Below are 57,671 nucleotides of genomic sequence, written 5' to 3' on the forward strand. Positions count from 1 at the left end.
AATGCAAGCACTTGTTTCGCTTCCGAATCAAGCACTCACACTCATCGACTGTATTTTTTTAAAGATCATTCGCTGCGGCTAGAACACCGTGTTGCTGTGTGTGCTGCAGCGAGAGGCCGAAATATACGGACTGGGGCCGCCTCGGTCAACACCTTACTTGCAAGAAAACATACTAAATACGGTAAGTTATTGATTTACAAAAGATCGCCCAAACAGCTAGTGATGTAAATTATGCGACAGCGTCTTTGATTGCTTTGAGCGGTGTGTACTTTAAGGCTTTTTTAGCGGGGATTTGCACTGGCTCGCCCGTTCTTGGGTTGCGGCCAACACGTGCATCGCGGTGTTTGACTGCTAATTTGCCGATTCCTGGCAGAGTCACTTCACCGCCGCCCTTGAGCGTTGCGCCAGTCACATCACCCAGCGCTTCCAAAGTCGCTTCAACGGCCTTTTTAGAAATACCTGGCAATTCGTACTCAGCAACCCTTAGGACTGCCTCGATGAGTTCTCGCTTATTCATAGTGAAATTCCAGATATTGAAATATTTGAAGCACATTGTGCCAGCCCTTATTGCTCCATGTCTGTTTGAAATAGGCTGAATGTTTAATTATTAGGCCTCACTACAACACTCATCAGGCACAACGACAATTGCGATTTTACGTTATTACTGAAAAAATAAGCCAATGCCACATCGACTCAATCCCAACCTCATCCAAATTGCCGTGCTGCTTTTGCCGCCAGCACCACTGTTAAGCATCGCCAGCATCGATACGGTATTGGGCTTGGCAAATACCATCAGCGATGAAGCACTATATAAGTTGCAATATTATTCATTAGATGGAGCCGCCATTCCCTTGGCCACGGGTGGGCACTACCCTCAGCTGCCCGCCTTACTCGATAGCAAGGCTACTGATGTATTACTTATCGTTTCGCAGACACCGCCATTTGCGAACGATCCGCGCCTTGCTCTGCTCAAACCCTTACTAAATAGCGCCTCGATGATTGGGGCAATTGATTGTGGCGCATGGTGGCTAGCAGCCTGCGGCGTATTAGATCAGCACCGAGCCACATTACGCTGGCCTGAGCTGCGGGCGTTTGCAGCGACTTTTCCTCGCATAATTTGCACGCAGAATTTATATGAGTTTGATCGCAGCTATTTTAGCTGTGGCGCAGGCGTTGCAACCCTCGATGTGATGCTGGCCTTAGTGGCTAAACAGCAAAGCCTAGGCTTGGCGGAGCAGATTGCTGAATCTTTATGTATTGAACACTTACGCACGCCCGATACCCGCCAACGCACTTCGCATGCTTTGCAACTTGGGCAGCGCCAGCCCAAGCTCAGCGCCGTGCTGCAACTCATGGAAGCCAATTTAGAAGAGCCCATCAGCAGTGACGAGCTGGCGCAGCACGTTGATTTATCCCGCCGCCAATTAGAACGCCTGTTTAAGCAGCACTTAGACACCCTGCCCGCCCGCCACTATATGCAATTGCGTTTAGAACGGGCTCGCACCATGTTGCAACGCACCGGGATTTCTGTGGTGCAGATTGGCTTATCTTGTGGGTTTTCTTCCGGCGCACATTTTGCAACCGCCTACCGCGCCCACTTTGGCTTATCCCCCCGAGACGAGCGTGCAGCTTTCTCTAAGTAATGAACCTGCTGCTTTCCCTAGGCCCTAAAGGTGTAAAGCTATAGCTTTATGTCGCATTTATAGAAGATTGATTAACGACGCCCGCTCTACACTGGATGTACTTTATCCCGTTTGCAGGATCTGCCCATGTCTACCGTAAATCGCGCCACTTTTGATCAAGTTATGGTTCCCAACTACGCCCCTGCGCCGTTTATTCCGGTAAAAGGCTTGGCCTCACGTTTGTGGGATCAGGAAGGCCGCGAATATGTAGATTTCTCTAGCGGCATCGCCGTCACCAGCCTTGGGCATTTACACCCAGAGCTGACCGCCGTATTGCACGATCAAGCCGATCAACTTTGGCATTTATCTAATGGCTTTACCAACGAGCCAGCACTGCGCCTTGCGCAACGCTTGATTGATGCCACTTTTGCTGAGCGCGTGTTCTTTTGTAATTCTGGCGCAGAAGCCAATGAAGCCGCGCTGAAACTGGCCCGCCGTTATGCTGTGGATCATTTTTCTAGCGACAAAGATCAGATTATTGCCTGCACCCAATCCTTCCATGGCCGCACCCTGTTTACCGTGTCGGTAGGTGGTCAACCCAAATATGCAGAAGGCTTTGGCCCAACGCCAGGCAGTATCAGCCACGTACCATTTAATGATCTGGCCGCGATTGAAGCCATGATCAGCAACAAAACCTGCGCGGTGATTGTGGAGCCAGTGCAGGGCGAAGGCGGCGTCATCCCTGCCACGCAAGAATACCTAAATGCCCTGCGTGCCCTGTGCGACAAACACAATGCCCTGCTGATTTTTGATGAAGTGCAAATTGGTGTAGGCCGCTCCGGCTCGCTCTATGCTTATATGCACTATGGCGTAACACCCGACATCCTGACTTCGGCCAAAGCACTGGGCAACGGCCTGCCAATTGGCGCGATGCTGACCACGGCCAAGATTGCCAGCGCCTTTGTGGTTGGCACGCACGGCTCCACTTACGGCGGCAACCCACTGGTCACCGCCGTGGCCGACAAAGTGATCGAGCTGATTAATACGCCTGCCGTACTAGAAGGCGTAAAACACCGCAATAAGCTGTTTGTGGATGGCTTAAATAAGATCAATGCAAAACACGGTGTATTTAAAGAGATTCGTGGCAGCGGCTTATTGATTGGTGCCGAGCTAGCCCCGGTATTGCAAGGCCGCGCTAAAGATGTGGTGACACTTGGTGCAAAACACGGGGTAGTGCTGCTGATGGCTGGCCCAAATGTATTACGCTTGCTGCCGTCTTTAGTGATTTCAGAAGCGGATCTGGCAGAGGGTCTGCGCCGTTTGGAAGCGGTGATTGCTGAGCTGGTACCGGCGACTGTTGCGGCTTAAATTTAATAAAAACCTAAGATTTGTAGACACAAAGAACGGGGAGAAAGCGAAGAGCACAGAGAAAAGGGGCCAAAAACGTAGGGTGGGCAAGTTTTTATGCCCACGCGTCTACGCTCTATGTCTCACGGAACCCCGCCAGATTTTGCATGACATTGCGAAAACGGCGGGTTGCACCCGCCCTACAGTTTGCTTTATTTCTCCCCGTTCTCTGTGTACTTAGTGTTCTCTGTGTCTACAGAACTTTTTTACACCGTTCACCCTCGGATCGCCCCTATGCTTATCGTAAGACCAGGAAAACTGTCCGACCTTGATCAATTGGAGCGCATGGCGCGCTCTAAGGGGCCGATTTTGCATTCGCTGCCGGCGGATCGTACACGCCTGCAAGAGCTGATTTTGCGCTCGATTGATTCCCTGCAAAACGAGATCGACTACCCTGGCGAAGAAAGCTATTTATTTGTATTAGAAGAAAACGGCACTCTGTATGGATCGGCTAGCATCGTCGCACTTGCGGGGCAGCACGAGCCTTTCTACGCTTTTCGCAATGAAGTGGTGGTTCACGCCTCGCGCGAGCTACATGTGAATCATCGGATTCATGCCTTGGTGATGTCGCATGAGCTGACCAGCTGTACGCGACTGACTGGCTTTTATATCGAGCCAGAAAAAGCCGCTTATGCCGATTTACTCTCCCGTGCGCGGCTATTATTTATTGCCCAGCATCGCCAACGCTTTAGTAAAGATATTTTCTCTGTGCTGCCCGGCATTGCCGATGCAGATGGCAACTCGCCTTTTTGGGAAAGCGTGGGACGCAAGTTTACCCGCCGTGATTTTGCCGAAATGGAACGGGAATCAGGCGGACGCAGCCGTGGCTTTATTGCCGAAGTGATGCCGGTTGATCCGCTCTATGTGCCGCTGCTTTCAGAAGATGCCCAACGCGTGATGGGCGAGCCGCACGCCAGCGCTCGTCTGCCTTATCAATGCCATCTAGACGAAGGCTTTGAGCCTGATCGCTTTATCGATATTTTTGACGCTGGCCCCGTGCTCACCGCCACACTGGACGCCTGTTATTCGCTGCGCCACAGCGCTCTGCACCGCATTGCCTACGAATCTGATATCCACGGCACGGCCAGCTACTTGGTCTGTAATACCTCCAGCAGCGAATTTCGCTGTATTAAAATCCATTTGCCTAAGCAGCTAAGCCAAGAGATTTCCTTGCCGCCCGCCTTAGCCAGTGCATTAGAAGTTGGCCTTGGCAGCGAAGTGCGCTGTGTAAAATTGAATCACTCAGGGGCCGCATTATGAAAAATAGCCGCCTTTGCCTATGTAATTGCAATGGAGCCGCATCATGAAAATTGTGCGACTTTGTCAATTTAGCGATGTCGATAAGCTGGTCGAGCTGGCGCATAAAGCGGGCCCCGGCATGACCACGCTTAAACCCGATCCGGGCGCGCAGGCCGCCAGAATCGACCGCGTTCGCCGCACCTTGGAAGGCAGCGCTGCGCTAGCGGATCAAGGCTATCTATTCTTAATGGAAGAAACCGACACCGGCGAGATTGTCGGCGTGTGCGGCATTGAAACCGCAGTGGGGCTGGAGCAGCCGTTTTACACCTACCGTATCGATACCTCGGTATACGCCAGCCGCGAAATGAAGATCTGGAGCAAGATGGATAAGCTGACCATCTCGCACGATCTGACCGGCTACACCGAGCTTTGCTCGCTCTTTTTAGACCCGCTGCACCGCGTGAACTGTAATGGCGCGCTCTTGTCCAAATCTCGCTTTATGTTTTTGGCGCAATTTAGCGACCGTTTTGGCGAGCGCGTCTGCGCCGAAATGCGCGGGGTATTTGATGAGCACGGCGATTCACCCTTTTGGCGCGCACTGGGCAGCCATTTTTACCGCATCGATTTTCATGAAGCAGATCGTCTGGTGTCGCTCGGGCAAAAATCTTTTCTGGCCGAGCTAATGCCGCGTTTTCCGGTGTATATCGACTTTTTACCTGACGACGCCAAAGCCTGTATTGGGGCTACACACAAAGACACCACCCCTGCCCGTCATCTATTAGAAAGCGAAGGCTTACGCTTAGAGCGACACATCGATATCTTTGAAGCAGGCCCCGTGCTAGAAGCCCGTATCGACAGCCTGCGTGTGATGCGTGAAAGTGGGCTTTGTAATGTAGTGATCAGCGACACAAAAAAAGCACCATCGGCACCGCATCTCATCGCCACCAGCCAGTTAAAGAAATTTCGCACAGGGCTGATCTACACCGCACCAGAGCAAGGCCTGATTATGCTAACACCAGCAGAAGCCAAGGCATTGCAAGTAGGCACGGGAGATCAAGTCAGAATGATGGAAGCTTATCCACGGAGAGTGGTGTAGCACCAAAGATTGAAACCCAAATCTTGAACCACGGAGGAAAAGGAGAACACGGAGGGCCACGGAGGAAAACAAGTGACTTAACTAAATCAAACTTATCATTCCCGCTCTTGGAGATCCATTATTTACGCTGGATCCCCAATATAAAACACTCGGGGATGACGACAATGATCCCCTAGGGTTTCTCCGTGTAACTCCGTATTCTCCGTGCTCTCCGTGGTTCAAGACTTAGGTTTTGCTTTAGATTTTGAATCAACCAATATCTTAAAGGACAGCAACATGGCTCAACTGTTTATCAATGGCCAATGGCAAGATGGCACGGGTAGTGAATTGATTTCTACCAATCCGGCGAATAACGCCGTGGTTTGGCAGTGCAAGAGCGCTAGCAGCGACGATGTAAACCTCGCCATGCTTGCTGCCCGCAATGCTTTCCCAGCATGGAAACGCACCTCGCTGGAAGATCGAATCGCCATCGTGCGCCGCTTTGCTGAACTGCTTGGCGAGCATAAAGAAGGCCTTGCCCACGCTATTGGCTTTGAAACAGGTAAGCCATTGTGGGAATCGCGTCAGGAAGTGGCCGCGATGGTTGGCAAGATTGAGATTTCTATCCGCGCCCATGCAGAGCGCACGGGTGAGCGCAGCAGCGCCACACCGGATGGCAACGCAGTTTTGCGTCATCGCCCGCATGGCGTGGTGGCAGTGTACGGCCCTTATAACTTCCCTGGCCATTTGCCCAATGGCCATATTGTGCCTGCGCTGCTGGCGGGCAATTGCATTGTATTTAAGCCGTCCGAGCAAGCGCCGCTAGTAGCCGAAAAAACCGTGCAACTTTGGCAAGCCGCTGGCCTGCCTGCCGGTGTGATTGCGCTGCTGCAGGGCGAAAAAGAAACCGGCATTGCGCTGGCCAAACACGAAGATCTGAACGGCCTGCTGTTTACCGGTAGCTCGGGCACTGGCGTGGCGCTGCACAAGCAATTTGCTGGCCGCCCTGACTTTATGCTGGCTCTGGAAATGGGCGGCAATAATCCGCTGATTATTGCCCCAACCGAAGCGCTAGATGCGGCGGTACACCACACCATTCAATCGGCGTTTTTATCCGCGGGCCAACGCTGCACCTGCTCGCGCCGCATTCTGGTGCCCCACGGTGAATTTGGCGATCGCTTTCTGGCCCGCCTGATTGAAGTGGCTGGCAAGCTGTCTATCGGCCATTTTGACGCCGCCGAGCAGCCTTTTATGGGCTCAGTGATTTCCTTAACCGCCGCACGCCAGTTGATGACTGCACAAGACAAACTGATCGCCCTTGGTGCTGTGCCGCTACTCAAAATGCAACATGCCGACCCAAGCAACGCCTTTGTGACACCTGCGATTCTGGATGTGAGTAAGGTGGCTAATCTGCCAGACGAAGAATACTTTGGCCCGCTGACGCAAATCATTCGCTACAGCAATTTTGCCAAGGCGATAGAGATTGCCAACGACACGGCCTATGGCCTATCAGCAGGCCTCTTGGCCGATGACTCAGCGCTATGGGATGAGTTTAAAACCGAGATTGACGCTGGGGTCGTGAACTGGAACCGCCCAACCAACGGCGCATCGTCTGCCGCACCATTTGGCGGCACCGGCAAGTCCGGCAATCATCGCCCTAGCGCCTATTACGCGGCAGACTACTGCGCCACACCGATGGCATCTATCGAATCGGCCACGCTGGTGCTGCCCGCACAGCTATCACCGGGGATAAGCCTTTAAGGTTTAGCAAAAAATTGGCAGAGCTTTAGGCTCTGCCAATTTTTTTAAGTTTGCACACCGCATTGCTCCAACAGCCACTCCTTAAACACCTTCACCGGATAGGCATCGCGCTTGCTATTGGGGTGGACCAGATAGTAGGCGTTTCGGCTGGGCACGGGCCGATCAACGGCTACCACCAAGCGCCCGCTGGCTAGCTCGTCTTGTACTAAGAATAGCGGCAATACCGCCATACCCAGCCCTGCCAAAGCCGCCTGAATCACCATATAAAACTGCTCAAACCTTGGGCCTTTTACCGCATTAATACTAGATTCCCCCACCGCTTCAAACCAATTGGCCCATGCATCGGGGCGGGTGCTGTGCTGCAATAAGGTAAAGCCCAGCAAATCTGCGGGGCCTTTTAAGCTGCGGCCTGCCAGCAGGCTGGGGGCGCAAATCGGCACGGTCACTTCGTTCATTAAATGGTGGTATTCCACGCCGGGCCAAGAGGTATCGCCAAAGTGAATCGCCACATCGATTTCTTCTTTAGCAAAATCAAAAGGCTTTAAACGCGTCAGCAAGTTAAGCTGGATTTCTGGGTAGCGAGTAGTAAAGCTCCCCAACCTAGGCACTAACCAGCGCGAGCCAAAGGTGGGCAAGATGGCTAAATTGAGCGCACCGCTGGTGCCGCTATACGCCATCAAGGCCAGCGTGGCCGCCTCTGCTCTATCCAGCACATCCCGAATATCCCTCGCATAGGCTTCCCCCGCATCGGTCATAACTAAACGTTGCTTAATCCGATGAAAAAGCGCCCTGCCTAAGAATTCCTCTAGCAAACGGATCTGCCGGCTAACTGCACTTTGCGTAATGTTTAATTCTTCCGCAGCACGGGTAAAACTAAGCTGCCGTGCTGCTGCATCAAAACACTGTAAAGCAGCAAGAGAAGGAAGAATGCGTCGCATAGACTTCATAAGTTTTAGGAATGATGTAATAAGAATACATCGCTTGAAGCCAATCGCAAATCATCACAGACTGTGAAATGGAAAACTTTGAAAAAAGTGGATCACTTAAATACAAAATTTGCGGCTTGCTGCCCACTCATCAACTTAAGTGAAATGTTTTTCGTAGGGCGGGTGCAACCCGCCGAGCTTTGCTGAAACACGAAAAACGGCGGGTTGCACCCGCCCTACAAATACATGATTTAAAAATTTCATCCGTAAAAAACACCCTGACAGAACCATAAGGCGGGTGTAACCCGCGTATTTTCATAGCCATGCACAGCTTGCATACACACTCATAAAAGGTCTTGCCAAAATGGAACAGAATGTCTTTGCAACATCCCAGCTTGCTCAATTACTGATTCGTGTTGCGGGTGAGGAGAAAGCGCAGCAGCTCTTTGCCATGATTGAGGTTGACCCACACTTGCTGGGCGCGTCAGATTCCCGTGTAAGCCGTGGCTTGCTTGCCCAAGCGATGAATATGATGTTGTTTGCACAAAATTTAGCCGCGGTGCCTGAAGGTGCTCGTTATGTGGCAGAAAAACTAGCTGCGGGCGAAAAAGTGCTGTTTGATCATGGCGCGCTGCGCACGGTTGATGCGCCCCGCACCGGTGCTTTGCCGCATGGCGAGCTGGCGTTTAAACGTATTCTGGAGCCACTTGGTTTTGCGGTAGCCAATGTCTATCCGCTTAAAAAAATAAAAATGACTGGCCGTGCTTACTGTCATCTGGATTTACCCGAAGTGATTTCGCAATTTTTTGTTTCCGAGCTGCACGTTGAACAATTCTCAATGAATTTCCAAATTGCTGCCGAGCGCATCGTGCACAACTCGCGCGATCCGCTAAAGCCCGAGCATCTAAGCCTGCTGGCACAATTAAGCGAGCATCATTCGCTAAGTTTTGATGATGCCGTCACCCTCTTGCCAGCCTTGGTCGGCTGTTTTGATGTGCAGCATGAAGTGCCGCATTTAGTAGATTACGAAACACTGCTAGCAGAATCTGCCGAAATGGCGTGGATCAGCACCGAAGGCAATCGCTTTAACCACGCCACGGATCGTGTGCCGCATGTGATAGAGCTAGCCGATGAGCTACGCGCAAAAGGCTACCCGATTAAAGACAGCGTTGAGATTTCCGGCTCGGGCGCGGTGCGGCAAACCGCACTGAAAGCCGCCATGGTGCAGCGGATTTTCCTCGACGAAAAAAATCACCCCATCACCCGCACCGTACCCGGCTCTTTCTACGAATTTATCAGCCGCGACAAACTCCCAAATAGCGAAGCGCTAGATTTACGCTTTGATGCATCGAATGCGCAGGGGATTTTTAAAATGACGGCAGCGGCTGTGGCTTAGATTGAGTAAACCCAAACCTTAAACCACGGAGTTAAGGAAAACACGGAGTTTCACGGAGAAAACCAAATAAATAAAAGAATTCTCCGTGCTTCTCTGTGTTCTTCGTGGTTCAAGATGTGGGTTCTTAGTCTCTTAGGGTGGGCACGGTTTTGTGCCCACGCGTCAATGTTGCGATGTGGCATTGCACGGTGCGTAACGCCTCTGGCGTTTTGCACCCTATAAACCCAAATATCGACGCAGTTCGATTTTATAGGGTGTGCAAACGCTTTTCTTGCGCACCATTTTTTGCATGCTGCGCCATTGCACCATATTCAACGACCATGCGGCGTAATGCAGCCAAGCAAAAAACGCTTGGCTTTATTAGCGCCCTACGATAAAACTATACTTGTAAGCTATGGGCAAGCGCCTTAGCCACCCAACACCCTCTCACCAGCCAAGCTCTATGATCCCTCGCCTCTCTAAAACACCAGCACCACAGTCCCTCTATCTCGATTTTATCGCTGAGCTACGCTTGCGTGGTTTTGCGGGGGAGATCAGCAGCACGCTGGCGGATCGCACCGTTTTGGCGACGGATAATTCGATTTATCAGTTGTTGCCGCAAGCGGCGGTGTTTCCCAAGCATAACGATGATGTGATCCGCGTGGTGAAGCTAGCCAGCGAGGCGCGTTTTTGCAGCATCAAGCTTTACCCGCGCGGCGGCGGCACCGGGACCAATGGGCAGTCTTTGGGGGATGGCTTAGTTGTCGATCTCTCTAAAAATATGAATGCCATTTTGGAGATTAACGCCGAGCAGCGCTGGGCCAGAGTGCAGACTGGCGTGGTGAAAGATCAGCTCAACAAGGAGCTAGCCCAACACGGGCTGTTTTTTGCGCCCGAGTTATCCACGTCGAATCGAGCCACCATCGGCGGGATGATTAATACCGATGCCAGCGGGCAAGGCTCCTGCCTTTACGGCAAAACGCGCGATCATGTGCTGGAGCTGGATACCGTCTTACTGGATGGCACGCTTTGGCATTCGCAGCCTTTAAGCAGCGACGGGCTAGCAGCAGTCTGTGAGCAAGACGATCTGATTGCGCATGTGCACGGCCTGATCGCCCAAATCCATAAAGACCATAGCCAGCAAATTACGGCCACGTTTCCTAAGCTCAACCGCTGCCTGACCGGTTACGATTTGGCGCATATTTATAACGATAAAGGCCAGTTTGATCTGAACGCGATTTTATGCGGCTCGGAAGGCACGCTAGGGCTGATTGTTGAAGCCAAACTGAATGTGCTGCCGCTGCCTAAATACAGCGCGCTGATTAATATCCGCTATGCCAGCTTTGATGCAGCATTGCGCGATGCACCGCATTTAATGGCGCTGGGTGCGGCATCCATCGAAACGGTTGATTTCACCATTTTGCAGCTCGCCAAAGGCGATTTAATCTGGCACGGCATTCGTGAGTTTTTCCCCGAAGACGCAACGCCCACGCTGGGGATTAATTTACTGGAAGTCTTGAGCGAAACAGAAAGCCATCTCGCCGCGCAAATCGCCCATATCGAGCAGGGCTTGCAAGGCGAAGCGCGGCTTGGCTTTACCGTGGCGCGCGGCGATGCGGCGGTAAAGCGCATCTGGGGCATGCGTAAAAAATCAGTAGGTCTACTAGCGAATAGGGCCGGAAACGCCAAGCCGATTCCCTTTGTAGAAGACACCGCCGTACCGCCAGAAAATCTGGCCGATTACATCCACGATTTCAGGGCGCTACTCGATCAGCACGGCTTGTTTTATGGCATGTTTGGCCATGTGGACGCGGGAGTTTTGCATGTGCGGCCAGCAATTGATATGAAAGAACCGAACGCCCTTGCCATGTTGCGAGAGATCAGCGATGGCGTGGCGGCGCTCACACAAAAATATCATGGAGTACTCTGGGGCGAACATGGCAAGGGGCTGCGCAGCGAATATGCACCGGCTTTTTTTGGCAAGCTCTACCCCTGTTTGCAGCAGATTAAGCAGGTGTTTGATCCGCATAATCAGCTCAACCCCGGAAAAATCGCCAGCCCCGATGCGCTAATCAAAATTGACGAGCCACCAACGCGCGGCCAGTTTGACCGGCAAATCCCGATACATATCCGCAAAGATTACGATGGCGCGCTGCATTGCAATGGCAACGGCACGTGCTACAACTTCGACCCTGACGACGCGATGTGCCCATCGTGGAAAGCCACAAGAGAGCGCCGCCATTCACCCAAAGGCCGCGCCTCTTTAATGCGCGAATGGCTGCGGCAATTGGCGGAGCAAGGCGTTGACCCAACGTCAACGAAACCCGCCAATCTATTACGCCGCGCCGTTAATAGTCTGAACAAGCAAGGGGACTTTTCGAGCGAGGTGATGGAAGCCATGAACGGCTGCTTGGCATGTAAATCTTGCGCGGGGCAATGCCCGGTGAAGGTGGATATTCCTGATTTACGCTCTAAATTTATGTCGCTCTACTACGGTCGCTATCTGCGCCCCGCCAAAGATTATCTGGTCGCTAGCTTAGAAGCCACGCTGCCCGCGATGGCCAAAATGCCCAAGCTCTACAACGCGGCGATTAGCAATCCGCTGGCCCGCAATATCATGCAGCGGCTTAATCTAATCGAAAGCCCGCTGCTCACCGGCGTCAATCTGCAAGCCACTTTGCTGCAACGTGGCTTTGCAATGGCTGACGGCCAGCCCCATGCCAACGCAGTGATTATTGTGCAGGATGCTTTCACCAGTTATTTTGAAACGCAGCTGGTGCTGGATGTATTCGAGCTACTTAAAAAACTCGGCTTCACCCCGCTGCTTGCCCCATTTAAACCCAATGGCAAACCGCTGCATGTGCATGGATTTTTAGATCGCTTTAAGCAAGCGGCGACAGATAACAGCACCATGCTGCAAAAACTCGCCCAAAACGGCGTGCCTCTGGTGGGGATCGACCCTTCGATGACGCTGGCTTACCGCAGCGAATACGCCAAAACGCTGGCAAACCCGCCTAAAGTGGCGCTGCTGCAAGAATGGCTGGCAGAACAATTTGCCAAGCAAGCGCCCGCTCTAAAGCTAAAAACCTCAGCCTTTACGCTGATCCCGCATTGCAGCGAAAAAACCAATATCGCCAGCGCATTTAGCGATTGGGATAAGGTATTTACGGCACTGGGCGTCACGCTCACTACTCGGGCAGCAGGCTGTTGCGGCATGGCCGGCACATTTGGCCACGAGGCGGATCACAGAGCGCAATCAAAGCAAATTTACGCGCAAAGCTGGGCTAAAATCGTGGCAGAGCAAGGGGAAAACCTGCTGGCTACCGGCTACTCCTGCCGCTGTCAGGTTAAACTGATAGACAAAACCACCCTCCGCCACCCGGTGCAGGCTTTGCTGGCTTGCTTTTAAATATTTTAATAAAGATCAAAAAGATCTGTAGACACAGAGAACGGAGAGAACACAAAGCACACTGAGAAAACCTTAAGAAAATAGCCCCGGTATGTTTTTTCTCTGTGTTCTGCTTTTTAACTCTGTGTTCTCTGTGTCTACAGAGCTTGCCTTTATTGCTCATTACCAGGACCCCGCTATGCCACACACTCATCCTGTTCTTGCTGATTTCCTGAGTTTTACCTTACAAAACCATCCCATCGATATCGTCAAAGGCACGTTGGAAAGTGGGGTGCATTGGCATTATCTGGGCGAGGGCTTGCTGGAATTTGTGCCGCATCACGGCAGTGATCAGAGCTTGGTTTTGTCGGCGGGAATACACGGCAATGAGACTGCGCCGATTGAGCTGCTTAATGCCTTGGTTAAAGATTTGGCAAGTGGGCAACTGGCGCTAGGCGTGCGGCTGTTGGTTTTGCTGGGTAATGTCGCAGCGATGCGGGGTAGTGATCGCTATCTAGATGACGATCTCAACCGCTTATTTGATCACCGCCACACCCGCCTGCCGGAAAGCCGTGATGCGCAGCGTGCAGCGCAAATTGAAGCCGCGATGGCGCAGTTTTTTGCAGGAGCAAGTGGTGCGCGCTATCACCTTGATCTACACACCGCCATTCGCCCTTCCAGCTTTGCCCGCTTTGGCCTGCTGCCTTACCAAACCCGGCCTTATGACGCGCATTTGCTTAAATGGCTTGAGTGCTGTGATTTAGGTGCGCTGCTGATTAACCATGCCCCGGCAGGCACGTTTGCTTACCACTCCAGCCAGCACCACGGCGCGCAATCAGTGACGCTAGAGCTGGGCAAAGTGCAGCCCTTTGGGCAAAACCAGCTTGATAACTTTGCAGGCATCAATGCACTGATGCAAAGCATGGTCTCCGCCACCGAGCCAAGCTGGCCCGCCCAGCCCTATCAAGTATTTAAAGTGGTTGGCCAGCTAGAAAAACACAGCGAAGCCTTTAAGCTGCACCTACCGGATGATGTCGCCAACTTCACCGCCTGCCCACAAGGCACACTGATTGCATCTGACACCGGCTACGAATACAAAGTAAGCCACCTTGAAGAACGAGTCGTCTTCCCCAACCCCAAAGTAAAACCCGGCGTGCGGGCGGGATTGATGGTGGTGGAAGTGAAGGATTTTTGAAACATCCTTGAAACAGGGGAAAAACCTAAGGTCTGTAGACACAGAGTTTAAAAGCAGAACACTGAGAAAAACACCTAGAGTGTGTATACGTTTTTTCCCTAGGATAGGCATTAAGTTAAGTTTTCCTCATGGAGTAAATCGGCTTTTCATAGGGTGTACAACGACGTAGTCGTTGCGCACCAAAAAACGGTGCACAAGAAAAACGACTCGCACACCCTATGAAAATCAACTTTTTTACTATGTTTTTATCTTAACTTTATGCAAATAGAACAAGTATTTTTTCCCATACAACATTGCTAAATAGGGCAATAACTTTGCTTTTCTCTGTGTGCTGTTTTCCCCTCCGTGTTCTCTGTGTCTACAGATCTTCGCTTTAAAAACATCGCTTTTCGCTTACAATGCTCCCCTGTATTAAATAAAGGTTTACCTGTGTTTCCCATCAATACCGACATCCCGGACTATGGCGTTGATACGCATACGATTGAAAACTGGCAGTGGTTTCAGGCCGTTGGCCATTTGGTAGCAAGCGAGCTGGCGGCAAAACCGCGCGGTACGGTGGCGGTGTTGGCGGAGGAAGAGCGCGCTTACTGGCTGGCGTTGATTGAAGAGCAATACTATCTGGCCACCGCACCGATTATTGAAGGGGAGATTTACCTAGCCGCTGCAGCGCTGGCGCGAGATTTAGTGGGTGTCTGTGGCGATGAGCTGGCCTATATGCGCGGCGGATTGGCGAGCTGGCTGCTCAACCAGACCACGCTACAAGTTGAAGCGCGGCAGTTGCAATGCTGGCAAACGCTGCCCACTTATGCGGGATGGGATGATTAATAAAATCCAATCCTGCAACTTAAACATGTCATCCAATCCCCCCATTTTATTCAGGTCGATATGCTCTTAAAAAAACTCCCCTTCCATGTAGACGTGCTGATTATTGGCGGTGGCCCGATTGGCGCGTTGGTGGTGCAAAGACTGGCTGCGGCTGGCGTTGATGCCCTGCTTGTTGATGCAAAACCAAAGATTGAAGCCGATCCACGTGCGCTGGCCTTATCCTGGGCAAGCTTTGAAGCACTGGATAGAGTGGGATTATGGGGAGAAGAACTGACGGCCACGGCCATCACCCAAGTGCATATCTCGCAGCAAGGCACAATAGGCCGCACCGAGCTGTTAGCCAGCGAGCTGAGCCTGCCTGCTTTGGGCTTTGTGGTGGATTTTGACAAACTGGCCCGCCGCGCTTTTAGCACGCTCAGCGAAAGCCCAGCCAAAGTAGCGCTGGGCTATCGCGTCAGCCAAATCACACGACTGGCCCGCTTTGCCCAGATTAAAATCGATGGCCCCAATGGAGAGGAGCAGCTCACTGCCCGCCTTGTGGTGCTTGCCGATGGTGGCCAGCTGATTAGCCAGCTGGACGATATTATCCAGACCATCAAGCCTTACCAGCAGCACGCCATTCTCGCCAAACTCACGCCCACCGAGCCGCATGGCGGTATGGCGTACGAGCGCTTTGCTGACGACGCCACCTTGGCGCTCTTACCCAATGGCAAAGATTTCACCCTCGTCTGGCCGCAATCTCCCGAGCTTGCCAAGGCGCGCTTAGCCATGAGCGAAGATGATTTTATTCGCGAAGTCAGTAAGCGTTTTTCTGGCCGCATCGCAGGCTTTAGCAGCGTGGCATCTCGCGCCAGCTGGCCGCTGGCTTTAAAAACGCTCAATTCCGTCGTCGGCCGCCGCGTGGTCTTGATCGGCAATGCCGCACAAACACTGCACCCCGTGGCAGGCCAAGGCCTGAATCTCGGCCTGCGCGATGCCACCACGCTCGCCGAGCTGATTATCGCAAGCCGCCAAGATGAAATCGGCGAGCCGGAACAACTCGCCCGCTACGCTCGCCTCAGAAAAAAAGACGCGGGTCTTGTTACCCACTTTACCGACGGCCTCATCACCTACTTCGACCACCCCGGCCCCTTACTCAAACACGGCCGCAGCCTAGGCCTCATCGCCATGGACCAAATGGGCTGGCTAAGAAAAGGCTTTGCAGAGCGGATGGTGTTTGGGGCGAGATAATGCTCTTGTAGAGCATGATGTAGGACTTTGCTCGCATTCACGTCCCTGATTTAAACTGTAGGGCGGGTTTCACCCGCCCTACAAGTGCAAACTGTTTTCCGACTGCATTCCCGTAAACTCATCCTCCCCACCTAAAAACTTTCTCCCCCTCTCTGTAATATTCATTTAGCATTGTCCTTTTATTTCTCCAAGCTGATGCCATGCCTTCACTTCGCCGTTTGTTTCAATACGCTGGGCAATATCGTCGGGATGCTTTCTGGGCGAGTTTGTGCTCGGTGATCAATGTGTTTTTCGACATCCTGCCTGAGATATTGATTGGGATTGCGGTCGATGTGGTGGTGAATCGTGAGACTTCTTTTATCGCCACGCTGGGGGTCACAGATAGCTTTCACCAGCTGCTTTACTTGGGCGTAATCACGGTTTTTATTTGGGGAGGCGAGTCTTTATTCCAATATTTATACCAAATTCGCTGGCGTAATCTTGCGCAAAACTTGCAGCATGATCTGCGTTTAGACGCCTATCGCCATGTACAAAAACTGCCACTGTCTTACTTTGAAAACAAGAGCACAGGCAAGTTAATGTCGATCTTAAATGACGACATTAATCAGCTTGAGCGCTTTTTAAATGGCGGAGCCAATAGCATTATTCAGGTGCTCTGCTCCACGCTGATGTGCAGCGCGGTGTTTTTCTATATTGCACCGCAGCTGGCCCTGATTGCGCTCGCGCCTGTACCGCTGATTTTATTTGGCGCATTTTGGTTTCAGCGCCGCATTGCTCCCCGCTATGCCGCCGTGCGTGAAGCGGCCGGTGTGATTAGCGGGCGCTTAAATAATAATCTGCTGGGCATTGCTACTATCAAGGCTTTTACCGCCGAAAAATTTGAAGCGGCGCATATTTTTGACGCCAGCAATCATTACCGCCAAACCAATGCCGCAGCGATTCAACTCTCGTCGGCCATCATCCCCATCATCCGCATGGCGATTTTATCTGGCTTTGTGGTGACGCTGGTTTACGGTGGCTATTTGGCACTGCATGGGCAGATTGGCGTGGGCAGTTATTCGGTGCTGGTGTTTCTAACCCAACGCCTGCTTTGGCCACTGACTGGGCTGGCCGATATTGCCGATCTTTATCAGCGCTCGATGACGGCAATCGAAAGGGTACTTAATCTGCTCGATACCCCCGTACATATCCATTACGAGGGTAAGCCGCTCGGCCAGATCAAGGGTGCGCTTAGCTTTGAGCACATCCACTTTGCCTATGGCGAGCAGGCGGTGCTTAAAGATATTTCACTGCATATTGCCGCAGGGCAAACCGTGGCTTTTGTCGGCGCAACCGGCTCTGGTAAAAGCACGCTGCTTAAACTACTGCTGCGTTTTTACGATGCCAGCAGCGGCAGCATTAAAATCGACGGTATGGAAAGCACGGACATTGCCCTCACCGATCTGCGCCGCGCCATTGGCTATGTGGGGCAGGATGTGTTTTTAAGCGATGCCAGCATTGCACAAAATATTGCTTACGGCCAAAGCGATGTGGATATGACAGCCGTGATCGCCGCATCTCGCGCCGCCGAAGCGCATGGATTTATCGAGCGCCTGCCGCAAGGCTACGACACCCAAATTGGTGAGCGCGGGCAAAAATTATCCGGTGGGCAACGTCAACGCTTGGCGCTGGCAAGGGCGATCTTCAAAGACCCAAAAATCTTGGTATTGGACGAAGCCACCAGCGCGGTGGATAACGAAACCGAAGCCGCCATTCAAAGATCGCTGGATAAAATAGCTAGGGGCCGCACCACTCTGGTGGTAGCCCACCGCCTGTCTACCGTGCGCAATGCTCACTGCATTTATGTGATGGAACACGGAGAGATAATCGAAGCGGGCACACATGAGGTATTACTAGCAGAAAAAGGCAGCTACGCAGCCTTGTGGCGCTTGCAAACAGGCATCAGAGAGGCAGAAGCCCTGCTGACATAATCTCTGCCTGCATCATTTCAGAAAAACATCTACATAAAGGATGCTATAAACCAAAGTGCCAAATGATAAAAGCACAAGGGGGAAGATATGCGCGTACTTAGCCCGCTCTGGCTTACGACTATTTTATTTTCCACCCCGCTTTATGCTGAAACTGTGGTTATCAATGCAGAAGACGACTGGGCACCCTTCTCGTCTATGCGATCAGATAAGCAAGGCGTAGAAGGCCTTTCCCCTTCTCTGGTCAGCGCCGCCTTTAATAGCCAAGGCATCAATGTAAAATTTAATGCAGTGCCTTTTGCGCGCTGCCTTTATGAAGTAGAACGCGGTAAAGTGGTTGGCTGCTTTGATACATCCATGACTGAAAATAATAAAAATAAATTTATCTGGCACAAAACCCCTCTGTTTGAAGAAGGCCTGTCTATTTTTGCCTTAAGCGAATCTAGCGATAAAAATCTAACCGCTAAAGATTTAGAAGGCAAAACGATCAGCCTGACTCACGGCTACTCCTATCCTAATATCCTGATGGATAATAAGAAAATAATTAAAGATGAATCGCCGTTTGACGATACCCAGCTCAAGAAAATTCTGCTAAAAAGAGTGCAATACGGCGTAATCAACACCACGCCCGGCACTTTAATGATTAATACCAACCGTAATTACAAAGGAAAAATAAAAATAGTGGGTTTAATTGAAACCAGCGTTTTCTATTTGAACTTCTCAAAAACACATAAAGACGGCCAACGCATGGCCGATATTTTTGAAAAAGGAATGCAGGAAATTAAATCAAATGGCACTTACAAAAAAATAGAGCACGATTTCAAAGTAAAACATGGCCTGATCAACCTCCCCCCTAAATAGAAGTACATACCCTGTTTTAAACAAAAGCATTCAATACGTTCACATCAAACTACCCGCCAATCAAACCTTCTATAGCCACAGCTTAATACCCAGCTTGAAAACTACTCTGCGCCCAGCTTGTTGCAGCGCAACAAAAATCGCGATAAAAAAGTATTTGCAATTCAAAGCAGATGGCAGGTATATTATTGGACTCCATGTTTTATTATTGTTTAAAAAATATAAAAAAACTGCTAAAACAATAAACTATCTCTTAAATAAAATATACATAGCGGGGCAATAGCTGTGAAAGCAAAATTAAGCGATATCATTGATGCCATCGATTTTATGAGTGGTGATCCTAATCAAAGCTGCGAAGGATTTATTCACCTTGAAAGCGGCAACATTTATTTACGACCCAAATATTTAAATGCCATTGACGATATAGAAGCCCTACCCGATGATCTGGATAATGATGCGCTCTATCTACCTTTACCTACAAAAAACGATTTAGGCTTAGGTAGCCAATTACCAGTTTGTTTTGCCGAAGAATATGCGCCGGATTTTTATAATGAAGTACAAGCTATGTTTAGGCATAAAGGCGCTTTTGGCCGCTTTAAAGATTGGGCAGACCGGCATCAGTTACTCGCCGCATGGTATCGCTTTGAAAAAGAAAGTGGCGAAAAAGAAATCAAAGCATGGTGCCACGAGTACAAAATCAGCTTGATCGACTAAGGGCCCTTTGAGCAAAGGCTGTTGCCTATAAAAAAACCTAAGATCTGTAGACACAGAAGGCGGGGAGTTTAAAAGCAGAACACAGAGAAAGCCTAAAGGCCATAGATAAAAACTGGGGGCAGATCATCGTTAAAAACAAACAATTAACCGTGGCCTGTGCCCTGTTTCCCTCCAAAGCTCACTGCGCCCATTGCACTTTTGCACCACACCAGACTGCAGCAGCCAAAACCACATCCCAAGCACAGCAGCGAAGTTGATCGTGAAAACAATACCGCGCAATCTTACGTTTGCTGTGAATACCTGCACAAAACTATGCAAGAAGCGCCCTGCAATAAAGATCCACGCCAGCCAGATTTGAATCTGGTCGATAGCATGCAGCTACAGAAGCAGCAGGCACGCGGCATAAAAAAAGAGCGGCCACTCGAACTGATTGGACAAATTGGCACTCACCCGGCGCTCAATCTGTCCCCAAGGATTAGAGCCATCCGCTTGGCTGCCTAATCCCCAAACCGAAGGGGCACGTACAACAGTCAGCAACACATAGAGTAGCGCGGTTAATGCGACGTGCATTGCCATCGGATAGAGCAGGGAAATCGGCATAGTATTTAGTCTGACGCTAGTTGGGGTGGATAAAATAGCTCGCCACGTAATGACAACTTATCTAGCGATGTAGGGTGGATTAGCCGAAGGCGTAAGCTACAAATCTGGCTCCGACATCACGATGACGTAATCAGCGCTGCTTGATAAAGCCAAGCAGCCCTCAGCGACTATCCCGACCTACATGACTATTTCAAATCACCAAGGCTAATGAGCTTACTCTTCACCATTTAAAGTATTTTACCAACCGCAAGCTAACAAATTAAAGATATATGTTAGAGTTCGCTATCCTGGCGGTAGGCGCTTAATGCACCTGCCCCTCATCCAGTCACTCTGTGATGTACGCTTGATGGCCCTCATGTAATTACTCATGATTGTTATCCCATTGTTAGTTGTGAAGTCATGCGCATCCGCGCTAGATAAGCCAGGATTTGAGATGAGGAGTGTTTCACTATGAAAAAGCGTGAACAACTACTAGCTCTTGCGGCACTCACTTGTGCGAATTCATTCTTTGAATTCGCATCTAAAGTGATTGACTTCTTGAGCGTGACTTTTAACTATCCTACCCAATATGAGTCCTAAGTGGTCTTCAAAATTTGAGATAAAGCCGGGCCGCTGGGTTTTTGTACCTACCCCAGCTGCGATCGAAAATGGCAATAAAATTAAAAAAACCATTGAGGCTTGCTGGATCCCGCCCTCTAATTATTATCACCTTAAAGATGGAGGACACGTAGAAGCCATTAAAATACACCTAAGAAACACTCAATTTATTCACCTCGACATAACAAATTTCTTTGGATGTGTCAGCAAGAACAGAATTACTCGCAATCTCAAAGGGCTCGTTGGATATGAAGCAGCCAAAGAAATTGCTGAATCATCAACCGTTCTTAGACCTTGCGTCTTACCCTTTGGCTTTGTTCAGTCCACTATCATTGCTTCGCTGTGCCTTTATAAAAGCCGCCTAGGTTCTTACTTAGTTCAATTGCAAAAATCTGGAGTAACCATCAGCGTATATATGGATGACATCATTCTTTCTACAAATAGAGAAAAGATAAATGTCTTAGCTAATGAGTTATCATTCGACGAAGTGAAAGCTGAGTTAAAAAATCAAGCAGCAATGTCAGGTTTTCCATTGAATGTAGAAAAAGAACACGGCCCTGCTCATACAATTACGGCATACAATATTGAACTTTCGCACGAATCCATGCACATTGAGCCATCAAGACTTGCCATACTCATTGATGATTATTCGAAAACAGATAATGAGCACGTCAAGAATGGAATTTATGGGTACATAAACTCTATTAATCCCGAGCAGGTGCTGGAATTGAGCTGCACTTAAAAAAAAGAGTAGTATTCATCACTCCTCCAAATTGCCATGCACAAAGTTATGCACGTCTTTGTTGACCTTTTTTGAGGAAGACAAAAGATAGATCAACGTTAAAAACAAAACCTAACTGTCTGAAGTTCTTCTTTTTACCCCCCTAAGAAACCACAGCCTCCGGCCTAGCCATCGGCCGCTCCAGCTCCAGCACCACCAGCTTTGCCATATCAGACAGCATTTCTATTTCAAAATCGAGCAAGGCGCGGGGGTTTTTGTCGATCAGGCAGAGCGTGCCGAGGTTCATGCCATTGCTGGCTTTTAAGGGCGCTCCGGCATAGAAGCGGATTTGTGGCTCGCCGATGACGAGCGGGTTATCAAAGAAGCGCTCATCTAATAGAGCGTCTTCAATCACAAACACGTCGTCTTGCAAAATAGTGTGGCCGCAAAATGAGATGTCGCGGGGCGTTTCTTTGGCGTCCAGCCCACAGGCCGATTTGAACCATTGCCGGTTTACATCAATCAGGCTGACTACCGCAATTTGCACACGAAAAAAAGCCGCTGCGGCGCGTGTGAGGTTATCAAAACGCGCTTCAGGCGGCGTATCCAGAATGAGCAACTCGCGCAGTGTCTGTACACGCAAGGCCTCATCGGGAGGGAATGCAGGCACCTGCATAACATATCCTGTCTAGCTTATAACAGGCACCATTATACTCTTGAAAGCTAGCTGATGATCAGGCTTAAGGGTGCACTAGGTCGGGAAAAGTGGATTTCTTCATAGGGCCAGTGGCCATGCCTCGACGCAGCAAGTGAATATGATGCGTTTTTGTAGGGCGGGTGCAACCCGCCGCGCTTTGCTGAAACACGAAAAACGGCGGGTTGCACCCGCCCTACGATCATTCGATCTTGAGCCATTTAAGAATGCGCTCCCCTCGCCCTTTTGGGAGAGAGGAGCGGGAAAAAAACCTAGTGGCAAGCACACTCACCATGCGCATGCGGCTTAGCTGGAATACTTGCAAAGCTTGGCAGCTTGCCATGTTCGGCTAAATGCTGACGCGCTTGGCGGGTGGCTTCTAGCATATTGGCCAAGGCTGCTTCGGTTTCTGGCCAATTACGGGTTTTCAGGCCGCAATCCGGGTTCACCCACAGTAGCTCTACCGGCACCACTTCGGCGGCTTTGGCGATCAGGCGCAGCATGTCTTCCACCGGTGGAATACGCGGGCTGTGAATATCGTACACACCTGGGCCCACTTCATTTGGATACTTAAAGGTGCCAAAGCCGGTGAGCAATTCCATATCCGAGCGGCTGGTTTCAATGGTGATCACGTCTGCATCCATTGCAGCAATGGCGGGCAGAATATCGTTGAATTCCGAATAGCACATATGGGTGTGGATTTGCGTTTGATTCGCCACGCCAGATGCAGAGATACGGAACGCCTCGGCTGCCCAGTGCAGGTAAACGGCCCAATCGCTCTTTTTAAGCGGCAAACCTTCACGAAAAGCCGGCTCATCAATCTGAATAATGCCAATGCCTGCGGTTTCCAGATCGACCACTTCATCCCGAATCGCCAGCGCAATTTGCTTTGTGGTTACCGAGCGCGGCTGATCGTCGCGCACAAAAGACCATTGTAAAATCGTCACCGGGCCAGTCAGCATGCCTTTCATTGGCTTTTGCGTCAGGCTTTGCGCGTATTGGGTCCACTCCACCGTCATTGGTGTTGGGCGGCTTACATCGCCAAATAAGACCGGCGGTTTTACGCAGCGGCTGCCGTAGCTTTGCACCCAGCCAAACTGGGTAAAGGCAAAGCCAGATAGCTGCTCACCAAAGTATTCCACCATATCATTGCGCTCGGCTTCGCCGTGTACCAGCACATCAATGCCCAAGGCTTCTTGCTTTTCCACCGCAAGGCGAATCTCGGCTTGCATCTGCTCTACATAATCGTTTTGTGCCAGTGTGCCCTTTTTGAACGCCGCACGCGCCGCACGGATTTCTTTGGTTTGCGGGAAAGAGCCGATGGTAGTGGTGGGCAGTGGCGGCAGGTTAAAGCGCAGTTTTTGCTCTGCTTGGCGGGTAGCAAACACAGCATGGCGGCGTGCATCAGCCTCGCTCAGGCCTTGAATACGTGCACTCACCGCTGGATTATGAATCCGTGGCGATGCCCCGCGTGAGGCTACTTTTTCGGCATTAGCGCTTAGCTCGGCGCTCACATCAGCTCCGCTCAAGGCACGTTTTAACACGCTGATTTCTTGCAATTTTTGCTTGGCAAAGGCTAACCAGCCTTTTAATTCTTCATCTAGCTTAGTTTCTTGCGCCAAATCAACCGGCACATGCAGCAAGGAGCATGAAGCGCTCAACCAAATATTGCGTCCTTGCAGTGCTTCTACCCGCGCCAGAATCGCAGATAAATCGCTCACCCAGATATTGCGGCCATCCACCACGCCCAAGGATAAAACCTTGTTGGCTGGCCAGTTGCTAGCAAAAGCAACTAATTGTTGCGGCGCACGGACCAAATCAAGATGCACACCGGCTACCGGCAAATCACGCAGCAGGGCCACATGGGCTGCAACTGATTCAAAGTAGGTAGCAACTAATACTTTAGGGCCGGTATAGGCAAAGCTGCGATACACCGGCTCGAATGCGGCCAGCCATTCTGGCTCTAAATCCAGCCCCAAAATCGGCTCATCGAGTTGCAACCATTCCACGCCTAATTTTGCCAAGCGCTCCAGAATGCGCGCATAGGCCGCCACTACTTTGGGCAAAAGGCTGAGCTTATCAAAGCCCGCTGTTTTGGCTTTGGCCAAATAAAGGAAAGTGATCGGGCCGGGCAAGACCGCCTTCACTGCGTGCCCTAGTGACCTAGCTTCTTCGATCTCATAAAAGAACCAATCTACCCCACCGGCAAAAGCAGTGTTTTCATCCAGCTCTGGCACCAGATAGTGGTAATTGGTATCAAACCACTTGGTCATTTCTAAGGCTGGCTGCTCGGCATTGCCACGCGCCAATTCAAAGTATTGTTTCAGGCTTAAATCCTTAGGGCTTAAACCTCCGACCTCATTAAAACCAAAACGCGCAGGCAAAGCGCCCAATAGCGCCGAAGCATTCAGCATCTGGTCATACCAAGCAAAATCGCCGACCGCTACAAAATCAAGGCCAGCGTCTTTTTGCCATTGCCAATGCTGGCGGCGCAAAGCGTTGCCCGTTTGGGCCAAAGCGCTTTCATCAATCTCGCCCTTCCAGAATTGCTCAACAGCAAATTTAAGCTCGCGCTCTGCACCAATACGCGGAAAACCAAGAATATGGGCCTTTGTAGTATGAGTAGTAGTCATCGCAATCTCTGTTTGTCATGAATATTATTTGTATCATGCCTGTGGAATTGATATGATTCAAATTCATTATTTTCATAACAACGATGAATTACTCTCAACAACAACGATGTAGTTTACAACGAGTAAAACCCAAATCTTGAACCACGGAGGACACGGAGAACACAGAGGGCCACGGAGAAAACCTGAGTTTTGTAAAGGAAACTTCAAAGTAGTTATCCCTGAATGCCGTTATCCGAAATCCAGCCAAGATACTGGAGTTCCTCGGGAATGACGACATAACGCAGTTTCCAAGGATGGGTAAAACCGTTCTGTATTACAGAAATCAAGAATGCCTTAAGGAAACAAGATTCTGTCTTTCTCCGTGTTCTCTGTGTTCTCCGTGGTTCAAGACATGGGTTTTCAGTCCGCAAAAATATAAAGGCCACCATGCAATCCTTACTCGAACTTCGTCACCTCAAAACTCTGCTCGCTATTCGTGAATCGGGCAATCTGACCCGTGCGGCGGAGCGTTTGCACCTGACGCAATCGGCGCTGTCGCATCAAATTCGCCTTTTAGAAGATCACTACGCGCTGCCGCTACTGCTGCGTAAATCCAGCCTAGGTAAATCCAGCCCGCTAAAATTAACCTCAGCGGGGGAAAAACTTGCCCAGCTTGCGGCCGAGTTTTTGCCGCGTATCGATCAGGCCGAGCGGGATATCGCTAAATTAAGAGAAGGCGAAGCGGGCCAGCTGCGCATTGCAGTGGAGTGCCACACCTGTTTTGACTGGCTAATGCCTGCCATGGATAACTTTCGCGGCCACTGGCCGGAAGTCGAGCTGGATATCGTGTCCGGCTTTCATGCCGACCCGGTGCAACTTTTATTTGAAGACCGCGCCGATCTGGCTATTGTGTCCGAGGCCGCTGATGAGCCAGGTATCAGCTATCAACCGCTCTTTAGCTACGAAATGATCGCCCTGATCGCCAAAGATCACCCGCTGGCAAATAAGCCCTTTTTAAGCGCCGAAGATTTTGCCAATGAAACGCTGATCAGCTACCCCGTGCCCGATGACATGCTGGATTTAATCCGCAAAGTATTAAAACCCGCAGGCATCAATCCCAAGCGCCGCACGACCGAGCTCACCGCCGCCATCTTGCAACTGGTCGCCAGCCGCCGGGGCATCGCCGCTCTACCCAGCTGGAGCGTGCAACATTATCTGGAGCGCGGCTATGTGGTGGCCAAACCCATCACCGAACAAGGCCTGACATCCGACCTCTACGCCGCCGTCCCCCTTGCCCAAATCGACACCGCCTTTGTCAAAGACTTCGTCACCACCACCCGCGAAGTCAGCCGCATCAGCCTGCCGGGGGTGACGTTGTTGTAGACAGAGACAGGGATGATGAGATCACGTAGGGCGCACTCGAAGCTCTGCGTGCGATGCCTGCATCGTTCAGCGATAGCGCAGTGCGCCACTTTCACTTCATCAAATCATATCGGTGATATCCGTCTTCCACCAAGCTGTCGTCATACCGCAACAAATATCCAGCAATCACCACGATCTTTTATTCCCAATAAATATATAAGCTAAGATAGATCCACCCAAACAAATATAAGATAGGTCATCGTGAAACTCGCCCACGCCCTTGCCCTTATCCTGATCACTAGCTCTGCTTTTGCAGCCAATACGCCGCCCGGTATTGCTTGGGAGCAAGGTGATGTGGCGGCGGCTTTTGCCAAAGCCAAAGCCGAAAAAAAACCGCTGTTTTTATACTGGGGAGCCACATGGTGCCCGCCTTGCAATCAGATTAAAGCGACGGTGTTTAATCAGCAGCGCTTTATTGATCGCACCAAGCAATTTATTCCGGTGTATATCGATGGCGATAGTGCAGGTGCGCAAAAGCTGGCCAGCCAATTTAAAGTGCGCGGCTATCCCAGCATGATTTTATTTAAACCGGACGGCTCAGAAATCACTCGCCTGCCGGGTGAAGTGGATGCAGATCGCTACCTAAGCACACTGGAATTGGGCTTGTCTAATGCCCGCCCGGTTAAAGAAACGCTGAGCAGCGCGCTGGCCGGTGGCAAGCTGAGCAGTGACGATTGGCGCTTACTGGCCGATTACTCTTGGGATTCTGATCAGGCCCAGCTCGTTCCCGAAGATCAGCTTGCTGCCACACTTAAAACCCTGGCCAAGTTTGTGCCCGCCTCTGAAAGCTACGCGTCTACCCATTTGCAACTTAAAGCCATTTCCATTGCAGCAGGGGATGATAAAGCAAGCGGCTCAGCAGAAGAGCTGGCACTGGTGCATAAAGTGCTGGCCGATAAGCAGCAAACACGCGATAACTTTGATGTGATCGTGAATAGCGCCAGCGATATAGTCAGCTATTTAAGTAAGGCGCAAACCGGTGAGCGCAGCCAGTTAAGTGATGCATGGAATAAAGCCTTGCAACAGCTGGCGCGGGATAAAACGCTTTCGGCTAATGATCGCTTAAGCGCGCTCACCAGCCAGGTAGCGCTAGCCAAGCTTGATGCGGCCAAAGACAGCAAGCTGGCTGCGCCTATCATTAAAGAAGTGCGTGAACGCGTGGCAGAGGCGGACAAAACCACCACCAATGGTTTCGAGCGGCAATCCGTAATCAGCACGGCCGCTTACACACTCAGCGAAGCAGGCTTGCTGGATGAATCGGATGTGTTACTCAAAGCCGAGCTAAAACGCTCGCATGCGCCTTACTACTTTATGCTTTCCCTCGGGGCCAACGCTAAAAAACGTGGCGATAAAACCGCGGCCTTAGGCTGGTACGAAGAAGCGTATAAAAAGTCCGAAGGCCCGGCTACCCGCGTGCAATGGGGCAGCAGCTATGTAAGCGCACTGGTTGATCTGGCTCCACAAAATGAAGAGCGCATCGAGCAGACCACCCAAGGTATTCTGAAAGAAGTGGCGGTAACGCCTAACGCCTTTTACGAACGCAGCCGCCGCTCCTTAGAAAAAATCATCAGCAAACTTGCTACGTGGAATAAAGACAAGCAACACGATGCGGTAGTTGGCCGTGTATTGACTCAGCTTGATGGCATCTGCAGCAAGCTGCCCGCTAGCGATCCACAACGCGCCACTTGCCAAGACTTGCTTAAGCCTAAGGGATAAAAAAAGCGGGCACGATGAGTGCCCGCTATGCACGCCTCCCTCCCCCAACTTAGCAACCTATATCAATCGCACCGGCTTAATCTGCAAGGCATGGAGGTGTTATGAGTAAAAGTAGGACGGTAGAGGATTATGGGCGGCGGCTGATGCGGGTGGTGAATACCATCTGGCAAGATCCCACAGTGTCGTATTCAATTGAGCAACTAGCGGGCATTGCGCATTTTTCGCCTTTTCATTTTCATCGTATTTATCGGGAAATGATGGGTGAAACGGTCAATGCCACCCAGCTGCGGATGCGTTTACTGCATGCGTCGCGGCTATTAGCCCAAACGAATGAAATTCCCTTAATCCGTATTGCCCAGCGTGCGGGATATCAAAGTAGTGCGGCCTTTGTGCGCTCTTTTGCTGCCGCGCACGGCATGCCACCGGGCGCTTACCGTCGGCAAAGACTCAGCCACATCCATTCTCAAATTAATCAGGAGCTTGGTATGTATAACGTTGAATTTCGTAAACTCGATGCGCCGATTCACTTAGCCGCCAGCCGTCATCATGGCTCGTATTTAAATATTGGCGAGGCCTTTGCCCGTTTGCAATTATCTAAAACAGCGCTGCCCGTCGATCCAATGCAAGTGCGCTGGTTTGCCCAATACCATGATGATCCGCAAAGCGTGGCTGTCAGCGATCTACGCTCGGATGCCTGCGTAGAAATCAAAGCCGATGGTGATTTACCAAGCGATCTTGCCCGGGCGCAAATCCCTGCGGGGCGCTATGGAGTGATTGAGCACCGTGGCCCTTATAGCGAGCTGCAACAGGCTTATCACTGGCTGTTTGGGGTATGGCTGCCACAAAGCGGCGAGCAGCCTGCCAATATTCCGGTGATCGAGCAATATCTTAATCTGCCGCACAATACTCCGCCCAAAGATTTGCGCACCGAAATTTGGGTGGCGCTTGCTACTTGATTAAATTCAATCATTGACCACATAAAAAAAGCAGGCCCAAACGGCCTGCTTTTTTTATTTATACTACAAATTAAAGCTTGTAATCAAAACCAATAAATCCATACCGGCCAGAGGTGGTACCGCTATGCCCGCCACCATCAACAGAGTATGGCGAAACTTTATCAAACAGATTATTCACACCCAATACAAAAGATGTGTTTTTATTGAGCTGATAACCCGCAGATAAATTAAATACCGTGTATGAGGGCAAATAGCCATCTGGGTTACTGCTATTTTCTGGCAGATCAGCTGCATCATGCACACGGGCAAAGGTTTTAGCGGTTAAAGTGGCATCGTATTCTGCATATTGATAGCCTAATGAAATCCGGTTAGACCAATCTGGCGTGTCATACCCGCCTGTTCGCTCAATGGGCGCTTCACCTTCCAGATCAGAGCTCTTATAGCTCAGCGTATAGCTAAACTGATCCCGAAAAATAAACTTGCCCCAGCCATTAGTTTTATAAGCGTAATTGAAATCAATATCGAGGCCAGAGGTATCAATCTGCCCAATATTGGCCAAAGGCAAATCGACCACTTCGATTTTTCCTTTTGCTAAAGTCGGGTAATTTTTTACTTCATCCGGATCCAGTGCCAAACGTTTAATCAATTTAGCCATAGCAGGATTGCTGTCTTCGTGATCAATCACATACTGCGGATTCAAACGAGCAATCGCATCATTTTGCTTGATATTGTACCAATCAATACTGAACGATAAGTCTTTTAGCGGCTGGAATACAAAACCCAGCGTTAAGTTATTGGATGTTTCCGGTTTTAACTCCGGATTACTACGGCTATTTAAATCAACTCTACCTATGCATTCACCGCTTGGAACTCCCATTGGCTTGCAACGTGCCCAGTCATTATAAAAGTAATAACTTGGGGTAGCTGACATGCTTAATTGCTGTAGGCTTGGCGCTCTGAATGTACTGGTAGCCGATCCGCGCAATAGCAAAGATTCAACAGGGCGATAAGCAACGGCCACTTTAGGTGATGTGGCTCCTCCTACATCATCATAATGGTCATAACGCAATGCAGCTTGTAGCTCCAGATTTTTTAATACCGGAATATTTAATTCACCATAAATCGATTTAACCCAGCGGCTACTCGCCACAATGCTGTCTTCTTCCGCTTTTTCTTTTAAAACATTCACCCCGGCAGCAAAGCCAACATCGCCACCCGCTAATTGAAATAGCGAAGCATTAGAAACCCGCGCATCGCCAATTAATAAAGAAGCCGTGCCTTCACGATAACGTGAACTGATTAAAGCTTTGGCTAAGGCTTCTGAATTATTTGCAATAAATGGATCGTATCCGCCCTTTTTAAATGCAGCCGTAATTTTGGCTGGATCGGCGCGGTCTCTCGCTTGGCTGCTTTTATTGCTGCTGTAGGTCAAAGCGGTTTCAGCATCCCAGCCAGCCAGCGTGCCCTTAGCCCCCATAACTGCACGTAGCGTATCGCTGTCTACATTGTTTTGCGCTAAACCTGCTTCATAAATACGCCGGGTAACGGTGATATCTTTACCATTGGTTTTTACCCCGTTAATCACGTCTTTATAGGCCGCATCACCGACTTTTATCACCGCTTGCGCGGCGGGAATAGAAAGAGGCCAACTTTCAAAAGATTGTCTGTCTTGGCCAATCCCCAGCTCGGCAAATAATAAAGCATTATCACTCAGCTGGTAGTTATAAAGTGTATTGGCATTTAAGCGTTTTATATGTGCGCTACGATAAAGATTTTCACTAGAGAGGCATTTCTGGTTGCCAAATTGATCAGTCACCACTTCGCCATTGCCTTCGCAACCGGGCAATAGTGTTGTTGTTCCCCCTTTGATTTTATAAGCACCACCATGCAAGCCCGTAAAGCGATTATCTGCCCCACCTAAACCACGTTTATCTAGGCTTTTAGTTGCATCATGCTGATTATCAAAAGTAGGTTTTTTATCCGTCACATCCAGTGTGATTAATAAATTTTGATTATCTTCATTTATATTACCAAAGCCAGCAGCAATGCCCAGCACTAAATCCTGCCCATCACCCGCAAAGTTTTGCCCATATTTACCCGTTACCGAAACGCCTTGAAAATTGCGTTTGGTTTTAAAATTAATCACCCCAGCTACCGCATCAGAACCATAAATAGCCGCTGCACCATCGTAAAGCACTTCAATTTGCTCAATTGCAGAGAGCGGAATATTGTTCAGGCTAACCGGGCTGGTATCAACATCGGCAAAACCATTCGGTGCTAAGCGGCGACCATTGAGTAAAATCAGCGTATTTTTAGCCCCCATATTGCGCAGGCCCACGTTGCTAGAACCCGGTGCAAACCGGCCACCATCCGTTGCAAACTCTAGCGAAGCCTTTGGAAGCAAGTTATCAAGCGCTTCAACCACCGTTGTCGCTCCTGACTTTTCGATTTCATCACGCTTAATCACCGTCACCAAAGAAGGGCCTTCTTTATTGATCCGCTTAATATTAGAGCCCACCACCTCAACCCGCTCCACCTTACTTGTTGGTAGATCTTCGGCATAGGCAGCAGCAGTGATTTGAGCGATCACAATCGCCAGTAATTTTGGTCTAAAGCGCATTACATCCCCCTGAGCAAATAAAAAGCGGATACCTTTTTATTCTTTAAAGTTATTAAAAGTATTTTTATATACCCAATAACTAATTTAGCACAGGAAGTAACGGCAATGACAAAGGAATAATAAAAACACCCAGCAACAAATATAAGCCTATGATTTATATAAAAAATAAATAATAAAAAACATTTGCAGCGCTACAACAACCATTTATTGCATATAAACAGACCATTAAATAATAAAAACCCTAGCTTCATCTTAATAAAGCGAGAGCTTTATATATACTTATTACTTAAAACAAGCTGATTATGCCTATTGCTCAATCTCATTATAAATATGGTAGGGCGGGTGAAACCCGTATATTTATTCAGCATCACTCGCGGGTTTCACCCGCCCTACAAATTCAAAAACCAAACCCAGCACTCAAGAAATCCACTTACACAGAGTCGATTGAGCAAGCGGCATAATCAGGTAAAACAATTAAAAATACTAAAGAGATTATTTAAAGGATATTTAAATCGGCTTGTGAGCAGCAAAATTTTAAGCAAGCGCACTAAATTAGGAAGGATCCACCCATACCACGCAATTTTTCTCCTGATGCTTGGCTTGGTAAGTCCCCTCATCGGCTCGTTTAACCAAGCTTTTAGCATCATCACCCACGATAAACTGGCTTACTCCAATACTCACCGTGCAATGAAGTATTTACTCCGGGGCTGGGTGCTGAATTTGATCGGCAAAGCGCTGGCGCAAACGTTGCGCCACATTGACTGCATCTTCGCTGCGTATTTCTAGCAAAGCCACAATAAACGCTTCATCACCATAGCGATAAGCACTGTCCATTTCTCTTAAGCAGCTCCGAATCACCATAGCAAGCGGTTGCAATACTTTATCGCCTTCTAAATGACCGTATTGATCGTTTACTTTTTTAAAATTATCAATATCCATCAAAAGAAAAGATAAAGGCCGTCCATAACGCCATGCTCATTTTAGGGATTATTGACGCTTGATTCGCAATTGCGCTGGGCCAGAAAATGGCTAGACACAAGGCATGCGACGAAGGTAATGACAAGTTATTACCAAGTAACATAACGCAGTCTAAAAATATTGCAGAGTATTAATCAATATAATTTAAATTCACATAAAAAATGGCCACTGATCAACATATATATTGTTAATCAGCGGCCGTTTTAGCAGATCAGTGTTACTTTATTTCAAATCAAACTTCACTCGTGACTTGTTATCTTCATTGCTGTTTATCTTGGATTTCACTAAGAAAATACGCGTTTCATCTACACCAGCAGCCAACAGTGCTGATTTAACCAGCAAAGCTCGCCGTAAGCCCAGAGCATATAAATCATCATTTTTTACTACTGTATGCTCAAAGATCAGTTTTTCCATTTCTGCTACAGTCAGTGTTTTATCCATGCCAATTAAATTGGTCGGCTTAGTAAATTTTTCAGTTTTATATACTTTCTCTAGCAAGCTTGGGTACTCATCCTGACTAATCACCAGCTCATGCTCATCCTGACTTAAGCTATCTGCCACATTCGCCATTTTTAATAAGCGAATTTTTCTTTGCAAGCTCTTTTTCTTTAAACCTTGCCCATCCACAGATAGGCTTAATACGCTTTGCACATCCAGCTTTAATGCAGGGCGATCTGCAAGTATTTCAGCCAGCTGCTGAATGCTCTTTATTGCCTTATCATCTATTTTTTCGCTGCCAGCAATAAAATCAACATGTGACAATACAGCCCCTTCATGGCCCAATGAGCTTGCTAGGGCATCAAAAGGAGAGGTCACCACTTTTTCTAAAACATTGCCAATCACCTGCCAGATAATACCTGACACGCTAAATTGGGGATCATCTAATGAACCTTCAACCGGTAAATTAAGATTAACCTGGCCTCGCCTATCCGTTAACAAAGCCAGTGCTAATTTAACGGGTAATGTTGTAGCGTCTTTGCCCTCTGTTCTTTCTTCACTTAAATTAAGCTGATCTAAAAATATTTTATTACTTGCGATTAATTTACTACCTTCAATTTTATAAGCAATATCCATCGACATCTTACCCTTCTCAATCCCATAGCCTGCATACTTAGTAGAGTAAGTCGAAGCCGAGGTTAAATCATAGTTTTTAACTCCCCCTTTTAAATCAAGGAATATTTTCTTTGATAAGGGATTCAATTCACCACTAACTTTAACCGGGGCAGTTTTATCTACAAACCCCTGTAAATCAAGCTGGGCACGCGCATTTTCCGCACTAGACAAGCCCGCAATAGTCCCGGTCATCTTCGTTAAATTGGCAGTGAAATTAGGCTTAATAAAAAAGTCGCTGTAGCGGATATCACCGTTATTCAATACAATTTTTTTAATCTGAACAGGCGGCAAGCCTTGCTCAGCCACCGGCACCGCCGTTACAGCACTTGCCGTATTGGCATTGACCACAGAAACCTGCTTGCCATCTTGCACCAGAATATCTTGTAAATTAAGTCTGCCCGTTGGCGATAAAATCAAACGTGAAAAGAATCTATCTAATGCTATTTCAGCAATATCAACACGTAGTGGTAGTAAAGCAACATCAACGCCTTTAAAATCTAAACGATTCCACTTTAAAAAAGCAGTAGATGTCTGCTTATCAATCGCATAGAAATGATCCACGCTAAAAGCGCCACGATAGCGGCCATTTAAATCTGGCTTGCTTACAACTTGCAAATTTCCTTTTGCATTTAAAAAACCTCTGGCAAGAGAAATATTTAAATACTTAGTAAAATAGGGTTGTAAAAATGCGGCATTCACTTTGCGTAAATCCAGCGCAATTTGTGCTGAAAAAGGCATCGGCACGATATCCCCACTGATATCAATCAAGCCGCTATCGGCCCAGTGCGCACTCAATTTTAATTTACCTTTACTTCCCTCTGCGGTATCTAGCTGATCAAAAACTAAAGAGATATCTCTTATCGGAATAGAAGGCGCTTTGGCAAGGCGTTTATCTGATAAATCAAGCTGCCATTCACTCATATCCACTTTCGCAACTTGCACACGCCAAGCCTTGGAAGCAGGCGCGGCGTCACGATTGGGAATCAGCGCCGAAAAATTAAACTGCCCATTTTCCAGCCATTGCGCACCAAGTTGGCCACCTTGGCTTTCAACTGCTGCCGCTGTAATTAATTGCTGTTTTGAATCTAGTTCAAGCGCTTTAATGGCAAACTGCTCTGCCCTTAATAAGGATTTTTTCTCTTTAGGTAAATGCAAAGAAAACTGTTGTAATTTTATATCGGTATCTTTTAAAGAGTAGGCAAGTGGCTCACTAGAAAAATGAACCGTGCTTGATAAATCAAGCTGACCACTATCCACAATGCCATTAAAATAAGGAGAGATAAATGGCATATACTGCTTTAGCTCTAAAGCCGTCAGGTTTATTTTGCCATCTAAAACAAAAGGCTGAGGCGATACTTTTAAATCAGCTGTAAATAGCTCTCCCTGCGCTGTTTTTGCAGAAAATAAAACAGGAATCGTTTTATCTTTTTGATTTGAATAAGCGGCCACATCCGCTTTAATATCATCAAACTGAAAATTTTCATATGCAACACTGCTATTAACAATTTTAATATTTTTAATATCTATAATACTTTTATTTGTTTTTTTAGAACGATCAACCACTGCAACAGGCTGTTGTTTAAAAGCTTGTAGCCAATTTAATTCACCACGATCATTTTTGCTTATAGTGGTATCAAGGCCATCTACTTTGATATCGCTCAAACGATAAATTTGTGCAAGCGGCTCGATATTTTTCAATGATACGGAAAGCTGATTTACTTTAATAAATGGCTTATCTTTCAGCTCTACATTAAACTGCTCTAATTGCAAAGGCCCACTAACCAGTAGCCTTGTTCTATCTTTTTCAAGATGAAATTGCAAACTAAGCTGTCCTGACAAATAAGCAGATAATAGCTTTAATTCATTAGGCAGCTTTATATACTGCGTATATTGCGGTATATTTAATTTTTGCAAGTTAAAAGTTAATCGTGTATCTAAGCTATTAGAAAACGGTTTACTTTCACCATCAATTTTAAATACTGTTCCATTTAATTTACCAGAAACACGGGGCTGAATGTACTCATTTACTCTGTGGGACAAGGTAGAAACAAAAGGCAACGCCAGCTCTAAATTTGTTAATTTTTGCTGAGTATGCAGCACTTGATCATTAAAAATAATTGTGCCATTAATTATTTTAATATTATTAAGTGAAAAATTAACAGTTTGTTTTTTATCATTATTATTTGCAAACAACTCAATTAAATCTGAAAAGTTATACTTTGATTCATCTAATCTGATAATGTCTATTTGAGGCTGAGTCAGTGTGATCTCTTTGATAATAGGCGCCATTTTCCATAAAGAAGCCCATTCAATATCAAGCACCAGCGATTGAAACCGTGCAAATGGCACAGACTCCTTGCTGATACTTACACCATGCAAGGTCGCCTTAAGAATAAATGGATTAAACGTAACTTCTTCAATACTCACCGTGCGATGCAAGGTTTTAGAAAGCACGGCTTCCAACCTCGGCTCAGCCCATCGGGGTAAGAGCAAGCCTCCCACTAATCCAAGCAGCGACAAAAACAAGCCAAAGAACAGCAGCCAGCGTTTAAATTTCAGGCCGATTTTGCGTTCCATAAATTAAATACTCAGTTTTTCAGTAAGAAGTAAGCATTTTAAGCCGAGTCACCACAAGCTGACTATTGAGGTGTGAGCTTAATCCACAATAAATGAAATAATCCCAAAATACAAAACCGAGCATACAAGCCAAACTCATTTAGGCTGCCACGCATAAAATGATGTAAGCATATTTTTTGCCTTTATTTTTAAGGGCTAAGACACGAAAGTTTGGCTAAAACGATGTCGAACGCAGGCATTCTGTTTGCGCTTTACTCGCTCCGCTTTTCGGGTGAAATCAATGTCAGGCAAAATAATCCGCAAAAAACAAGGTAAAAAGCTTAGAATTAACGGGTATTTAAACCGGCAGCAAACCTTAATACTGGATTCCTAAAGTGGCTTTTTCATTTATTCGCAAAAAACTCACCCCTGATGCACCCGCTCATATTCCCTTAGTTGAAGTGAATGAAAAACCCACGGCTGCTCAACAAGAACCTGACTTTGATCTTGCGCAGCTTAATATTGAGGTGGTAGATAATAAGTCGCAGCTTACCCCCGCTCAAGAAGAAGCCGCAATGCTGCATAGCAGTGGTCAAAGTAAAGCGGCCATGGCTTTTCTACTTATAGAAATTAAGCAAATTACCGGATTGCGCCAAACAGAAACATGGTTAATGTTGTTTGAATTATTACAACAACATAATAATAAACCCCTGTTTGATGAAATAGGCCTGATGTTTGTTTTAGAATTTGAAAAAACGCCGCCTATTTGGCGTGATGCAATACAAAAAACAAGCAGCGAGCATTCAAATTACTATGTTTTTCCCGCTATCTTAAATAGCCAGAATATCGATAAGGAAATTAAAGCATGTCAGGCGGCTTCGCAGGGCTGCAACAAATTACGCATGGATTTGGCGAAGATCTCGCAAATCGACACCATTGCCGCAGCAGAGTTATTGGTGGCCTGGCAGCGCTTTAGCAAAAGTATACAACTACAGCTTTTGGGCAATACAGAAGTGGAGGCTTTGCTTAGAAAGCGGATTCAAACTGGTCGCGCTATTCCTGCCGAAGCACCGCTCTGGCTATTATTGATTGAATTACAGCAGATGCAAGGCCTGCAAGACGAGTTTGAAAACCTAGCGGTTGACTATGCAATTACCTTTGAGGTGTCTCCCCCTTCCTGGATAGAGACCAGCGCTGCCGTTTATGCCCCCGTAGAAGAAGCCAGTTTTATACCGCACAGCCCAACAGATCGTTTATTGATCGAAGGCGATCTGCTCAATAACAAGCCAGAGCAATTGGCCATCATCCGAGATTTTGTACGCCAACATACTTTTCCTGTGCTCGATTTTACAGCAGTGACACGGGTTGATTTTGATTCAGCAGGACAGCTACTCGGTTTATGCATGCAATACCCGCAGCAAATTACCTTTTGTAATGTAAACGCCTTGGTTCTCGCCTTACTTCGTATTATGGGGCTGACCGAGTTGCTGATTTTGTCCCAGTCATCGCAAAAATAAACCCTTGTATTTTGCCGCCCCAGCCGCCACCTCTGCCTTATATAAATTGGAAGGATGCTAAAGATGGAACAATTTGACGGCACAACGATCGTTTCTGTTCGCCGGGGTGATCTGGTCGCGGTAGGCGGCGATGGTCAGGTAACCTTAGGCAATGTTGTTATCAAGGGCACAGCACGCAAAGTGCGTAAGCTCTATAACGATAAAGTCATCGTTGGTTTTGCCGGAGGCACTGCGGATGCTTTTACCCTGTTCGAGCGCTTTGAAACCAAGCTGGAAAAACATCAGGGCCACTTGACCCGTGCGGCCGTAGAGCTGGCTAAAGATTGGCGCACCGATCGCATGTTGCGCCGCTTAGAAGCCATGCTGATTGTGGCCGATAAAACCGCCACGCTGATTATTACAGGCAATGGTGATGTATTAGAGCCAGAGCATGGCATTGCTGCGATTGGTTCGGGTGGCGCATTTGCGCAATCTGCCGCCCGTGCCCTGCTGGAAAACACTGATTTAGCCCCCGAAGTGGTGGTTAAAAAAGCATTAGAAATCGCCGGAGATATTTGCATCTATACCAATCAAAACCATACGATTGAAACAATGTAAACGGCATCGCCTGCCCTTATTCAAATCTAGGCTGGCAAAAAAACCCGCGCCCAATTCAGCCAATGAATTGGGCGTTTTGCATGTTTATCTTCAGCCAGCTGAAATTCAACCGTGATCTGGCATACTTTTTCTCTGCAAAATAGCGAGCAGTCCCTTTAACCTTTTACTTATTTTATCTAACATATTTTCTGCAGACATCTATAAAGGAATGTGATTATTAGGTGAATATAAAATCATGGCTAAACACTTTTCGATTGGTGAGCTACGTCTTATTTTGGTAGAGCCCTCTGCGGCACAAAATAAACTGATTACCGCAAAGCTGAGGCTGCTTGGCATTATTGATATCCTTTCTTTTGAGCAAGGCTCCCAAGCACTCGCCTCCTTAAAAGTAGATAACAGCCCCAATTTAATCCTCAGCGCCCTCTACCTAAAAGACATGACGGGCATTGAGCTACTTACCCAGCTGCGCAATCATCCCGATACTCAGGATATTGCTTTTGTGCTGATTTCTAGCGAAACCCAGCCGGAAATTTTAGAGCCATTACGTCAGCTTGGCACATGCGCCATTATTCCTAAGCCATTTACTTCAGAAAACCTCGATCACGCCCTCTGCGTTTCGCTGGATTATCTGTCTGAAGATTTAACGCTGGATCAGGACGATTTAGATTTGGATATGCTGAGAGTATTGCTGGTTGATGATTCTAAAGCCGCGCGTAATTACATGCGTAAAGTGCTGGAAAACCTAGGCGTGCGTAATATTAAAGAAGCTGCAAATGGCCATGAAGGCGTGCAGCTTTTAGAAGAATGCGTTTTTGATCTTTTAATCACCGATTACAATATGCCGGAAATGGATGGCAAAGAATTAATTGAATTTGTACGTAACAACAGCTGGCAAAGCAATATTCCCATATTAATGGTTTCATCCGAAAGCGATGGTGGCCGGCTTGCGGCTGTCAGTAAAGCGGGTGTTTCCGGCATTTGCGACAAGCCTTTCGAGCCTTCGGTGGTACGTGGCCTGCTGGAAAAAATCCTGCGTGAGCATCAGCCTTAATTGGCCGATATCTTACTTAAAATCGCTATAAACGCTGTATTAAGCATGTAATCATCAGGATATAGCTGCCTCTGCCCACGTTTTTTCAACTATTTAAGTATCCTTTACGCCATATACAGCCAAGCAGGTGGAGCTTAATCCTGCTTGCCGCTAGAATGTCGCCATGTTGCATACACTTACACTTCTGCGTCAGCTTAATGCTGATGAATTTACCTCAGGCGAAGCCATTGCCAAGCTGCTGGGTATTTCCAGATCCGCTGTTTCTGGCGCGCTTAATCGCAGCAGCGATTATGGCATCGAGCTGGAGCGCCGCCATGGCGTTGGTTATAAGCTTGCTCAGCCAGTGGAATGGCTGGATCAAACGATCATCAAGCAGCACCTTAAGCCCAATACACCTTTTTGCCTGCAATTAGTCGATGAAATTGACTCAACCAACCGCAGCCTGAGGCAAGAATGTGCCGTGCACGGAACAGTACTTGCCGCCGAATGGCAAACCGCCGGAAAAGGCCGCTTAGGGCGGCAGTGGATAGGCAGCTTGGGCGGCAGCCTTTTATTTTCTGTGGTTTGGCGTTTTAGTGGTGGAATGACTCGCCTAGCAGGCTTAAGCCTTGCTCTTGGGATTGCGCTTACACGCGCACTCGAAAAAAAAGGCTACCAAGGCACCGGGCTAAAATGGCCTAACGATGTGCTTTGCCCTAAAGGAAAGCTAGCCGGTATTTTAATTGAGCTATCTGGCGATGCCTTAGGGCCTGTGGATGCCGTGATTGGCATTGGCTTAAACCTGCGCCTCTCTCCCGAGGAGCGCATCCACGCCGATCATGCAGCAGACTTAAGCGATTGCTCAGGCCCTTCGCCAGAGCGCAATGCACTGCTGGCAGCCATCCTAAATGAGCTAGCCGATATTCTGCCCCGCTTTGATCAAGATGGCTTTGCCCCGCTGCGCACCGAATGGGAAGCGCGGCATCTTTGGCAGGGCGAACAAGCTAAGCTCATCTCCGCTGATGGCAAAGAAAGCCGTGGACGCATCATTGGCGTGGCCGAGGATGGCGCATTAAGGCTGGCAGGAGAAGATGGCTTAAAAGTGGCTTATGCGGGCGATGTTAGCTTACGCAAGGTGAATGCAAAATGAAAATACTCTTAATTGATCTGGGCAATACACGGATTAAATGGGCCTATCGTGAAGGTGAAACCTTATCCACGGAAGGCTTCATCCTCAACACAGATTTTAATCAGCTGCTACTACAGCTAAGCGCCCTGCCCCAACCAGAAGTCATCCACGGCTGCACAGTAGGTGCGCCAAACCTAGCCAGCCAGCTCGATGCTTTTTGCCAAACGCAATGGCAACGCACTATTCAATGGCTGCAAGTCAGCCGAGAAGCACTGGGTATTCAGAATGGCTATCGCTATTTAGAGCAGCAGGGGCCGGATCGTTGGGCGGCCGTTTTAGGTGCGCGTAGCTTATTTCCTGATAAAGCACTACTGATCGCTAGCGCAGGCACGGCGCTGACCGTTGATGCGCTGACCGAAGATAATGAATTTTTAGGCGGGATGATTCTGCCAGGGTTACGCCTGATGAAATCAGCGCTAGCAGACCAAACAGAGCGCTTAACGATCAGCGATGGTGCTTTTCATGACTTTCCACGCTGCACCACCGATGCGATTCAAACCGGCTGCTTAAGCGCTTTAGCGGGCAGCATTATGGCCATGCACGCCCGGCTGGCTTTGCGCGGAGACACGCCGCTTTGTATTTTATCCGGCGGAGACGCCGCAGCTATTGCGCCGCTTTTAAGCGCTTATCACCCCATCATTGCCGAGCAGCTGGTGCTGCACGGCCTTGCCGCCCTTGCCCGGAATAACGCTTCATGAAATGGTTTTGTGCTCTATTGCTTGCTGTTAATTTGCTCCTTTGGAGCTATACCCCTGCGCCTTCCGCAGCCCCTCGTGTAAGCAGCGAAATTAATGCAGATAAAGTAAAGCTAATCGCCAGCCTGCCTGTACAGATCGTCAATCGACCTATGCCCGTCATGGCCAGCGAAGTAGAAGTCGCCCCGCCCACACCAAGCCCCACACCAAAGCCTACTCCGACACCCACGCCCGCCCCCAAAGTTGAGCTGGCAACCGCATGTATGCGCTGGAGCGGCATAGGCCAAGAGCAAACGGATTCCATGCGAGCGCGCCTTAAAACACTAGGCATTAGCAATACAGAAGCAGGCGTCAGCGGCAAAGTATGGGTTTATGTTCCACCACAAACAGATATTGAGCTAGCCAAGAAAAAAGCACAGCAACTGAGCGATCAAGGTGTGCAGGATTACTATGTGATCAATAATGGCGGCCGCTGGCAAAACGCCATTTCCCTCGGCATATTCAGTAGCAGAGAAGGCGCAGAGCGACGCTTAAACGAGCTAAAAAATCAGGGCGTGAAATCAGCCGTAGTGAGAGAGCGTGACGATAGCCCCTCTCATATGACTTTTACACTGCGTAAAGTATCAGCGGATCAGCAGCAAAAACTGGAAAAAATAAATGGCCAGCTTAAAGGGGCGCAGCTTCAGGTAAGCAGCTGCTCTTAGCCATCGCTCAATTTTGATTGATGCAAGCCCACCAGAGAAAAAAACCCTTGAATCTCAATCAAATTACCCTAGCCGCGCTCAATATCAACGAATCAATCCGCTTTTATCAAAAAATGGGATTTACGCTGATCGTAGAATCAGGGCACTACGCAAGGTTTGAGTGCCCGCAGGGGGAAGCGACTTTTTCAATTCATCAAGCCGAACACGCCGCAGCAGACAGTGGCGTCGTTATTTATTTTGAACATCAGGATCTTGATAGCAAGGTTTGCCAATTACAAAAGCTTGGCCTTGTTTTTTTCCAGGAGCCTAGAGACGAGCCTTGGCTATGGCGGGAAGCAAGATTGCATGATCCAAGTGGAAATACAATTTGCCTGTATTGGGCTGGGGGAAATAGAAAAAATCCGCCTTGGCGAATCAACGTTTAGCCTTAAGTAAGCGATGTTATGCAGCAAAACCCAAATCTTGCACTACGAAGCTCACAGAGAACACAGAGTTTCACGGAGAAAAACAAGGTTTGAATTAAGTTGTTGTGTAGGTTTTAAGTATTTTAAAACTCATCCCTTAAGTAGCGACCTAGGTCGCTACTTAAGGGAAGCTATACAAGCGCCAGCGCAGCTCGGTTTCTTGTGCGGGGCTTAATTTAGACTCTGATTGCAGCATGCCTTGCCCACCTGAAACGGCAGGACGAGACAACATCGTGGCGGGTAAGGTTTGCACATGGGGCTGAGGTCGTGCCACGACCATAGGGTTTGCCGATGACCCTTTACCTTGCGCAGGTGCTGCATGCGTTGCTTTTGCATGACTAGCACCCGGCTTACGCACATGCCGGCTGGAGCTATAGCTGGAGGCTTCAACACTCGTTATCATTAGCATTAAACTCGCCACCATTGCAATACGCAGGGTGTTCATCGTGATTCCTTCATACTAAAACGCACGTAATCGCCCACTTCAGGACGGATACTACCGCTTTCTAAAATAGCAATAGCAAACAAAGGCTGCACCTGGGTAATCGTCACCGCACTCAGCAGCGCTTCAGGCGTACCCAGCGACATGCTGCTATCGCCATTCACAGCGGGCACCAGCTGATTAGAGCCACTTACCCGAAACAACTGCAGCTTATCGCCCTTGGTAATTCTTGCCGTACTCCCTGCATCAATAAAGATGCGATCTTTATCTACCCGGCTGATTCTTGCAGCAAATGCTTGGCAAGCCAAAGCCTGATCAACGCCTGCCACCATCTGCTCTAACTGCTGCTCGACCATTTTGCCAAAATCAGTTTCATAAAAACGGCGGGAGCCAAAGATATAATCCCGACCCTGTATCACATCGCCTGTTGCCGAATCTGCAAAACGCTGCTGCTTTAACAACGCGCCACTGGCGCCGTCAAACACATACACATCGGCCTCAAAACGTCGGGAGGAAGGCTTGATCTTCAACCCCAGCTCGGCCACAGCAGGCATCCAGCCATTGAGCTTCAGCATGGGAATACTAGCGCTTATTTTTCGCTCACCGCTGCGAATATCGCTGCCCCAGGCTAGGCCATACTGCTCGCCATACGCACCAATATCCCGAATCACGCCGCCCACCACAAACTGCGTACCGTAGCGACGGGCTAGTTCACGGACTCGCTCAGGTTGTAAAACAGGATCATAAAAACCGGGTTGTAAATTAAACGCCGCCTCATTCACCGTGCGCTGTGGCAGATAATGATCTGATGCCGATAACATCCGGCTTAACTCTTGCTGCAAACCATCTTGAAAATGAGAGAGATCATTAGCATCAGCTGGATTTTGCAGCTGGAAATGCGCAAGCAATAATTTTTTGCGATAAGCAAAATCAGATTGCGCACATTCACGAACGGGTACTGGTTTGGCTAAAACACCCTGTGCAGCAGCTGCAACAGGTGTTGCAAGCACTTCGGCCGGAGCAGAGGCCGCTATTTTCTCAGCAGGAACAGGGTCTGGCTTAGGATCTGTTTCTATCATCACATGATAAAAACTCCCCTCCCGCCATTCACGCAATAATTTATACCGATCTAAAATCTGAACAGGAAACACACGCTGCAATTCGCTTACACGGCCATTTTCAACCGAGCTGCTTGCCTCCACTTTGGCCCCGTTCCATAAAGAAGCCTGCATCAATGCATCCTGTATGGCCTCTTGTCTGGCCATAGGAATACCGCCCACGCCAATCGCAGACAAGCCTTCAATTTCTGCCGCGCAGCAATTAAACGCCAGCAACAAAAGCGCACAGGCTTTGATCAATTAACGACCCCGCATAGCAAAAAAATTATGATTAGACGATTCATTAGCCAGCTTAGACATATCCAGCTCTAGCACCGTCTCGTAAGCGCCCTCAGGCAAGGCATTCATCGATACCACCCGCGCACCGCGTAAATACGCATCTACATAAATACGGAAGCTATCATTTTGCACCGATAAAGCCGCCACCGTACTATTACCCGCCAATCTAAAACCTTGCACCGTTTCGGCCAGTGCACGATAGGCATCTAACTTAGACGCACGCATCGACATCAGGCGGCGCTGAGCCCCAGATAAACCCTCAATCTGCGGTGGTGCACCGTAACCAGCAGCGGTCACCACGCCTTCTTCTGCGTAAGAAGTCGCCATGCAAGCTAGTAAAGTCGCAAGCGACACCAGAGTGTGTTTGATCCGCATTTTTATACCGCCTTATCTTTAGAGCTGAATTTACTTTAGCATAATGGCCGCCCTGCATAATCTGACAAAAGAGCGGGCCTATCACTGCGTTATCGGCAAGAATCAGGAAAAATAAAGCTATTTTCTGCGAAATAAACCATTAAGCGTAGAAAAAGCGGAAATATAGGGGAAGAGACTTTATATATCAAATCTGTAGGGCGGGTGAAACCCGCGAGCCAAGCTGAAAAATACGCGGGTTTCACCCGCCCTACGATGATTCCATGCTTGCCATTGTGCAGCAGTTTATAGGGTGTACAACGACGAAGTCGTCGCTACGGCAAGGCGGTGCGCAAGAAAAACGACTTGCACACCCTATAAAAATCAAACCCAATCCTGTTACGTTGACAGGATTAGGGCGAAGCCCGCCTTTAGCATTTCATATGCATAAGGCGGGTTTCACCCAGCCGACAAATGATTAAACCTCATTAAATCTTACGGAACACCAAGTCCCAAACACCATGGCCTAGCTTGATGCCACGATTTTCAAACTTAGTGAGTGGGCGATAATCTGGGCGCTCGGCGTAGGTTTCTGCGGTGTTTTTTAAGCTAGGCTCGTTGGACAAGACGTCCAGCATTTGGATGGCGTAGTCTTCCCAATCAGTCGCCAAATGCACATAACCACCGCTTTTAATCCGTGAGCACAGCTGCTTGACGAGATCTGGCTGAATCAAACGGCGCTTATTGTGGCGTTTTTTATGCCAAGGATCGGGGAAGAAAATATGCGCGCCATCGAGGGAATCTGCGGCGAGCATTTTATCCAGCACTTCTACTGCATCGTGCTGCACGATGCGCACATTTTGCAGGCCCTGCTCGCCCAATAATTTAAGCAAGCTGCCTACGCCTGGCGTATGCACTTCTACGCCAAGGTAATCGGTTTCTGGCTTGTGTGTGGCAATCTCAGCGGTTGGGCCGCCCATGCCAAAGCCAATTTCTAAAATTTTTGGACCAGAGCGGCCAAATGCAGCGGTCAGATCAAGTAGCTCTGGCTGATATTTAATGCAAAATTGTTCGCCAAACTCAGCGATAGCCCGCTCTTGGCCTGACGATAAATGCCCTTGGCGCAGCACAAAGCTACGAATACGGCGCATATAATTTGGGTGTTCCATTTCTCAATTCCTTGCAAACAAAAACGCCGCATCGCGCGGCGCATATTAAATATTTTAAACGCTAATTATAGGAAACCAAAGATCTGTAGACACAGAGGCCTCAGAGAACACAGAGCGCGGAGAGAAAGGCAAACAAATTTAATAATCTTGCTTTATGTGCTCTGCGCTCTTCCTATCTTTGTGTCTACAGATCTTTTTAAAACACATCCTTACTTCGCTGCAATCAAGCCAGATACCGGTGAGCTTGGGTCTGCGGTGTAGAGTTTTCTTGGGATACGCCCCGCTAAGAATGCATCGCGCCCAGCCATCACCGCCAGTTTCATCGCTCGCGCCATCAGTACCGGATTTTTTGCCCCAGCAATCGCGGTATTCATCAAAATACCGTCGCAGCCTAATTCCATCGCAATCGCCGCGTCGGACGCCGTACCTACACCGGCATCAACCAGCACCGGCACTTTGGCCGATTCAATAATCAAGCGTAGATTCCACGGGTTTAAGATGCCCATGCCCGAGCCAATCAAAGAGGCTAAAGGCATAATGGCGCAGCAGCCGATGTCTTCCAGCTCTTTAGCCACAATCGGATCATCCGATGTATAAACCATCACATCGAAGCCTTCTTTAACCAGCGTTTCTGCGGCAATCAGCGTTTCGCGCACATTAGGATAAAGCGTGTTGGCATCCCCAAGTACTTCGAGCTTGACCAGCTTATGCCCATCAAGCAATTCACGCGCTAGGCGCAAGGTGCGGATGGCGTCGGTGGCGTTATAGCAACCTGCGGTATTCGGCAAATAAGTAAATTGCGACGGCGGTAAATACTCAAGCAAAGACGGCTGGCTGGCATCCTGACCAATATTTACGCGGCGAATCGCGACCGTGATAATTTCTGCACCAGAGGCATCTACCGCCGCACGTGTTTCTTGAAAATCTTTATATTTACCGGTGCCAACAATCAATCTTGATTGGTAAGCCTTACCCGCAATTTGAAATTGATCCGACATAGACGCCTCTTATAAATGAAGACAATACCGAGCTGCACAAGCGCTAACCCGAGCTACGAAATAATGATCAGCCCCCGCCTACTGCCACGACCATTTCTAAAATATCACCTTCGCTTAGAAAAGTAGCGCCATGTTGGCTTTTAGGGACGATTTCGCCATTTTGCTCGATCGCAATTCGTTTACCTTTGAGCTCAAGCAAATCAATCAGATCAAGCAGGGAAAGGGGGGCCGCAAATTCGCGGGCTTCGCCATTAATTGAGATTTTCATGATGTAGTTCAGTAAGTAAAAAGAAATTTGGCCTTGCAGCGCCTGCTTATGAACGCATTCTTTGAATGCGATAAGCCGATGGTAATTGGCGCAGGTTTTTCATCACCTTGGCCAAATGCGTGCGATTGCTTACCTGCAAAGTGAATTGAATCTGCATATAGCGCTCAGAGAAGCCTTCCGGCTCTTGGGTTGCCACGGCCGTGATATTGGCATCAGCCTCTGCAATGGCCGTAGCAATCGCCGCCAAAGTGCCCCTATCATTTTGTGCCAAAATACGCACTGGCACATCAAACAGGCGATTCACATCGGCATCCCATTCCACATCAATTAGTTTTTCACTATCGATACGGCCATGGGCAATTTGTGGGCAATCATGGGTATGAATGACCAAGCCCTGATCTTTTTTAACAAAGCCTAGAATTGGATCGCCCGGAATTGGGTTACAACATCGCGCACATTGAATCGCCATGCCTTCACTACCGCGCACAGCCACAGCGGCGGCTTTACGCCCACCCACTAATTCTTCTTGCCAATTACCGGCTAATTGCAATAAGCGCTTGGCAACAACCATCGCCAGCCGTTTACCAAGGCCTAATTCGGCTTTCACTACTTCGCGGGATTTCTCGCCATTTTCTTTTAAATAGCGCTCCCACACATCGTCGCTTACCTGCTGCAAAGGTTGATTTAAACTGGCAAAACCCTGAGCCAATAAACGATCACCCAATAATACAGATTCTTCAAAGCGCAGGCTTTTTAGAAAATGACGAATATGCGAGCGTGCCTTACCAGTAGTCACAAAGGTGAGCCAAGATGGATTAGGGCGTGCATGCACGGCAGAAACGATTTCTACCTGATCGCCATTTTTTAAGCGCGTGCGTAATGGCACTAATTCATGATTAATTTTTGCGGCAATACAACTATCGCCAATATCCGAATGCACGGCATAGGCAAAATCAACACAGCAAGAGCCCGCCGGCATATTAAAAATTTTGCCCTTAGGCGTAAAGACATACACCTGATCGGGGAATAAATCGACTTTAATATGCTCTAAAAATTCAACCGCATCGCCCGATTCGGTTTGCATTTCTAATAAAGATTGCAGCCATTGATGAGTTTTCTTCTGTACATCAGAAAAGCCTTCATCGCCGCTTTTATACATCCAATGGCTAGCCACGCCCGCATCGGCAATACGATGCATATCGCCCGAGCGAATTTGAATTTCAATCGGCGTGCCATAAGGGCCAAATAGCGTGGTGTGCAGGCTTTGATAACCATTGGCTTTGGGAATCGCAATATAGTCTTTAAACTTGCCAGGAATTGGCTTAAATAATGCGTGCAATGCACCCAGCGTGAGATAGCTGGTGGGTACGTCTTTTACAATTACTCTAAAGGCATAGATATCCAGCACTTCAGAAAAACTGAGTTGTTTTTCCTGCATTTTACGATAAATACTATAGAGATTTTTTTCACGACCTGTCACGCTGGCTTCAATTTTAGCCGCAGCGAGTTTATCTTTAATTGAATCTAATATCCTACCCACCACTTCGCGGCGATTACCACGGGCGGCTTTTAATGCTTTGGATAAAACACCATAGCGATTAGGGTGCAAATATTTAAATGCCAGATCGTCTAATTCTTGATAGGCACTATTCAGGCCAATTCGATTAGCAATTGGCGCATAGATTTCCATGGTCTCGCGGGCAATTCGCTTTTGCTTATCTGCCCGCATCGCATCCATCGTGCGCATATTGTGCAAACGATCCGCCAGCTTAATCAGCATCACGCGTAAATCACGCGCCATCGCCAACAGCATTTTGCGGAAATTCTCAGCCTGTGCTTCTTCTTTACTTTGAAACTCTAGCTTGTCGATTTTGCTCATGCCATCGACCAGCTCGGCAACTGTTTTACCAAACTTTTCTGTCAGCTCAAGTTTGGTAACCCCGCTGTCTTCCATCACATCGTGCAGCAAAGCGCCTGCTAGCGCCTGAGCGTCGAGCTTCCACTGGGTAAGAATGGTGGCCACGGCAAGGGGATGGGAAATATAAGGCTCGCCAGAGCGGCGAACTTGGCCTCGGTGCGAGGCATCAGCAAAGCAAAAGGCAGTCGCTAAAAACTGGCGGTCTTCCAGCTTTAAATAAGAGGTATTTAGGGAAAGAAAGCGATTTGCATCGGCGAACACTTCCGGGGCGGTACTCGCCAACTCGGGCAAATCAATATCAGCCAGTAGCATTTCCATAATCGAGCCCACAATAAAACAGGCCCAGCAAGCTGCTGGGCCGGATAAGCTTAAGCTTAAGAACGCTTAATCAAGATGTCTCGGCTAACCAAACCTGCTGCAACTTCACGCAGTGCAAGTACAGTTGGCTTTTCACGGCCATTGTGCTCGATCTGTGGAGTAGAACCGTTGGCAATTTGGCGAGCGCGATAAGCTGCTGCTAAGGTCAAATCAAAACGATTTTCGATGCGGTTAAGGCAGTCGTCTACGGTAACTCGAGCCATGGCGTTGTCCCTGAAATAATATGGATGATGCGCACAAGGTGCGACTAACCCTTGATTCTATCAGAAAATCATGTAATCCGTCAGCGATTCGCCTAGTCCAAAGCAAAAAACATGCAAAGCCACGCTCAAAGCCCGCTCAGCAACCATGCAGCCGCACTATTTATGAAGTTTTTAAGCTGCTGATCAAGCTTTGATGACGCGTGCTTTGGCGATGCAGCTTCAGGCGCTCGGCTCTTACCGCACTCACAATATCGCGCACCGCTTCATCAATATGCTCGTTCACGATCACATAATCGAACTCTTCAACATGGCTGATTTCTTCTTTAGCCACCGCCATGCGGCGCTCGATCACTTCATCGCTGTCTTTACCGCGATTTTTCAGGCGCTGCTCTAAAACTTCAACCGAAGGCGGCAAAATAAACAGGCCAATTGCTTCAGGAAACAGCCGACGAACTTGCGCCGCGCCTTGCCAATCGATTTCTAAAAGAATATCGCGGCCGGTATCAATGGCCTGATTAATCCAAGTTTGCGAAGTGCCGTAATAATTACCATACACCTCGGCGTGTTCCAGAAAATCACCGTTATGGATCATTTGCTCAAACACTTCACGGCTTACAAAATGATAATCCTTTCCGTCTACTTCACCTGGGCGCGCTGCACGGGTGGTGAAAGACACTGAAAGCTGTACATTTTGGTCTGCGGCCAGAAGCGCTGCGACCAAAGTGGTTTTCCCCGCACCTGAAGGCGCAGTCACCACAAAAAGATTACCTTTTGCCATCAAACAAATCCTGTAATAAAACTACACGAAGATTAGCATTAGACGCCAGATCAGGCGAGCGCTTGCCGCATATAAATTCACCATCCAAGGCGATGTTGCTGATTCGCCCACATGATTAAAACATAAAGAGCTTAGATCACACGCAATAATATTTCTCAACCAGTAAGAATAAAAATATAAAGCGTAAAATTCAAACCGTTGTTGCCTGACATTAGCGACTCATTTAGCATACGCTCTGCATAAATCGTGCCCAAAAAGTATAGCCTTCAACCGCCTATCATGCTGCCTGAGGTTTTGTATGTTGCCTGCATTACTACCCCCGACTATGAAGCAACTACATTGGATCGCCAGCCTCTCGCTACTGACTGGCTGCGCGGTAAGCATTCCCAAGCCTTCACCGCAGGATTTAGCGCCCGCCTCTACAGAATGGAGCGCACCATCACCCAAGCAAACCCAATTATCCATACAAAATAGCTGGGCCAGCTGGCAAGATATAAACCTAAATACTTTACTCGCTCATACGCTCGCCTCCCACCCCAGTATGGCGCAAGCCAAGGCCAAAATTAGCGAAGCGCGTGCAGAAGCAGCCGCCATCGGTGCACATCTTTGGCCCAATATTAGCGCCACGGCGGGCTATAGCCGCGGCAAGAACTCTATGCCCAATGCTGAATCGGCCAAAAATCTTGCCAATGCAGGCCTAGATGCACGTTGGGAAATCGATCTTTGGGGCGGGATTGCGGCAGCCAAACAAGGCTTGTACGCCAATCTAAATAGCAATGAAAACGCCTATGAGCTAGCTGCCGCCAGCCTTGCCGCAGAAGTTGCCAATACCTTAACCGTCTACCGCGCTTGCAAGGGCCAAGAAACCCTCGCTACGCAGATTTTACAATCTCAGATACTCAGCGCCAAATTAATGCACAGCAAACTGGATGTGGGCCTTGCCAGCATTGTGGATGCGGCCAAGAGCGATCATGAACAAGCCGAAGCCAGCTTTCAAGCCAGCGACATTGCCACTCAATGCGGCGTAACACTTAAAGCCTTGGTGGCCTTAACGGGGATGAAAGAAGACGCCCTTAAAACCATGCTCGCGCCAGAAGCGGGCATGATGCCTAGCCGCCCTGCGCTATCGATCAAAAACATTCCTGCCGAGGTGCTCGCCGATCGACCCGATATTAAAAGTGCGGCTTTATTATTAGAAACCATGGCCTCAGAAGTTGCCGTAAAAGAAGTCGCCCGTTATCCATCGGCCTCCTTGCTCGGCATGATTTGCGTGGGCTGCCAGCTTAGCGATGGGATTAATTTAGACAGCCGCAACTGGTCATTTGGTATCAATTTTAATATCCCAATTTTTAATGCGGGGGAGCTGAGCGCGAAACAAGATGCCGCCATGGCCCGCTATCAACAAGCCATCCATAGCTATCAGCAGCAGGCTAGGCTAGCAGTGCGCGAAGTCGAAGAAAATATGCTGCGTCTAGACGACAGCCAACGCCGCACTCAAGTGTTAGAGCGCCAGCTTTCCCTTGCCCGAGTACAGCTCAAAGCCAGCCAAGCCCTTTATAAAGTGGGCAGCGCCAGCCAGCTACAAACCGCAGAAATAGAGCGCTATGAGCTATCCGCCCAAAGCCGCCTGCTCACCCTGCAAAGAGAACAAAGCGCCAACTGGATTGCGCTTTACAAAGCACTTGGCGGCAAAGCGCCGAATATTGCGGAATAAAAAGATCTGTAGACACAAACCGTAGGGCGTACTCGAAGCTTCGCGTGCGATGCAAAGCATCGTTCAGCGAAGCGCAGTACGCCAGATGCATCGATAAAAACTCAGTCTCTTTCAACATCGTCATATTTACATAAACGCAATAGCTTAAATGGCGCACTGCGCGCTCTGAGCGACTAAAAACCGTCGCACGCTCGCTTCGAGTACGCCCTACATACATGACTGACTGCTACTGACCGGAGCCTCACCCATGCACATCCTCAAGCAACACCCCAAGCTGACCGCGATCTGCGGCTGCCTTTTGCTCTGCGGAGTGATCGCACTGATTGCCATGCCCAAAAGCATTGCCAAGGCGGTTGAAACCGCAAAGCCAGCGATGACCGTAACGGTGATTTCTCCAGCCCCGCAAACATGGCCTGTCGTGATCACCGCCAATGGCAATATCGAAGCCTGGCAGGAATCCTTGATTGGTGCGGAAATTGGCGGCTATGCGCTGGCCGAAGTGCAGGCGCAAATCGGCGATGTGGTAAAACGCGGCCAAGTGCTCGCGCAGTTTTCCAGCGACACGCTCAAAATCGAGCTGGCTCAGCAGCAAGCCGCCCTGGCAGAATCAGAATCGGCATGGAATGAAGCATCAGACAATGCCGAGCGCATTCGTAAATTAGATAGCAATGGCGCGCTCAGCGGCCAGCAAATCAAGCAATCAGTTTTACAAGAACAAGCCGCCGCCGCCCGCCTGCAAGCCGCCAAAGCCCGCCTTGCTGCGCAGCAATTACGCATCAAACAAAGCCAAGTCATCGCCCCCGATGATGGGGTGATTTCAGCCCGCAGCGCCACCGTGGGCGCGGTTGTGCAGCCGGGGCAGGAGCTGTTTAGATTAGTCCGGCAAAGCCGCCTAGAATGGCGCGCCGAAGTCAGCGCCCTAGACGCAGCCCGCATCAAAAGCGGCCAACAAGTCAGCATCACCCTGCCCAATGGCCAATCAGTGAGTGGCAAAGTGCGCAAAGCCGCCCCCACCGTCGACGCCCGCACACGCAATTTGCTGGTGTACGTGGATCTGCAAAATACCTCACTCGATACCGCCAAGCCCGGCATGTTTGCCAAAGGCGCATTACAAACCGGCCAAGGCGATGTGCTCACCCTGCCTGGCAACAGCATCGTGATGCGCGACGGCTTTGCCCATGTATTTGTGCTGGGCGAAGGTAATAAAGTCAAAATACAGCGCGTCACATTAGGCCGGCAAGATAGCCAAAACGTAGCCGTCAACGGCATCAGCAAAGACGCAAAAATCATCGCCAGCGGCGCAGGATTTTTAGCCGATGGCGATGTGGTAAAAGTGGTGGCTGCCAAATAAGAAAACGTAGGGCGGGTGAAACCCACCGGACTTTGCCATGGAATGATAGGAAAACGGCGGGTTTCACCCGCCCTACAAAAGCCCTTAAGGATAAGTAATGAATTTTTCTGCTTGGTCGATCAGAAACCCCATCCCGGCCATTATGTTATTTGTCTTGCTGTCTCTGGCCGGTGTGCTGTCTTTTCAGAGCATGAAGGTGCAAGACTTCCCGGATATTGAGCTGCCAATGGTCACGGTAACAGCCGTTCAGCCAGGAGCCGCCCCGGCTCAGCTGGAAAGCGAAGTCGCCAGAAAGCTTGAAAATTCTGTCTCGGCCTTGCAAGGGGTAAAGCACGTTTACAGCAAGATTCAAGACGGTAGCGTGATGCTGACGGTTGAATTTGTGCTGGAAAAACCCGTCAACGAAGCGGTAGACGATGTACGCAATGCGGTGAGTGCCGTCCGTGGTGATCTACCTAGCGATCTAAAAGACCCCATCATTGGCAAGGTGGAATTCTCTAGCGTGCCGTTTTTGGTTTTCACGGTAGGCTCCAACGCGCTGAATGAGGAGCAACTTTCTTGGCTGGTCGATAACAAAATCAGTAAGGAAGTTCGAGCGGTGTCTGGCGTGGGTAAGTTTGCCCGTGTAGGTGGGATTAACCGTGAAGTACGGGTAGAAATCGATCCGGCACGCCTTGCCGCCTTGGGGGTGAGCGCCGCCGATGTATCCCGTAGCCTTGCCCAAACCCAGCGTGATTCATCGGGTGGCCGTAGTGATTTAATCGGTAGCGAGCAAGCGATTCGCACCATCTCTACCGTGCAAAGCGCGAGCGAGCTAGGCCAGATGACGCTGCCGCTAAACGATGGGCGCAGCATTCGCCTCGATCAAGTCGCCACCATTAGCGACACTACAGCCGAACGCCGCTCGATTGCCCTACTGGATGGCAAGCCGGTGGTGGGCTTTGAAATCAGCCGTTCACGCGGCGCGAGTGAAATTGAAGTTGCCGCAGGCATCCAAGCTGCGCTGGAAAAAATCAAGGCCGCCAACGCGGGGCTCACCATCACCACCGCCTACGATATGGCCGAGCCGGTACAAGAATCCTTCGATGGATCGATGACGCTGCTATGGGAAGGCGCCCTGCTGGCGGTGCTGGTGGTGTGGTGGTTTTTGCGCGATTGGCGCGCCACCTTGGTGTCTGCCGCCGCCTTGCCGCTGTCTATCTTGCCGGCTTTTATTGGCATGGCTTATTTAGGCTTCAGCTTAAATACCGTGACGCTGCTTTCCTTAGCGCTGGTGGTCGGGATTTTGGTCGATGACGCGATTGTAGAAATCGAAAACATCGTCCGCCATTTACGCATGGGCAAATCGCCCTATCAGGCGGCGATGGAAGCCGCAGACGAGATTGGCCTTGCCGTGGTGGCCACCACCTTTGCGCTAATTGCCGTGTTTTTGCCCACCGCATTTATGGCGGGGATTCCAGGCAAATTCTTTAAGCAATTTGGCTGGACAGCCGCACTGGCCGTGATGGCCTCCCTCATTGTGGCGCGTTTACTTACGCCGATGATGGCAGCTTATATCCTGAAACCCATCACCCATGAGCATAAAGAAGGCCGCATTATGCTGGCCTATTTAAAACTGGCGGATTGGTGTTTAAGGCATCGCAAACTCACCACCCTATTCTCCCTGCTGTTTTTTATTGGCTCGCTGATGCTGGTGCCGCTGCTACCTACCGGCTTTATTCCACCCGATGACCGATCACAAACGCTGGTTAAAATTGAGCTACCGCCAGGCGCCACGCTGGAAGAAACCAGCAGCGTAGCCGAACGCGCTCGTGTCTTGCTTGGCAGCGAAAAATCCATCACTCGCATCTATACCGCCATCGGCGGCGGCGGTGCGGGGGCCGATCCCTTTGCGGCAGGCGGCGTGACCGAAGTCAACAAGGCCAATCTGACTTTAACCCTGACTGAACGCACCGAGCGCAATAAAAAAATTGTGATCGAATCACGTGTGCGTGACTTGCTCAAAGATATTCCAGGCGTGCGCCTGAGCGTGGGCCTTGGTGGATCAGGCGAAAAATTCCAGCTTATTTTACTGGGCGACGACCCAGCCACTTTGGTCGCCACGGCGCAAAATGTGGAACGCGATATGCGCACCTTGCAAGGCGTGGGGGCGGTTACCTCCAGCGCCAGCCTAGTGCGGCCCGAAGTCACCATCCGCCCCGATCTAGCCCGAGCGGCCGATTTAGGCGTGAGTATTGCCAGCATCTCGGACACGATTCGCATCTCTACCGTTGGTGATTTTGATACCCAAGTCGCTAAGCTTAATCTGCCCGAGCGGCAAATCCCCATCGTGGTGCGCCTGCCCGACAGCACGCGCAAAGATTTGGAGCAAATCAAGCAGCTAAAAGTGCCGAGTAAACATGGCGACGTGATGCTGGGCGAGGTTGCTAGTGTTGAATTGTCTTCTGGCCCTAGCCAAATTGATCGCTACGACCGAGCCAGAGATGTGATTTTTGATATCGAACTCAATGGCCGCTCGCTAGGTGAAGTGAGCGCGGAAGTCGATCAATTACCTAGCCTGCTGCAATTACCCAAGGGCGTAGAGCGTGCCGCCTTTGGCGATGCAGAAGAAATGAAAAAACTCTTCGCCAGCTTTGGGATTGCCATGCTGACCGGCGTGTTGTGCATTTACATGGTGCTGGTGCTGCTGTTTAAAGACTTTATGCAGCCCGTCACCATTCTGGCCGCCCTGCCTTTATCCATCGGCGGCGCATTTTTGGCGCTACTCATCGCCCAAAGCTCATTCTCTATGCCCACGTTAATCGGCCTGATTATGCTGATGGGCATCGCCACCAAAAACTCCATTTTGCTAGTCGAATACGCCATTGTCGCCCGCAGGGAAGGCATGAGCCGCTTTGACGCGCTGATGGACGCCGGCCTAAAACGCGCCCGCCCCATCGTGATGACCACCATCGCCATGGGCGCAGGCATGTTGCCGATTGCACTGGGTATCGGCATCGACCCAAGCTTTAGATCGCCGATGGCCATTGCCGTAATCGGCGGCCTGATCACCTCTACCCTGCTTAGCCTCTTAGTCGTGCCAGTGGTATTTACCTTTGTGGATGATTTTGTGCAGTGGCTTAGCAAGCATAGGAAAGGCAAGGTAGGAGCGAGCTCGGCAAAAAGCTAAGTCCAGCCAGCAGCCCATGTCGGGTTACGCGATAAAACTGCTAACCCGACCTACGGAGCTACGGGACGTCGTATTTGTAGGTCGTGGTTAGCGAAGCGTAACCCGACATGCACTGCCACTCCATCAAACCTAAACTCTGGAAAATCACTAGGTTCAAATCCATGCCATCCATCGTCATCATTTACCATTCTGCAAGCGGCACCACGGCTCAATTGGCTGAAGCCATTTTTGCTGGCGCTCAGGAACTCGCCACGCCATCGATTTACCGCATCAGCGGGGCAGAAATCATTGCCGGGCGTTTTATTGACGAAGCCATCTGGGCGCAGCTCGACCAAGCAGATGCGATTATATTTGGCAGCCCCACCTATATGGGCGGGCCTTCGGCGCAATTTAAAGCGTTTGCCGATGCCTCGGGGGAACGTTGGAGCCAGCGCACTTGGGCGAATAAAATCGCTGCCGGTTTTACCATTGGCACGCTAGCCAACAGCGATCAATCAAGCACTCTGCTCTATTTTAGTGTGCTCGCCTCCCAACACGGCATGCTCTGGTGTGGCTTAGATATTCCAGGCGGCTATGATGAGCAAGGCCGCAATCGGCTGGGGACTCAGCTAGGCATAGCCGCACAAAGCAGCGATGGACAAGTTAATCCCATCGATTTAATGACAGCGCATTATTTGGGTAAACGAGTCGCGCAAATTGCCTTAAAAATGAGCCACCCATCAAGCAAGGACACCCCATGAAATACATCGCCCTGCGCGTTCGCACCGCCATGCTGGTGCACGGCTACACCGCCGAGAATCAAGAAATCGTCGAAGAATTCCATGACGAGCCTTTCTTAGAAAAACTGATCGCCATCGAGCGCATTCAATCCGTTACCGAAAAGTATCTACTGGTCAGCTCATCGCATGGCCGGGTGATGTATTGGGAATATGAAGGCGATCTGGATTCGATTGCGCAAAGGCTGAATGCGGCGGGATTGCTCATTGCCTGATCGTACTCACTCCCCCTTTCCCATCATTCAAACCCCACGCTTAACCCTAAGAGAGCTTGTTGCAGGCGACGCGCCCGCGATCTTTGCCATTCATGGTGATGCAGAAGCCATGCGCTGGTTTGGCTGTGATGTCATGGTCGATCCGGCTGCAGCAAGCCAGCTAATCGAGATTTTTACCCAC

45 protein-coding genes and 2 pseudogenes (1 of these 47 cut by a window edge) are annotated in these 57,671 nt (G+C 49.2%); 30 read left to right on the forward strand and 17 right to left on the reverse strand.

Annotation, left to right across the window (positions count from 1 at the left end; translation table 11 throughout):
- Positions 1-229: 229 nt before the first annotated feature.
- Positions 230-517, reverse strand: a complete 288-nt coding sequence (locus tag ACFQNF_RS17190; RefSeq protein ID WP_125971350.1) for an HU family DNA-binding protein — start codon at positions 515-517, stop codon at positions 230-232.
- A 163-nt stretch (positions 518-680) separates the two neighbouring features.
- Between ACFQNF_RS17190 and ACFQNF_RS17195 the strand changes: the two genes are divergently transcribed.
- The 5 genes from ACFQNF_RS17195 (at position 681) to astD (ending at position 7,104) form a co-directional block, all read left to right on the forward strand.
- Positions 681-1,643, forward strand: coding sequence for a GlxA family transcriptional regulator (locus ACFQNF_RS17195; RefSeq protein WP_380189145.1), 963 nt, complete (start codon positions 681-683; stop codon positions 1,641-1,643).
- A 126-nt stretch (positions 1,644-1,769) separates the two neighbouring features.
- Positions 1,770-2,990, forward strand: coding sequence for an aspartate aminotransferase family protein (locus ACFQNF_RS17200; protein ID WP_380189146.1), 1,221 nt, complete (start codon positions 1,770-1,772; stop codon positions 2,988-2,990).
- Positions 2,991-3,263: 273 nt separating this feature from the next.
- The gene (locus ACFQNF_RS17205; RefSeq protein ID WP_380189147.1) at positions 3,264-4,289 is read left to right on the forward strand and encodes an arginine N-succinyltransferase; all 1,026 of its coding nucleotides are present in this window, start codon (positions 3,264-3,266) and stop codon (positions 4,287-4,289) included.
- 43 nt (positions 4,290-4,332) lie between these two features.
- Positions 4,333-5,364 (forward strand): arginine N-succinyltransferase, encoded by a 1,032-nt coding sequence (gene astA, locus ACFQNF_RS17210; RefSeq protein ID WP_380189148.1) that lies wholly within the window; start codon positions 4,333-4,335, stop codon positions 5,362-5,364.
- 276 nt (positions 5,365-5,640) lie between these two features.
- Entirely contained in the window at positions 5,641-7,104 is a 1,464-nt protein-coding gene (gene astD / locus ACFQNF_RS17215; protein WP_380189149.1) for a succinylglutamate-semialdehyde dehydrogenase, read from the forward strand.
- Between the two features lie 44 nt (positions 7,105-7,148).
- Here the strand turns inward: astD and gcvA are convergent, their stop codons facing one another.
- Complete coding sequence (gcvA, locus tag ACFQNF_RS17220) at positions 7,149-8,042, reverse strand: transcriptional regulator GcvA (RefSeq protein ID WP_380189150.1); 894 nt, start codon at positions 8,040-8,042, stop codon at positions 7,149-7,151.
- A 352-nt stretch (positions 8,043-8,394) separates the two neighbouring features.
- On the opposite strand from gcvA, the gene ACFQNF_RS17225 reads away from it, so the two are divergent.
- The 8 genes from ACFQNF_RS17225 (at position 8,395) to ACFQNF_RS17260 (ending at position 19,582) form a co-directional block, all read left to right on the forward strand.
- Positions 8,395-9,426 (forward strand): DUF1338 domain-containing protein, encoded by a 1,032-nt coding sequence (locus ACFQNF_RS17225; RefSeq protein WP_380189151.1) that lies wholly within the window; start codon positions 8,395-8,397, stop codon positions 9,424-9,426.
- 442 nt (positions 9,427-9,868) lie between these two features.
- Positions 9,869-12,814, forward strand: coding sequence for a D-2-hydroxyglutarate dehydrogenase YdiJ (gene ydiJ, locus ACFQNF_RS17230; RefSeq protein ID WP_380189152.1), 2,946 nt, complete (start codon positions 9,869-9,871; stop codon positions 12,812-12,814).
- Between the two features lie 178 nt (positions 12,815-12,992).
- Positions 12,993-13,988 (forward strand): succinylglutamate desuccinylase, encoded by a 996-nt coding sequence (gene astE / locus ACFQNF_RS17235; RefSeq protein WP_380189153.1) that lies wholly within the window; start codon positions 12,993-12,995, stop codon positions 13,986-13,988.
- A 354-nt stretch (positions 13,989-14,342) separates the two neighbouring features.
- The gene (locus tag ACFQNF_RS17240) at positions 14,343-14,813 is read left to right on the forward strand and encodes a hypothetical protein (protein ID WP_380189154.1); all 471 of its coding nucleotides are present in this window, start codon (positions 14,343-14,345) and stop codon (positions 14,811-14,813) included.
- A 60-nt stretch (positions 14,814-14,873) separates the two neighbouring features.
- Positions 14,874-16,043: an FAD-dependent monooxygenase gene (locus tag ACFQNF_RS17245; RefSeq protein ID WP_380189155.1), complete on the forward strand. Its 1,170-nt coding sequence runs from the start codon at positions 14,874-14,876 to the stop codon at positions 16,041-16,043.
- A 200-nt stretch (positions 16,044-16,243) separates the two neighbouring features.
- Entirely contained in the window at positions 16,244-18,013 is a 1,770-nt protein-coding gene (locus tag ACFQNF_RS17250; protein ID WP_380189156.1) for an ABC transporter ATP-binding protein, read from the forward strand.
- Between the two features lie 87 nt (positions 18,014-18,100).
- Positions 18,101-18,871: a substrate-binding periplasmic protein gene (locus ACFQNF_RS17255; RefSeq protein ID WP_380189157.1), complete on the forward strand. Its 771-nt coding sequence runs from the start codon at positions 18,101-18,103 to the stop codon at positions 18,869-18,871.
- 282 nt (positions 18,872-19,153) lie between these two features.
- A complete protein-coding gene (locus ACFQNF_RS17260) occupies positions 19,154-19,582 on the forward strand; it encodes a hypothetical protein (protein ID WP_380189158.1) in 429 nt (142 codons plus the stop codon).
- Positions 19,583-19,711: 129 nt separating this feature from the next.
- On the opposite strand, the pseudogene ACFQNF_RS17265 reads toward ACFQNF_RS17260, so the two are convergent.
- Positions 19,712-20,182 (reverse strand): annotated as a pseudogene (locus ACFQNF_RS17265) (MAPEG family protein).
- Positions 20,183-20,750: 568 nt separating this feature from the next.
- Here ACFQNF_RS17265 and ACFQNF_RS17270 point away from each other — a divergent pair.
- On the forward strand, positions 20,751-21,521 hold the full coding sequence (locus ACFQNF_RS17270; protein ID WP_380189159.1) for a reverse transcriptase domain-containing protein: 771 nt from the start codon (positions 20,751-20,753) through the stop codon (positions 21,519-21,521).
- Between the two features lie 142 nt (positions 21,522-21,663).
- On the opposite strand, the gene ACFQNF_RS17275 is transcribed toward ACFQNF_RS17270, so the two are convergent.
- Both ACFQNF_RS17275 and metE read right to left on the reverse strand, forming a co-directional pair.
- Complete coding sequence (locus ACFQNF_RS17275) at positions 21,664-22,176, reverse strand: GAF domain-containing protein (RefSeq protein WP_380189160.1); 513 nt, start codon at positions 22,174-22,176, stop codon at positions 21,664-21,666.
- A gap of 290 nt (positions 22,177-22,466) precedes the next feature.
- Entirely contained in the window at positions 22,467-24,827 is a 2,361-nt protein-coding gene (gene metE / locus ACFQNF_RS17280) for a 5-methyltetrahydropteroyltriglutamate--homocysteine S-methyltransferase (protein WP_380189161.1), read from the reverse strand.
- A gap of 426 nt (positions 24,828-25,253) precedes the next feature.
- Here metE and ACFQNF_RS17285 point away from each other — a divergent pair, with 426 nt between their 5' ends.
- From ACFQNF_RS17285 to ACFQNF_RS17295, 3 genes are all read left to right on the forward strand, one after another.
- A complete protein-coding gene (locus ACFQNF_RS17285) occupies positions 25,254-26,189 on the forward strand; it encodes a LysR family transcriptional regulator (RefSeq protein ID WP_380189162.1) in 936 nt (311 codons plus the stop codon).
- Between the two features lie 240 nt (positions 26,190-26,429).
- A complete protein-coding gene (locus tag ACFQNF_RS17290; RefSeq protein ID WP_380189163.1) occupies positions 26,430-27,944 on the forward strand; it encodes a thioredoxin family protein in 1,515 nt (504 codons plus the stop codon).
- A gap of 101 nt (positions 27,945-28,045) precedes the next feature.
- Positions 28,046-28,900, forward strand: a complete 855-nt coding sequence (locus ACFQNF_RS17295; protein ID WP_380189164.1) for an AraC family transcriptional regulator — start codon at positions 28,046-28,048, stop codon at positions 28,898-28,900.
- A 70-nt stretch (positions 28,901-28,970) separates the two neighbouring features.
- Here ACFQNF_RS17295 and ACFQNF_RS17300 read toward each other — a convergent pair whose 3' ends face one another.
- The 3 genes and pseudogenes from ACFQNF_RS17300 to ACFQNF_RS17310 all read right to left on the reverse strand — a co-directional run bounded on the left by ACFQNF_RS17300 (position 28,971) and on the right by ACFQNF_RS17310 (position 36,188).
- Positions 28,971-31,520 (reverse strand): TonB-dependent receptor, encoded by a 2,550-nt coding sequence (locus ACFQNF_RS17300; RefSeq protein ID WP_380189165.1) that lies wholly within the window; start codon positions 31,518-31,520, stop codon positions 28,971-28,973.
- A 552-nt stretch (positions 31,521-32,072) separates the two neighbouring features.
- A pseudogene (locus tag ACFQNF_RS17305) lies at positions 32,073-32,477 on the reverse strand (GGDEF domain-containing protein); the annotation flags it as partial.
- Between the two features lie 243 nt (positions 32,478-32,720).
- Positions 32,721-36,188: a DUF748 domain-containing protein gene (locus ACFQNF_RS17310; RefSeq protein WP_380189166.1), complete on the reverse strand. Its 3,468-nt coding sequence runs from the start codon at positions 36,186-36,188 to the stop codon at positions 32,721-32,723.
- A 374-nt stretch (positions 36,189-36,562) separates the two neighbouring features.
- On the opposite strand from ACFQNF_RS17310, the gene ACFQNF_RS17315 reads away from it, so the two are divergent.
- The 7 genes from ACFQNF_RS17315 to ACFQNF_RS17345 all read left to right on the forward strand — a co-directional run bounded on the left by ACFQNF_RS17315 (position 36,563) and on the right by ACFQNF_RS17345 (position 42,324).
- Positions 36,563-37,684, forward strand: coding sequence for a hypothetical protein (locus ACFQNF_RS17315; RefSeq protein WP_380189167.1), 1,122 nt, complete (start codon positions 36,563-36,565; stop codon positions 37,682-37,684).
- 63 nt (positions 37,685-37,747) lie between these two features.
- A complete protein-coding gene (hslV, locus tag ACFQNF_RS17320) occupies positions 37,748-38,281 on the forward strand; it encodes an ATP-dependent protease subunit HslV (protein ID WP_046351086.1) in 534 nt (177 codons plus the stop codon).
- Between the two features lie 235 nt (positions 38,282-38,516).
- On the forward strand, positions 38,517-39,332 hold the full coding sequence (locus ACFQNF_RS17325; RefSeq protein ID WP_380189168.1) for a response regulator: 816 nt from the start codon (positions 38,517-38,519) through the stop codon (positions 39,330-39,332).
- A gap of 163 nt (positions 39,333-39,495) precedes the next feature.
- Positions 39,496-40,461, forward strand: a complete 966-nt coding sequence (locus ACFQNF_RS17330) for a biotin--[acetyl-CoA-carboxylase] ligase (protein WP_380189169.1) — start codon at positions 39,496-39,498, stop codon at positions 40,459-40,461.
- Positions 40,458-41,198 (forward strand): type III pantothenate kinase, encoded by a 741-nt coding sequence (locus ACFQNF_RS17335; protein ID WP_380189170.1) that lies wholly within the window; start codon positions 40,458-40,460, stop codon positions 41,196-41,198. The genes ACFQNF_RS17330 and ACFQNF_RS17335 overlap by 4 nt, the downstream gene beginning before the upstream one ends.
- On the forward strand, positions 41,195-41,899 hold the full coding sequence (locus ACFQNF_RS17340; protein ID WP_380189171.1) for an SPOR domain-containing protein: 705 nt from the start codon (positions 41,195-41,197) through the stop codon (positions 41,897-41,899). The genes ACFQNF_RS17335 and ACFQNF_RS17340 overlap by 4 nt, the downstream gene beginning before the upstream one ends.
- Before the next feature lie 47 nt (positions 41,900-41,946).
- The gene (locus tag ACFQNF_RS17345) at positions 41,947-42,324 is read left to right on the forward strand and encodes a VOC family protein (RefSeq protein ID WP_380189172.1); all 378 of its coding nucleotides are present in this window, start codon (positions 41,947-41,949) and stop codon (positions 42,322-42,324) included.
- 160 nt (positions 42,325-42,484) lie between these two features.
- Here ACFQNF_RS17345 and ACFQNF_RS17350 read toward each other — a convergent pair whose 3' ends face one another.
- From ACFQNF_RS17350 to gmk, 9 genes are all read right to left on the reverse strand, one after another.
- Positions 42,485-42,808: a hypothetical protein gene (locus tag ACFQNF_RS17350; protein WP_380189173.1), complete on the reverse strand. Its 324-nt coding sequence runs from the start codon at positions 42,806-42,808 to the stop codon at positions 42,485-42,487.
- Positions 42,805-44,163 carry a flagella assembly protein FlgT middle domain-containing protein gene (locus ACFQNF_RS17355; protein WP_380189174.1) on the reverse strand — a complete coding sequence of 453 codons (1,359 nt, stop codon included), beginning with the start codon at positions 44,161-44,163 and terminating at the stop codon, positions 42,805-42,807. Before ACFQNF_RS17355 ends, ACFQNF_RS17350 begins: the two co-directional genes overlap by 4 nt.
- Positions 44,164-44,577 carry an LPP20 family lipoprotein gene (locus ACFQNF_RS17360; protein WP_380189175.1) on the reverse strand — a complete coding sequence of 138 codons (414 nt, stop codon included), beginning with the start codon at positions 44,575-44,577 and terminating at the stop codon, positions 44,164-44,166.
- 464 nt (positions 44,578-45,041) lie between these two features.
- A complete protein-coding gene (gene trmB / locus ACFQNF_RS17365) occupies positions 45,042-45,722 on the reverse strand; it encodes a tRNA (guanosine(46)-N7)-methyltransferase TrmB (protein ID WP_380189176.1) in 681 nt (226 codons plus the stop codon).
- Positions 45,723-45,931: 209 nt separating this feature from the next.
- Positions 45,932-46,720, reverse strand: coding sequence for a thiazole synthase (locus tag ACFQNF_RS17370; protein WP_380189177.1), 789 nt, complete (start codon positions 46,718-46,720; stop codon positions 45,932-45,934).
- 67 nt (positions 46,721-46,787) lie between these two features.
- On the reverse strand, positions 46,788-46,988 hold the full coding sequence (thiS, locus tag ACFQNF_RS17375) for a sulfur carrier protein ThiS (RefSeq protein WP_380189178.1): 201 nt from the start codon (positions 46,986-46,988) through the stop codon (positions 46,788-46,790).
- 46 nt (positions 46,989-47,034) lie between these two features.
- Positions 47,035-49,224 carry a RelA/SpoT family protein gene (locus ACFQNF_RS17380; RefSeq protein ID WP_465262217.1) on the reverse strand — a complete coding sequence of 730 codons (2,190 nt, stop codon included), beginning with the start codon at positions 49,222-49,224 and terminating at the stop codon, positions 47,035-47,037.
- Positions 49,225-49,280: 56 nt separating this feature from the next.
- Complete coding sequence (gene rpoZ, locus ACFQNF_RS17385) at positions 49,281-49,487, reverse strand: DNA-directed RNA polymerase subunit omega (protein WP_046351075.1); 207 nt, start codon at positions 49,485-49,487, stop codon at positions 49,281-49,283.
- Between the two features lie 160 nt (positions 49,488-49,647).
- Positions 49,648-50,274, reverse strand: a complete 627-nt coding sequence (gene gmk / locus ACFQNF_RS17390) for a guanylate kinase (RefSeq protein ID WP_465262218.1) — start codon at positions 50,272-50,274, stop codon at positions 49,648-49,650.
- Between the two features lie 289 nt (positions 50,275-50,563).
- Between gmk and ACFQNF_RS17395 the strand changes: the two genes are divergently transcribed.
- The 6 genes from ACFQNF_RS17395 to ACFQNF_RS17420 form a co-directional block, all read left to right on the forward strand.
- On the forward strand, positions 50,564-51,979 hold the full coding sequence (locus ACFQNF_RS17395; protein ID WP_380189180.1) for an efflux transporter outer membrane subunit: 1,416 nt from the start codon (positions 50,564-50,566) through the stop codon (positions 51,977-51,979).
- Between the two features lie 247 nt (positions 51,980-52,226).
- Positions 52,227-53,330, forward strand: coding sequence for an efflux RND transporter periplasmic adaptor subunit (locus ACFQNF_RS17400; protein WP_380189181.1), 1,104 nt, complete (start codon positions 52,227-52,229; stop codon positions 53,328-53,330).
- Positions 53,331-53,427: 97 nt separating this feature from the next.
- Positions 53,428-56,499 carry an efflux RND transporter permease subunit gene (locus tag ACFQNF_RS17405; RefSeq protein WP_380189182.1) on the forward strand — a complete coding sequence of 1,024 codons (3,072 nt, stop codon included), beginning with the start codon at positions 53,428-53,430 and terminating at the stop codon, positions 56,497-56,499.
- A 161-nt stretch (positions 56,500-56,660) separates the two neighbouring features.
- Entirely contained in the window at positions 56,661-57,239 is a 579-nt protein-coding gene (locus tag ACFQNF_RS17410; RefSeq protein ID WP_380189183.1) for a flavodoxin family protein, read from the forward strand.
- Complete coding sequence (locus ACFQNF_RS17415; RefSeq protein ID WP_380189184.1) at positions 57,236-57,490, forward strand: hypothetical protein; 255 nt, start codon at positions 57,236-57,238, stop codon at positions 57,488-57,490. Before ACFQNF_RS17410 ends, ACFQNF_RS17415 begins: the two co-directional genes overlap by 4 nt.
- Positions 57,483-57,671 carry the 5' portion of a GNAT family N-acetyltransferase gene (locus tag ACFQNF_RS17420; protein ID WP_380189185.1) on the forward strand. Its footprint extends 363 nt past the window's final position, so only the first 189 of its 552 coding nucleotides appear in the window; it begins with the start codon at positions 57,483-57,485; its stop codon lies beyond the right edge, outside the window. The genes ACFQNF_RS17415 and ACFQNF_RS17420 overlap by 8 nt, the downstream gene beginning before the upstream one ends.

The sequence above is a fragment of the Iodobacter arcticus genome (assembly GCF_042664895.1).
GTDB lineage: Bacteria > Pseudomonadota > Gammaproteobacteria > Burkholderiales > Chitinibacteraceae > Iodobacter > Iodobacter arcticus.

What these genes read in the sequence shown, in the direction of transcription:
- ACFQNF_RS17190 (WP_125971350.1), bottom strand. Translation starts at nt 517, where the DNA reads ATGAATAAGCGAGAACTCATCGAGGCAGTCCTAAGGGTTGCTGAGTAC.
- ACFQNF_RS17195 (WP_380189145.1), top strand. Translation starts at nt 681, where the DNA reads ATGCCACATCGACTCAATCCCAACCTCATCCAAATTGCCGTGCTGCTT.
- ACFQNF_RS17200 (WP_380189146.1), top strand. Translation starts at nt 1,770, where the DNA reads ATGTCTACCGTAAATCGCGCCACTTTTGATCAAGTTATGGTTCCCAAC.
- ACFQNF_RS17205 (WP_380189147.1), top strand. Translation starts at nt 3,264, where the DNA reads ATGCTTATCGTAAGACCAGGAAAACTGTCCGACCTTGATCAATTGGAG.
- astA (WP_380189148.1), top strand. Translation starts at nt 4,333, where the DNA reads ATGAAAATTGTGCGACTTTGTCAATTTAGCGATGTCGATAAGCTGGTC.
- astD (WP_380189149.1), top strand. Translation starts at nt 5,641, where the DNA reads ATGGCTCAACTGTTTATCAATGGCCAATGGCAAGATGGCACGGGTAGT.
- gcvA (WP_380189150.1), bottom strand. Translation starts at nt 8,042, where the DNA reads ATGCGACGCATTCTTCCTTCTCTTGCTGCTTTACAGTGTTTTGATGCA.
- ACFQNF_RS17225 (WP_380189151.1), top strand. Translation starts at nt 8,395, where the DNA reads ATGGAACAGAATGTCTTTGCAACATCCCAGCTTGCTCAATTACTGATT.
- ydiJ (WP_380189152.1), top strand. Translation starts at nt 9,869, where the DNA reads ATGATCCCTCGCCTCTCTAAAACACCAGCACCACAGTCCCTCTATCTC.
- astE (WP_380189153.1), top strand. Translation starts at nt 12,993, where the DNA reads ATGCCACACACTCATCCTGTTCTTGCTGATTTCCTGAGTTTTACCTTA.
- ACFQNF_RS17245 (WP_380189155.1), top strand. Translation starts at nt 14,874, where the DNA reads ATGCTCTTAAAAAAACTCCCCTTCCATGTAGACGTGCTGATTATTGGC.
- ACFQNF_RS17250 (WP_380189156.1), top strand. Translation starts at nt 16,244, where the DNA reads ATGCCTTCACTTCGCCGTTTGTTTCAATACGCTGGGCAATATCGTCGG.
- ACFQNF_RS17255 (WP_380189157.1), top strand. Translation starts at nt 18,101, where the DNA reads ATGCGCGTACTTAGCCCGCTCTGGCTTACGACTATTTTATTTTCCACC.
- ACFQNF_RS17270 (WP_380189159.1), top strand. Translation starts at nt 20,751, where the DNA reads ATGAGTCCTAAGTGGTCTTCAAAATTTGAGATAAAGCCGGGCCGCTGG.
- ACFQNF_RS17275 (WP_380189160.1), bottom strand. Translation starts at nt 22,176, where the DNA reads ATGCAGGTGCCTGCATTCCCTCCCGATGAGGCCTTGCGTGTACAGACA.
- metE (WP_380189161.1), bottom strand. Translation starts at nt 24,827, where the DNA reads ATGACTACTACTCATACTACAAAGGCCCATATTCTTGGTTTTCCGCGT.
- ACFQNF_RS17285 (WP_380189162.1), top strand. Translation starts at nt 25,254, where the DNA reads ATGCAATCCTTACTCGAACTTCGTCACCTCAAAACTCTGCTCGCTATT.
- ACFQNF_RS17295 (WP_380189164.1), top strand. Translation starts at nt 28,046, where the DNA reads ATGAGTAAAAGTAGGACGGTAGAGGATTATGGGCGGCGGCTGATGCGG.
- ACFQNF_RS17300 (WP_380189165.1), bottom strand. Translation starts at nt 31,520, where the DNA reads ATGCGCTTTAGACCAAAATTACTGGCGATTGTGATCGCTCAAATCACT.
- ACFQNF_RS17310 (WP_380189166.1), bottom strand. Translation starts at nt 36,188, where the DNA reads ATGGAACGCAAAATCGGCCTGAAATTTAAACGCTGGCTGCTGTTCTTT.
- hslV (WP_046351086.1), top strand. Translation starts at nt 37,748, where the DNA reads ATGGAACAATTTGACGGCACAACGATCGTTTCTGTTCGCCGGGGTGAT.
- ACFQNF_RS17325 (WP_380189168.1), top strand. Translation starts at nt 38,517, where the DNA reads ATGGCTAAACACTTTTCGATTGGTGAGCTACGTCTTATTTTGGTAGAG.
- ACFQNF_RS17330 (WP_380189169.1), top strand. Translation starts at nt 39,496, where the DNA reads ATGTTGCATACACTTACACTTCTGCGTCAGCTTAATGCTGATGAATTT.
- ACFQNF_RS17335 (WP_380189170.1), top strand. Translation starts at nt 40,458, where the DNA reads ATGAAAATACTCTTAATTGATCTGGGCAATACACGGATTAAATGGGCC.
- ACFQNF_RS17340 (WP_380189171.1), top strand. Translation starts at nt 41,195, where the DNA reads ATGAAATGGTTTTGTGCTCTATTGCTTGCTGTTAATTTGCTCCTTTGG.
- ACFQNF_RS17350 (WP_380189173.1), bottom strand. Translation starts at nt 42,808, where the DNA reads ATGAACACCCTGCGTATTGCAATGGTGGCGAGTTTAATGCTAATGATA.
- ACFQNF_RS17360 (WP_380189175.1), bottom strand. Translation starts at nt 44,577, where the DNA reads ATGCGGATCAAACACACTCTGGTGTCGCTTGCGACTTTACTAGCTTGC.
- trmB (WP_380189176.1), bottom strand. Translation starts at nt 45,722, where the DNA reads ATGGAACACCCAAATTATATGCGCCGTATTCGTAGCTTTGTGCTGCGC.
- ACFQNF_RS17370 (WP_380189177.1), bottom strand. Translation starts at nt 46,720, where the DNA reads ATGTCGGATCAATTTCAAATTGCGGGTAAGGCTTACCAATCAAGATTG.
- thiS (WP_380189178.1), bottom strand. Translation starts at nt 46,988, where the DNA reads ATGAAAATCTCAATTAATGGCGAAGCCCGCGAATTTGCGGCCCCCCTT.
- ACFQNF_RS17380 (WP_465262217.1), bottom strand. Translation starts at nt 49,224, where the DNA reads ATGGAAATGCTACTGGCTGATATTGATTTGCCCGAGTTGGCGAGTACC.
- rpoZ (WP_046351075.1), bottom strand. Translation starts at nt 49,487, where the DNA reads ATGGCTCGAGTTACCGTAGACGACTGCCTTAACCGCATCGAAAATCGT.
- ACFQNF_RS17395 (WP_380189180.1), top strand. Translation starts at nt 50,564, where the DNA reads ATGTTGCCTGCATTACTACCCCCGACTATGAAGCAACTACATTGGATC.
- ACFQNF_RS17400 (WP_380189181.1), top strand. Translation starts at nt 52,227, where the DNA reads ATGCACATCCTCAAGCAACACCCCAAGCTGACCGCGATCTGCGGCTGC.
- ACFQNF_RS17405 (WP_380189182.1), top strand. Translation starts at nt 53,428, where the DNA reads ATGAATTTTTCTGCTTGGTCGATCAGAAACCCCATCCCGGCCATTATG.
- ACFQNF_RS17410 (WP_380189183.1), top strand. Translation starts at nt 56,661, where the DNA reads ATGCCATCCATCGTCATCATTTACCATTCTGCAAGCGGCACCACGGCT.
- ACFQNF_RS17415 (WP_380189184.1), top strand. Translation starts at nt 57,236, where the DNA reads ATGAAATACATCGCCCTGCGCGTTCGCACCGCCATGCTGGTGCACGGC.